The 56267-nt window shown below is 61.5% G+C and carries 56 protein-coding genes (1 of these 56 running past the window's edge); 17 read left to right on the plus strand and 39 right to left on the minus strand.

Features of this window, described 5'->3' with window-relative positions; translation table 11 throughout:
• Positions 1-128 precede the first annotated feature (128 nt).
• On the plus strand, positions 129-1502 hold the full coding sequence (locus IEG05_RS16660; RefSeq protein ID WP_191122431.1) for a heavy metal sensor histidine kinase: 1374 nt from the start codon (positions 129-131) through the stop codon (positions 1500-1502).
• Positions 1503-1687: 185 nt separating this feature from the next.
• Entirely contained in the window at positions 1688-2017 is a 330-nt protein-coding gene (locus IEG05_RS16665; RefSeq protein WP_024162553.1) for a four-helix bundle copper-binding protein, read from the plus strand.
• A 219-nt stretch (positions 2018-2236) separates the two neighbouring features.
• Here IEG05_RS16665 and IEG05_RS16670 read toward each other — a convergent pair whose 3' ends face one another.
• The 22 genes from IEG05_RS16670 to rpmH all read right to left on the minus strand — a co-directional run bounded on the left by IEG05_RS16670 (position 2237) and on the right by rpmH (position 23464).
• A complete protein-coding gene (locus IEG05_RS16670; protein WP_085987739.1) occupies positions 2237-2536 on the minus strand; it encodes a hypothetical protein in 300 nt (99 codons plus the stop codon).
• Positions 2537-3398: 862 nt separating this feature from the next.
• Positions 3399-5249, minus strand: a complete 1851-nt coding sequence (gene glmS / locus IEG05_RS16675) for a glutamine--fructose-6-phosphate transaminase (isomerizing) (RefSeq protein WP_046622208.1) — start codon at positions 5247-5249, stop codon at positions 3399-3401.
• A gap of 2 nt (positions 5250-5251) precedes the next feature.
• Positions 5252-6034 carry a DeoR/GlpR family DNA-binding transcription regulator gene (locus tag IEG05_RS16680; protein ID WP_046622209.1) on the minus strand — a complete coding sequence of 261 codons (783 nt, stop codon included), beginning with the start codon at positions 6032-6034 and terminating at the stop codon, positions 5252-5254.
• A gap of 130 nt (positions 6035-6164) precedes the next feature.
• Positions 6165-7526, minus strand: a complete 1362-nt coding sequence (gene glmU / locus IEG05_RS16685; protein WP_191122411.1) for a bifunctional UDP-N-acetylglucosamine diphosphorylase/glucosamine-1-phosphate N-acetyltransferase GlmU — start codon at positions 7524-7526, stop codon at positions 6165-6167.
• Between the two features lie 142 nt (positions 7527-7668).
• A complete protein-coding gene (locus IEG05_RS16690; RefSeq protein ID WP_003303687.1) occupies positions 7669-8097 on the minus strand; it encodes a F0F1 ATP synthase subunit epsilon in 429 nt (142 codons plus the stop codon).
• Positions 8098-8171: 74 nt separating this feature from the next.
• On the minus strand, positions 8172-9548 hold the full coding sequence (atpD, locus tag IEG05_RS16695; RefSeq protein WP_003303688.1) for a F0F1 ATP synthase subunit beta: 1377 nt from the start codon (positions 9546-9548) through the stop codon (positions 8172-8174).
• A 30-nt stretch (positions 9549-9578) separates the two neighbouring features.
• Positions 9579-10445 carry a F0F1 ATP synthase subunit gamma gene (gene atpG / locus IEG05_RS16700; protein ID WP_014822269.1) on the minus strand — a complete coding sequence of 289 codons (867 nt, stop codon included), beginning with the start codon at positions 10443-10445 and terminating at the stop codon, positions 9579-9581.
• A gap of 50 nt (positions 10446-10495) precedes the next feature.
• On the minus strand, positions 10496-12040 hold the full coding sequence (gene atpA / locus IEG05_RS16705; RefSeq protein WP_003291823.1) for a F0F1 ATP synthase subunit alpha: 1545 nt from the start codon (positions 12038-12040) through the stop codon (positions 10496-10498).
• A 15-nt stretch (positions 12041-12055) separates the two neighbouring features.
• Complete coding sequence (locus IEG05_RS16710) at positions 12056-12592, minus strand: F0F1 ATP synthase subunit delta (protein WP_003291824.1); 537 nt, start codon at positions 12590-12592, stop codon at positions 12056-12058.
• A 12-nt stretch (positions 12593-12604) separates the two neighbouring features.
• The gene (locus IEG05_RS16715; protein WP_014822271.1) at positions 12605-13075 is read right to left on the minus strand and encodes a F0F1 ATP synthase subunit B; all 471 of its coding nucleotides are present in this window, start codon (positions 13073-13075) and stop codon (positions 12605-12607) included.
• Positions 13076-13167: 92 nt separating this feature from the next.
• Complete coding sequence (gene atpE / locus IEG05_RS16720; protein WP_003290909.1) at positions 13168-13395, minus strand: F0F1 ATP synthase subunit C; 228 nt, start codon at positions 13393-13395, stop codon at positions 13168-13170.
• Positions 13396-13452: 57 nt separating this feature from the next.
• Positions 13453-14307 carry a F0F1 ATP synthase subunit A gene (gene atpB / locus IEG05_RS16725; RefSeq protein WP_023446456.1) on the minus strand — a complete coding sequence of 285 codons (855 nt, stop codon included), beginning with the start codon at positions 14305-14307 and terminating at the stop codon, positions 13453-13455.
• A gap of 14 nt (positions 14308-14321) precedes the next feature.
• The gene (locus tag IEG05_RS16730) at positions 14322-14726 is read right to left on the minus strand and encodes a F0F1 ATP synthase subunit I (RefSeq protein ID WP_371104282.1); all 405 of its coding nucleotides are present in this window, start codon (positions 14724-14726) and stop codon (positions 14322-14324) included.
• 127 nt (positions 14727-14853) lie between these two features.
• A complete protein-coding gene (locus IEG05_RS16735) occupies positions 14854-15726 on the minus strand; it encodes a ParB/RepB/Spo0J family partition protein (protein WP_014822274.1) in 873 nt (290 codons plus the stop codon).
• A gap of 9 nt (positions 15727-15735) precedes the next feature.
• The gene (locus IEG05_RS16740; RefSeq protein WP_014822275.1) at positions 15736-16524 is read right to left on the minus strand and encodes a ParA family protein; all 789 of its coding nucleotides are present in this window, start codon (positions 16522-16524) and stop codon (positions 15736-15738) included.
• An 18-nt stretch (positions 16525-16542) separates the two neighbouring features.
• Positions 16543-17190: a 16S rRNA (guanine(527)-N(7))-methyltransferase RsmG gene (gene rsmG, locus IEG05_RS16745; RefSeq protein WP_014822276.1), complete on the minus strand. Its 648-nt coding sequence runs from the start codon at positions 17188-17190 to the stop codon at positions 16543-16545.
• Complete coding sequence (mnmG, locus tag IEG05_RS16750; RefSeq protein ID WP_014822277.1) at positions 17190-19082, minus strand: tRNA uridine-5-carboxymethylaminomethyl(34) synthesis enzyme MnmG; 1893 nt, start codon at positions 19080-19082, stop codon at positions 17190-17192. Before mnmG ends, rsmG begins: the two co-directional genes overlap by 1 nt.
• 486 nt (positions 19083-19568) lie before the next feature.
• Entirely contained in the window at positions 19569-20936 is a 1368-nt protein-coding gene (gene mnmE / locus IEG05_RS16755) for a tRNA uridine-5-carboxymethylaminomethyl(34) synthesis GTPase MnmE (protein WP_023446454.1), read from the minus strand.
• Positions 20937-21008: 72 nt separating this feature from the next.
• Positions 21009-22679 carry a membrane protein insertase YidC gene (gene yidC / locus IEG05_RS16760; protein ID WP_041013082.1) on the minus strand — a complete coding sequence of 557 codons (1671 nt, stop codon included), beginning with the start codon at positions 22677-22679 and terminating at the stop codon, positions 21009-21011.
• Between the two features lie 2 nt (positions 22680-22681).
• The gene (gene yidD / locus IEG05_RS16765) at positions 22682-22927 is read right to left on the minus strand and encodes a membrane protein insertion efficiency factor YidD (protein WP_014822280.1); all 246 of its coding nucleotides are present in this window, start codon (positions 22925-22927) and stop codon (positions 22682-22684) included.
• On the minus strand, positions 22920-23315 hold the full coding sequence (gene rnpA / locus IEG05_RS16770) for a ribonuclease P protein component (RefSeq protein WP_046622219.1): 396 nt from the start codon (positions 23313-23315) through the stop codon (positions 22920-22922). The genes yidD and rnpA overlap by 8 nt, the downstream gene beginning before the upstream one ends.
• Before the next feature lie 14 nt (positions 23316-23329).
• Complete coding sequence (gene rpmH / locus IEG05_RS16775; protein ID WP_003290924.1) at positions 23330-23464, minus strand: 50S ribosomal protein L34; 135 nt, start codon at positions 23462-23464, stop codon at positions 23330-23332.
• 516 nt (positions 23465-23980) lie between these two features.
• Here rpmH and dnaA point away from each other — a divergent pair.
• From dnaA to ahpF, 5 genes are all read left to right on the plus strand, one after another.
• On the plus strand, positions 23981-25426 hold the full coding sequence (gene dnaA / locus IEG05_RS16780) for a chromosomal replication initiator protein DnaA (RefSeq protein WP_045666536.1): 1446 nt from the start codon (positions 23981-23983) through the stop codon (positions 25424-25426).
• 33 nt (positions 25427-25459) lie between these two features.
• Positions 25460-26563, plus strand: coding sequence for a DNA polymerase III subunit beta (gene dnaN, locus IEG05_RS16785; protein WP_014818479.1), 1104 nt, complete (start codon positions 25460-25462; stop codon positions 26561-26563).
• Positions 26564-26572: 9 nt separating this feature from the next.
• Positions 26573-27685: a DNA replication/repair protein RecF gene (gene recF, locus IEG05_RS16790; protein ID WP_046622222.1), complete on the plus strand. Its 1113-nt coding sequence runs from the start codon at positions 26573-26575 to the stop codon at positions 27683-27685.
• Positions 27682-30096, plus strand: coding sequence for a DNA topoisomerase (ATP-hydrolyzing) subunit B (gyrB, locus tag IEG05_RS16795; RefSeq protein ID WP_191122412.1), 2415 nt, complete (start codon positions 27682-27684; stop codon positions 30094-30096). The genes recF and gyrB overlap by 4 nt, the downstream gene beginning before the upstream one ends.
• Positions 30097-30302: 206 nt before the next feature.
• Positions 30303-31865: an alkyl hydroperoxide reductase subunit F gene (ahpF, locus tag IEG05_RS16800; protein ID WP_191122413.1), complete on the plus strand. Its 1563-nt coding sequence runs from the start codon at positions 30303-30305 to the stop codon at positions 31863-31865.
• A gap of 66 nt (positions 31866-31931) precedes the next feature.
• Here the strand turns inward: ahpF and IEG05_RS16805 are convergent, their stop codons facing one another.
• The 5 genes from IEG05_RS16805 to glyQ are packed head-to-tail and all read right to left on the minus strand — an operon-like array spanning position 31932 to position 37655.
• Complete coding sequence (locus IEG05_RS16805) at positions 31932-33311, minus strand: GGDEF domain-containing protein (protein ID WP_023446445.1); 1380 nt, start codon at positions 33309-33311, stop codon at positions 31932-31934.
• Between the two features lie 52 nt (positions 33312-33363).
• A complete protein-coding gene (locus IEG05_RS16810) occupies positions 33364-34113 on the minus strand; it encodes a lysophospholipid acyltransferase family protein (RefSeq protein ID WP_014818493.1) in 750 nt (249 codons plus the stop codon).
• A complete protein-coding gene (gene gmhB, locus IEG05_RS16815) occupies positions 34110-34652 on the minus strand; it encodes a D-glycero-beta-D-manno-heptose 1,7-bisphosphate 7-phosphatase (protein WP_023446443.1) in 543 nt (180 codons plus the stop codon). Before gmhB ends, IEG05_RS16810 begins: the two co-directional genes overlap by 4 nt.
• Positions 34653-34656: 4 nt before the next feature.
• Positions 34657-36711, minus strand: a complete 2055-nt coding sequence (glyS, locus tag IEG05_RS16820) for a glycine--tRNA ligase subunit beta (protein WP_046621992.1) — start codon at positions 36709-36711, stop codon at positions 34657-34659.
• On the minus strand, positions 36708-37655 hold the full coding sequence (gene glyQ / locus IEG05_RS16825) for a glycine--tRNA ligase subunit alpha (RefSeq protein WP_003284253.1): 948 nt from the start codon (positions 37653-37655) through the stop codon (positions 36708-36710). Before glyQ ends, glyS begins: the two co-directional genes overlap by 4 nt.
• A gap of 107 nt (positions 37656-37762) precedes the next feature.
• On the opposite strand from glyQ, the gene IEG05_RS16830 reads away from it, so the two are divergent.
• From IEG05_RS16830 to IEG05_RS16840, 3 genes are all read left to right on the plus strand, one after another.
• Entirely contained in the window at positions 37763-38335 is a 573-nt protein-coding gene (locus tag IEG05_RS16830; RefSeq protein WP_046621991.1) for a DNA-3-methyladenine glycosylase I, read from the plus strand.
• A 92-nt stretch (positions 38336-38427) separates the two neighbouring features.
• Entirely contained in the window at positions 38428-39315 is an 888-nt protein-coding gene (locus IEG05_RS16835) for a lysophospholipid acyltransferase (protein ID WP_014818497.1), read from the plus strand.
• Positions 39316-39348: 33 nt separating this feature from the next.
• Complete coding sequence (locus tag IEG05_RS16840; RefSeq protein WP_014818498.1) at positions 39349-39615, plus strand: PilZ domain-containing protein; 267 nt, start codon at positions 39349-39351, stop codon at positions 39613-39615.
• Positions 39616-39637: 22 nt separating this feature from the next.
• Here IEG05_RS16840 and IEG05_RS16845 read toward each other — a convergent pair whose 3' ends face one another.
• The 9 genes from IEG05_RS16845 to def all read right to left on the minus strand — a co-directional run bounded on the left by IEG05_RS16845 (position 39638) and on the right by def (position 47837).
• Positions 39638-39955, minus strand: a complete 318-nt coding sequence (locus IEG05_RS16845; protein WP_014818499.1) for a tetratricopeptide repeat protein — start codon at positions 39953-39955, stop codon at positions 39638-39640.
• A gap of 145 nt (positions 39956-40100) precedes the next feature.
• The gene (gene ehuA / locus IEG05_RS16850) at positions 40101-40937 is read right to left on the minus strand and encodes an ectoine/hydroxyectoine ABC transporter ATP-binding protein EhuA (protein WP_041013091.1); all 837 of its coding nucleotides are present in this window, start codon (positions 40935-40937) and stop codon (positions 40101-40103) included.
• Entirely contained in the window at positions 40934-41593 is a 660-nt protein-coding gene (gene ehuD / locus IEG05_RS16855; protein WP_008569079.1) for an ectoine/hydroxyectoine ABC transporter permease subunit EhuD, read from the minus strand. Before ehuD ends, ehuA begins: the two co-directional genes overlap by 4 nt.
• Positions 41590-42249, minus strand: a complete 660-nt coding sequence (ehuC, locus tag IEG05_RS16860) for an ectoine/hydroxyectoine ABC transporter permease subunit EhuC (RefSeq protein WP_003284262.1) — start codon at positions 42247-42249, stop codon at positions 41590-41592. The genes ehuD and ehuC overlap by 4 nt, the downstream gene beginning before the upstream one ends.
• A 120-nt stretch (positions 42250-42369) precedes the next feature.
• Positions 42370-43227, minus strand: a complete 858-nt coding sequence (gene ehuB, locus IEG05_RS16865; protein ID WP_023446435.1) for an ectoine/hydroxyectoine ABC transporter substrate-binding protein EhuB — start codon at positions 43225-43227, stop codon at positions 42370-42372.
• Between the two features lie 335 nt (positions 43228-43562).
• The gene (trkA, locus tag IEG05_RS16870) at positions 43563-44936 is read right to left on the minus strand and encodes a Trk system potassium transporter TrkA (protein WP_014818504.1); all 1374 of its coding nucleotides are present in this window, start codon (positions 44934-44936) and stop codon (positions 43563-43565) included.
• Positions 44937-45011: 75 nt separating this feature from the next.
• Positions 45012-46334, minus strand: a complete 1323-nt coding sequence (gene rsmB, locus IEG05_RS16875; protein ID WP_046621987.1) for a 16S rRNA (cytosine(967)-C(5))-methyltransferase RsmB — start codon at positions 46332-46334, stop codon at positions 45012-45014.
• Entirely contained in the window at positions 46331-47275 is a 945-nt protein-coding gene (fmt, locus tag IEG05_RS16880; protein ID WP_046621986.1) for a methionyl-tRNA formyltransferase, read from the minus strand. Before fmt ends, rsmB begins: the two co-directional genes overlap by 4 nt.
• Before the next feature lie 55 nt (positions 47276-47330).
• Positions 47331-47837: a peptide deformylase gene (gene def, locus IEG05_RS16885; protein WP_014818507.1), complete on the minus strand. Its 507-nt coding sequence runs from the start codon at positions 47835-47837 to the stop codon at positions 47331-47333.
• A gap of 148 nt (positions 47838-47985) precedes the next feature.
• On the opposite strand from def, the gene IEG05_RS16890 reads away from it, so the two are divergent.
• The 3 genes from IEG05_RS16890 (at position 47986) to tsaC (ending at position 50929) form a co-directional block, all read left to right on the plus strand.
• Positions 47986-49011, plus strand: coding sequence for a LysM peptidoglycan-binding domain-containing protein (locus tag IEG05_RS16890; protein WP_046621984.1), 1026 nt, complete (start codon positions 47986-47988; stop codon positions 49009-49011).
• An 86-nt stretch (positions 49012-49097) separates the two neighbouring features.
• On the plus strand, positions 49098-50195 hold the full coding sequence (gene dprA / locus IEG05_RS16895) for a DNA-processing protein DprA (protein WP_191122414.1): 1098 nt from the start codon (positions 49098-49100) through the stop codon (positions 50193-50195).
• Positions 50196-50371: 176 nt separating this feature from the next.
• Complete coding sequence (gene tsaC, locus IEG05_RS16900) at positions 50372-50929, plus strand: L-threonylcarbamoyladenylate synthase type 1 TsaC (RefSeq protein ID WP_191122415.1); 558 nt, start codon at positions 50372-50374, stop codon at positions 50927-50929.
• A 54-nt stretch (positions 50930-50983) separates the two neighbouring features.
• On the opposite strand, the gene IEG05_RS16905 is transcribed toward tsaC, so the two are convergent.
• The gene (locus tag IEG05_RS16905) at positions 50984-51961 is read right to left on the minus strand and encodes an NADPH:quinone reductase (RefSeq protein WP_191122416.1); all 978 of its coding nucleotides are present in this window, start codon (positions 51959-51961) and stop codon (positions 50984-50986) included.
• Positions 51962-52114: 153 nt separating this feature from the next.
• Here IEG05_RS16905 and hemF point away from each other — a divergent pair, with 153 nt between their 5' ends.
• Complete coding sequence (gene hemF / locus IEG05_RS16910; protein WP_191122417.1) at positions 52115-53032, plus strand: oxygen-dependent coproporphyrinogen oxidase; 918 nt, start codon at positions 52115-52117, stop codon at positions 53030-53032.
• Between the two features lie 41 nt (positions 53033-53073).
• Complete coding sequence (gene aroE, locus IEG05_RS16915; protein WP_191122418.1) at positions 53074-53886, plus strand: shikimate dehydrogenase; 813 nt, start codon at positions 53074-53076, stop codon at positions 53884-53886.
• Here aroE and IEG05_RS16920 read toward each other — a convergent pair.
• Entirely contained in the window at positions 53883-54494 is a 612-nt protein-coding gene (locus IEG05_RS16920) for an NAD(P)-dependent oxidoreductase (protein WP_125897413.1), read from the minus strand. The two genes, aroE and IEG05_RS16920, sit on opposite strands and share 4 nt — an antisense overlap.
• 12 nt (positions 54495-54506) lie before the next feature.
• On the minus strand, positions 54507-54815 hold the full coding sequence (locus tag IEG05_RS16925; protein ID WP_003282345.1) for an ElaB/YgaM/YqjD family protein: 309 nt from the start codon (positions 54813-54815) through the stop codon (positions 54507-54509).
• A gap of 233 nt (positions 54816-55048) precedes the next feature.
• Between IEG05_RS16925 and pbpG the strand changes: the two genes are divergently transcribed.
• Positions 55049-55987 (plus strand): D-alanyl-D-alanine endopeptidase, encoded by a 939-nt coding sequence (pbpG, locus tag IEG05_RS16930; RefSeq protein ID WP_191122419.1) that lies wholly within the window; start codon positions 55049-55051, stop codon positions 55985-55987.
• 154 nt (positions 55988-56141) lie between these two features.
• Positions 56142-56267, plus strand: partial view of a DUF2946 family protein gene (locus IEG05_RS16935; RefSeq protein WP_046621973.1) — the 5' portion only. 267 nt of this gene lie beyond the right edge of the window; the window shows 126 of its 393 coding nt (coding positions 1-126); it begins with the start codon at positions 56142-56144; the stop codon falls past the right edge of the window.

Raw genomic sequence — 56267 nt, forward strand, 5'->3', positions numbered from 1 at the left:
GATTAGGACTTGCCACTGTTCTGCGGTGCGGTGTTTTCTCATGGAAATAACCTCGCGTTGTTGAATGCGAGGTCACTCTAGGGCGGAAGTCAGCGGGATGGCAGGATGTCTTGGAATGAACGCTTACACTGCGTCACCTTTCGCTGACCGCCCGAATGAGTGTCATGTTCATGTCTGTGGTGGTTGTAGTTCTCACCATAGCTGGGCTGAGCTTCAATTTGCTTAGCCAGCATCACTTCGAAGTGTTGGATCGGCAGGCCTTGGTGGAGAAGCTCGAATCGACCAAGAAAATTTTCAATAACGTACGCAGCAGCGCAAACCTTGCTGAGGAGCTACCGCAGTTGCGAGCTCTGCTAGGTGCCCATCATGATTTAGCGGCGACCATCTTGAGCGAAGATGGCAGAGTGCTCTTTTCTGATCCCAAGACAGTCGACGTCCCGGAAAGCTATAGGGACGCAGAACAGCAGAATATGTGGGAATGGAAATATGCCGGCCGCCTGTATAGAGGATTGACTGCCCGAATCTCGGTAGCAGACCAGCCCGAACCACTTACAGCACTGTTGATTCTTGATGTCACTAACCACGCGCATTTCTTTCAGACTTTGCAGCGTTGGTTCGGCGTTGGATTAAGCGTCAGCGCTCTAATTAGTGCTGCGCTTGGCTGGATGGTAGTTAGAAGCGGTCTCAGGCCTCTGAGGCAAGTTACCCATCTCGCCGCATCGATGTCAGCAAGGTCGTTGCAGGAACGAATGCCGCTTGAACCGATACCGCTTGAGTTACAGCAATTGGTTCTGTCCTTCAATGCGATGTTAGGTCGCTTGGAAGATGCCTTTGTTCGGCTTTCCAATTTCTCGGCGGACATTGCTCATGAACTGCGAACCCCTGTTAGCAACCTCATGACCCACACCGAGGTGGTGCTGACCAAAAAGCGGAATATTGATGCTTATGAGGAGAATCTTTACTCCAATCTAGAGGAGTTGAAGCGTATGTCACGCATTATTGACGACATGCTCTTTTTGGCCAAATCCGACAACGGCTTGATTATTCCCGAACAAGCGTCTATCGAACTAGCTGATGTCGTTGCTAAACTGCTTGCGTATTACCACTTAGTGGCTGACGAACGCGATATCCGTCTCTCAGTCTCAGGCGCAGGAAATGTGCTGGGAGATAAATTAATGATTGATAGAGCGGTCTCCAATTTGTTATCCAACGCGCTGCGTTACACCCCGGTAGGGGAAACTATTTCTGTAACGATTCACGAGGCGGAAAGAACGGTAACCCTCAGCGTCGAGAATCCCGGAGGGACGATCGAGCCCGAGCACCTGGACAAGCTCTTTTATCGCTTCTATCGGGTCGATCCTGCCCGGCGCGAGGGTAGTCCAAGCAACGCTGGCCTCGGCTTGGCTATTACCAGATCTATTGTTGAGGCCCATAAAGGCAGAATCTGGTGCACCTCATTAGACGGCGTGACGGGCTTTCACATGGAATTTCCCCGCCAATAATAAAATATCGAATAAAGGTAAATATTTTAAAATCAGCCGCATAGCGATCATAAGGGACCTTACACGATTGTAATGTTAACCATTGGAACGGACGAACTCTGAATATGTCGGATTTATGAGCTGCTAGAGGATCACCTCAGGCCAGCTCAAGACTATACGCTAAAATACGAACTTTGGAGGAAGTCATGACTGAAACAATGTTCAATAGCTGCATTCAAGCTTGTTCTAACTGCGCTCTAGTTTGCGAAGCATGCGCATCTGCCTGTTTACTTGAAGACGACGTACAAACGATGGCCCGTTGCATTGAGCTCGACAGAGATTGTGCTGACATATGTGCTCTGGCAGCCAGACTCATGAGTCGCCAGAGCGAGTTGGCTAAAGAGTTCTGTGCATTGTGTGCAAAAATTTGCCGAGCCTGCGGTGAAGAGTGTGCCAAGCATCAGATGGATCACTGCCAAGAGTGCGCGAAAGCCTGTATGAAGTGCGCTGAGGAATGTGAACGTATGGCTGTATAACCAGCAAGCCGCTTTCCTGCCAAGATGGTATCTTATGGACTTGGTAGGAAAGCGCTTTTATTCAGTGGCAGGACACCTACGCTCTACCCACTGAAATGACGCCTTGGCTTCTATTGTTACTCTTGTGCAAAAAAAAGAATGCCATTTGAAAAATCAGTCATAAGCCAATCGTAACGATCATACAATTGGCTTATATCGTATTAATTCCCTTATAAATAATTAACCGTTATTGATGCCAACTGGCGCGCTACGGAACTCCACTGAGTGGACAACTCCATCAGGAGTACGAATTTTGATTTCGTATGGCTGCGCACGATAGCTTGGCCAGCCTAGAATACTATCTTCGCCCATTGGCGTCACACTTAGTACATCACCGCTTTCAAGAAGAACCTTTAAAGCCTGTCTACCCTCGACTGCAGCATAGTCATGCTGCATCGTTGAGTTTCTATCAACCTCAGCCATTGCGAAGGAGGAACTTACGGCTATGCCAACAGCAAGAACTGCCGCAAATTTTTTCATCGTTAACACCTCTTGGTCATTGATGTTGGATAGTTTAAAGGTGTCAACCTTACACAAAGCTGAGTCTTATATTACATTAATGCTAAGCGGAGCTTACGTGTGATGTGCTCTTAACCTCATCACTTGCACTGAAAAACAGCAGAAATTTTTGTTCGATGGCCGCTGCTCGTGGTCTTCAAATTCCGGCAGCAAGAAGCGGATACTCGAACAAGGCGTAGTTCCCCCAAGCGCAACAGAATCTCAAGACAACACTAGCATTTATGCCGTGAGCCAATTTATTCTAGATAATTTCTCCTAGATTAATCAGATGTAATACCGTCTGTGGCCGGCCATGACATCTGGATGCAAAAAGCACATGCATCCGACCGCGTAGCGGTAATTGCTGTGGAGAACCGCGTCCGGTTGAATGGCACAGGCTCTGAAAAAGCGCGCGGCGTCGGTGAGTGAACATATTGCAAATTACTTTAATCCAACGGAAGCGTTACAGGCTTCACTCAGCGCGTTTTTTTCAGGTGCTCTCAGCTACAGACTTATTCCGATAGTACGCAGTGCCTCCCAGGACTTGGTTGAAACCAGGTGGTCCCTGCCAATTCCTTGGTAAACCGGTGGACTTAAGCAGAGTTTCTGCGTCCACTCCATTTCTCTCAAAGTCCTCTAGGTCCCACTCGAAAAAGCTAACAAGGGCTTGAAAAACAGTATTCGGAACACTGGAAACCATACCCATGCTTAGCCCATAAACGGAAAACCCCTGTAGATACAGGGGTTTAGGCATTGTGTCAGACTTTAATAGCTTGTGTCAGACTTTATTATATTGTGTCAATCTTTATTCCGTGCAGCCAGCTGCGTTTGGCGCAGTTTCCGGTCATTCCACCGTTACTGACTTGGCCAGATTGCGCGGCTGGTCGACGTCCGTCCCGCGCAATACGGCGACGTAGTAGGAAAGCAGTTGCAGCGGCAGGGTGTAGAGGATCGGTGCGAGCACGTCGTGGATATGCGGCATGCTGACGATGAAGGTGCCCTCTCCGTTCTCGATGCCGGCCTCGCGATCGGCAAAGACAATCAGCTCACCGCCGCGGGCGCGCACTTCCTGCAGGTTGGACTTGAGCTTTTCTAACAGCTCGTTGTTTGGTGCCACAGTGACCACCGGCATGTCCGCGTCCACCAGTGCTAGCGGGCCGTGCTTCAGCTCCCCCGCCGGATAGGCTTCGGCGTGGATATAGGAGATTTCCTTGAGCTTGAGCGCGCCTTCCATCGCCACCGGATATTGCGCGCCGCGACCCAGAAACAGCGTGTGATGCTTCTCGGCGAAGTGCTCGGAAATCTTCTCCACCGTAGCATCCATCGCCAGCGCCTCGCCCAGGCGGGTCGGCAGCCGGCGCAACTCGTCGACCAGTTCGGCCTCCAGCGCAGGGGAAAGCGTGCCCCGGACCTGGCCCAGCGACAGCGTCAGCAACAGCAGACCAACCAGCTGGGTGGTGAAGGCCTTGGTCGAAGCCACGCCGATTTCCGGGCCGGCCTGGGTGAGCAGGGTCAGGTCCGACTCGCGCACCAGCGAACTGATGCCGACGTTGCAGATCGCCAGGCTCGCCAGATAGCGACCTTCCTGCTCGGTGCGCGCCTTGGCGTTACGCAGCGCTGCCAGCGAATCTGCCGTCTCGCCGGACTGGGAGATAGTGACGAACAGGGTGTCCGGCTGCACCACCACCTTGCGGTAGCGAAATTCGCTGGCAACCTCGACCTGACAGGGTATGCCGGCCAGTTCCTCCAGCCAGTAACGCGCGACCATGCCGGCGTGATAGCTGGTGCCACAGGCGACGATCTGCACATTGCGCACTTTGGCGAACAGCTCGGCGGCTTGCGGTCCGAACGCCTGCACCAAGACCTGATGATCGCCTAGCCGGCCTTCCAGAGTGCGCTGCACCACCTTCGGCTGCTCGTGAATCTCCTTGAGCATGAAGTGGCGGTACTCGCCCTTGTCCGCCGCCTCGGCGCCTTCGTGATACTGCACGGCCTCGCGCTGCACCGGCTGGCCGTCGACATCCCAGATCTGCACCGCATCGCGGCGGATTTCGGCGATGTCGCCCTCTTCCAGATACATGAAACGGTCGGTGACCTGACGCAGCGCCAGCTGGTCCGAGGCGAGGAAGTTTTCGCCCAGGCCCAGACCGATCACCAGCGGGCTGCCGCTGCGCGCGGCGAGCAGGCGATCCGGCTGCCGCGCACTGATCACCGCCAGTCCGTAGGCGCCATGCAGTTCCTTGACTGCCGCCTTCAGCGCAGCGGTGAGGTCGCCGAGCGAATCGAGCTTGTGGTGCAGCAGGTGCACGATGACTTCGGTGTCGGTATCCGAGACGAATACGTAACCCATCTCCTTGAGCTGAGCCCGCAGCGCCTCGTGGTTCTCGATGATGCCGTTGTGCACCACGGCCAGATCATCACCGGAGAAATGCGGATGGGCATTGCGCTCGCAGGGCGCGCCATGGGTTGCCCAGCGGGTATGCGCAATGCCCAGGCGGCCGGCCAGCTGCGTGTGTTGCTGAGCCTGCTCCAGTTCGGCGACCTTGCCATTACGGCGCAGACGCTCGAGTGTGCCGTTCTCGTCCAGCACGGCAACGCCGGCACTGTCATAGCCACGGTATTCCAGGCGCTTGAGGCCCTCGAGAAGGATCGCGGTGATGTTGCGTTCGGCGACGGCGCCAACGATGCCACACATGCTCAGGTCTCCAGATTGGTTTCGACGGCCACGCAGATCAGTTTGACGCCGCGGGCCAGGATGCTGCTGCGCGCCTCGTCGCTGAGGCGCTCATCGGTAATCAGGGTGTGCACGCTGCTCCAGGGCAGCTCAAGATTGGGGATGCGCCGACCGAACTTGTCGGCCTCGGCGAGCACGATGACTTCCCGCGCGACGTCGGCCATCACTCGGGACAACCCTAGCAGTTCGTTGAAGGTGGTGGTGCCCCGCTCCAGATCGATGCCATCGGCACCGATGAACAGTTGGTCAAAGTCATAGGAGCGCAGCACCTGCTCGGCGACCTGGCCCTGAAAGGACTCCGAATGCGGGTCCCAGGTGCCGCCGGTCATCAGCAGCACCGGCTCATGCTCCAGCTCGCGCAGCGCATTGACCACGTTCAGCGAATTGGTCATCACCACCAGCCCGTGCTTGTGGCCGAGCTGAGGAATCATCGCCGCCGTGGTGGTGCCGCTGTCGATGATGATCCGCGCGTGCTCACGGATGCAGCCAACCGCAGCACGGGCGATCGCCTGCTTCCAGGGCGAAACGGGCTGCACGCTGTCGCCGATCAGCTCCTGAGGCAGCGGAACCGCACCGCCGTAGCGGCGCAGCAGCAGGCCATTTTTCTCCAGCGCAGCGAGGTCCTTGCGGATGGTGACTTCCGAGGTTTCGAAGCGCCGCGACAGCTCGTCCACACTGACCTCGCCGAGCTCGTTGAGCAAGGCGAGGATCGCGTGGCGACGTTGTGGAGTGTTGCGCTTCGACATAGATATGTTTCGATTCGAAAGATAACGGCTCGAATCAAAACATAAGTGCTTACGGGCTGCAAGCTGCTGGCGATCCGGCGTCACCCACCAACAGTGGGAAGCAGGCCGGCATCCCGCGCCGAACGCGGATCTACGACTGCTTCTTCGGTCGCTGCCAGCCTTCGATATTGCGCTGGCGACCGCGGCCGAGGCCCAGGGTATGGGCCGGCACGTCCTCGGTGATCGTCGAACCGGCGCCGGTCGTTGCGCCATCACCGAGATGCAGCGGTGCAACCAGCGAACTGTTGGAGCCGATGAAAACGTCCTCGCCCATCACCGTCCTGAATTTGTTGGCGCCATCGTAGTTGCAAGTGATGGTACCGGCACCGATGTTAGTCCGCGCGCCGATCTCGGCGTCACCGAGGTAGCTGAGATGCCCGGCCTTGGCGCCATCACCGAGGGTCGCGTTCTTCAGCTCGACGAAGTTGCCGACATGCGCCTTGGCGCCGAGCACGCTGCCTGGACGCAGCCGCGCGAACGGGCCGCAATCGGCACTCTCGCCGACTACCGCACCCTCAAGATGGGAGTTGGCCTTGACGATCGCACCGCGACGCAACGTGCTGTCCTTGATCACGCAGTTCGGTCCGATCTGCACATCGTCCTCGATGGTCACCATGCCTTCGAGAATGACATTGACGTCGATCAGCACGTCTCGCCCGACCTCTACCTCGCCACGCAGATCGAAACGTGCCGGGTCGCGCAGCGTCACGCCCCGGGCCATCAAACGACGAGCGGCACGCTGCTGGTAATGGCGTTCCAGCTCGGCCAGCTGGATACGGTCGTTGGCACCTTGCACTTCCATAGCGTCCAGCGGCTGCTCGGTGGCCACGCGCAGGCCGTCGGCCACAGCCATGGCGATGACGTCAGTCAGGTAGTACTCGCCCTGGGCATTGCTGTTGGACAGGCGACCCAGCCATTCGCCGATACGGCTGCCCGGTACGGCGAGAATCCCGGTATTGCCCTCGCGGATCGCCTTCTGCTCGTCGCTGGCATCCTTGTGCTCGACGATAGCCTGCACTTCGCCGCGCGCGTCGCGGACGATGCGTCCATAGCCGGTTGGGTCGTCCAGCTTCACCGTCAGCAGCGCGAGTTGCTCCGGCCCTACCTTCTGCAACAGGCGCTGCAGGGTGTCGGCTTCGATCAGTGGTACGTCACCGTAAAGGATCAGCACGCGCTCGGCCGACAGATTCGGCAACGCCTGGGCTACAGCATGGCCGGTACCCAGCTGCTCGGCCTGAACGACGAAGGCGAGATCATCGCCGGCCAGTCGCTGGCGCACCTGCTCGGCACCGTGGCCAATAACCACCTGGATGCTTTTCGGCTGCAATGCACGCGCGGTGTCGATCACGTGCCCGAGCATGGATTTTCCGGCGACCGGATGCAGAATCTTGGGCAGCGCCGAACGCATGCGCGTGCCCTGGCCAGCGGCGAGAATGACGATATCGAGAGACATGAAGCGATTCCTGAGCGGTATCGGCCCGTCAGCTCACCCGTACGTCAGAGTGCAGCTGGTATAAGCGCCGACAAATGGCAGAAAAAGAAAAAGGGTAGCCAAGGCTACCCTTTTACTCGTGCGCGATGAAGTCGCTTGCCGATCAGTGTCGGCCGTACTTCTTGCGCATTGCCTCGATGGTTCGCAGCTGGGCTGCGGCCTCGGCCAGGCGAGCGGCGGCGGAGCCGTAATCGAACTCCGCGCCCTTCTCGTGCAGGGCCTTCTCGGCAGCTTTGACGGCAGCCTGAGCGGCAGCTTCGTCGATGTCCTTGGCGCGCGTAGCGGTATCGGCGAGAACCTTCACCATGTTCGGCTGCACTTCGATGAAGCCGCCGGAGATGTAGAAGATCTCCTCGTCACCACCCTGCTTGATCACTCGAACCGGACCCGGCTTGAGATCAGTCAGCAGCGGCGCGTGACCCGGCAGAACGCCGATGTCACCCAGGTTGCCGTGGGCGACGACCATTTCCACCAGCCCCGAGAACAGCTCTTCTTCCGCACTGACGATGTCGCAATGCACTGTCATAGCCATGTTCATGCCTCGGTAATCAGCCTGACCAGCAGCTGCCGGTCAGGCTGGTTGGCGCCCGCGAACGGGCGCGCCAGTTACAGTTTCTTGGCTTTCTCGATGGCTTCGTCGATGCTGCCGACCATGTAGAACGCCTGTTCCGGCAGATGGTCGTAGTCGCCATTGAGGATGCCGGAGAAACCACGGATGGTTTCCTTCAGCGGAACGTACTTGCCTGGCGAGCCAGTGAAGACTTCGGCCACGAAGAACGGCTGGGACAGGAAGCGCTGGATCTTACGAGCGCGGGATACCAGCTGCTTATCGGTCTCGGACAGTTCGTCCATACCGAGGATCGCAATGATGTCCTTCAGCTCTTTGTAGCGCTGCAGCACGTACTGAACGCCGCGAGCGGTGTCGTAATGCTCCTGGCCGATCACCAGCGGATCCAGCTGACGCGAAGTAGAGTCGAGCGGATCGACCGCCGGATAGATACCCAGGGAGGCGATGTCGCGCGACAGTACGACGGTGGCGTCGAGGTGGGCGAAGGTGGTCGCCGGGCTCGGGTCGGTCAGGTCGTCCGCAGGTACGTATACGGCCTGTACCGAGGTGATCGAGCCGTTCTTGGTGGAGGTGATGCGCTCCTGCAGAACGCCCATCTCTTCGGCCAGAGTCGGCTGATAACCTACCGCGGAAGGCATACGACCCAGCAGCGCGGATACTTCGGTACCGGCCAGGGTGTAGCGGTAGATGTTGTCGACGAAAAGCAGAACGTCACGACCTTCGTCACGGAACTTCTCGGCCATGGTCAGGCCGGTCAGTGCAACGCGCAGACGGTTTCCCGGCGGCTCGTTCATCTGGCCGTAAACCAGGGCAACCTTGTCCAGAACGTTGGAGTCCTTCATCTCGTGATAGAAGTCGTTACCTTCACGAGTACGCTCACCCACACCGGCGAACACGGAGTAACCGCTGTGCTCCATCGCGATGTTACGGATCAGCTCCATCATGTTTACGGTCTTGCCTACACCGGCACCACCGAACAGACCGACCTTACCGCCCTTGGCGAACGGGCAAACCAGGTCGATAACCTTGATGCCGGTTTCCAGCAGCTCGTTGCCGCCAGCCTGCTCTGCGTAGGACGGAGCAGCGCGGTGGATGGTCCAGCGCTCTTCTTCGCCGATCGGGCCGGCTTCGTCGATGGGGTTACCCAGGACGTCCATGATGCGGCCCAGGGTCTGCTTGCCGACCGGTACGGAGATACCGGTGCCGGTGTTGACGACGTCCAGGCCACGCTTGAGGCCTTCGGTCGAACCCATGGCGATGGTACGGACAATGCCGTCGCCCAGCTGCTGCTGGACTTCCAGGGTGGTCTCGGCGCCTTGAACTTTCAGCGCGTCATAGACGTTCGGTACCACATCGCGCGGAAATTCCACGTCGATAACGGCGCCGATGATTTGAACGATACGTCCGCTACTCATGTTTGGTTCCTCTGAATATTTGAACCGTTCTTAAACCGCGGCAGCGCCGCCGACGATTTCCGAAATTTCCTGAGTGATCGCAGCCTGACGGGCCTTGTTGTAGACCAGTTGCAGGTCGCCGATCAGCTCACCGGCGTTGTCGGTTGCGTTCTTCATGGCAATCATCCGCGCGGCCTGTTCGGCTGCGCCGTTCTCAACCACCGCCTGATAGGCCTGGGACTCGATGAACCGTACCAGCAGAGCATCCAGCAGCTGCTGGGCGTCCGGCTCGTAGAGGTAGTCCCACTGACCTTTCTTGACCGGCTCGGCGTTCTCGTCTGCGGCCAGCGGCAGCAGTTGGTCGACCGTGGGCTTCTGGGTCATGGTGTTGATGAACTTGTTGGATACCAGGTACAAGCGATCGATACGGCCATTGTGGAAGCCGTCGAGCATGACCTTGACGCTGCCGATCAGATCATTGATCGACGGCTCTTCGCCGAGGTTGCCGATCGCTGCGACGACGTTGCCGCCGAAGCTGCGGAAGAAGCTCGCGCCTTTGTTGCCGATCACGCAGAGGTCGACTTCGACCTTCTGATCGTGCCACTCCTTCATGTTCTTGATCAGGACCTTGAACAGGTTGATGTTCAGGCCACCGCAAAGACCACGATCGGTCGACACGACGATGTAGCCGACACGCTTGACCGGACGCTCTACCATGAACGGATGACGGTATTCCGGGTTGGCAAAGGCCAGATGGCCGATTACCTGCCGGATCCGCTCCGCATAAGGGCGGCTGGCAGCCATGCGCATCTGTGCCTTGCGCATCTTGCTGACCGCCACCTTTTCCATGGCGCTGGTGATCTTCTGCGTGCTTTTGATGCTCGCAATCTTGCTGCGAATCTCTTTTGCGCCTGCCATTTGACACCTATCGGGTTAGCAGGCGGGAGCCTCACGGCTCCCGCTGCGGCTTACCAGCTTTGAGTGGCCTTGAACTTCTCGATACCGGCCTTCAGGCCTGCGTCGATTTCGTCATTGAAGTCACCCTTCACGTTGATCTTCGCCATCAGATCGGCGAACTCGCGGTTGAAGAAGGCGATCAGGGCCTGCTCGAAGGCGCCAACCTTGGCCACTTCCACGTCCGTCAGGAAACCGCGCTCGGCGGCGTACAGGGACAGGGACATGTCGGCGATGGACATCGGCGCGTACTGCTTCTGCTTCATCAGCTCGGTAACACGCTGACCATGCTCCAGCTGCTTGCGGGTCGCTTCGTCGAGATCGGAAGCGAACTGCGCGAACGCAGCCAGTTCACGGTACTGAGCCAGAGCGGTACGGATACCACCGGACAGCTTCTTGACGATCTTGGTCTGAGCAGCACCACCAACACGGGATACCGAGATACCGGCGTTGACGGCCGGACGGATACCTGCGTTGAACATGGCCGATTCCAGGAAGATCTGACCGTCGGTGATGGAAATCACGTTGGTCGGAACGAACGCGGAAACGTCGCCCGCCTGGGTTTCGATGATCGGCAGAGCGGTCAGCGAGCCGGTCTTGCCAGTTACGGCACCGTTGGTGAACTTCTCGACATACTCTTCGGAAACGCGCGACGCACGCTCCAGCAGACGGCTGTGGAGATAGAACACGTCGCCCGGATAGGCTTCACGTCCCGGCGGACGACGCAGCAGCAGGGATATCTGGCGGTACGCCACAGCCTGCTTGGACAGATCGTCATACACGATCAGCGCGTCTTCACCGCGGTCGCGGAAGTACTCGCCCATGGTGCAACCAGCGTAAGGCGCCAGGTACTGCAGGGCAGCGGATTCGGAAGCGGACGCAGCAACAACGATGGTGTTGTGCAGCGCGCCGTGCTCTTCCAGCTTGCGAACCACGTTGGCGATGGTCGACTGCTTCTGACCGATGGCTACGTAGACACAGCGGATGCCGCTGTTCTTCTGGTTGATGATGGCGTCGATGGCCAGGGCGGTCTTGCCGATCTGACGGTCGCCGATGATCAGCTCACGCTGGCCACGGCCTACCGGGATCATGGCGTCGACCGACTTGTAACCGGTCTGCACCGGCTGGTCGACGGACTTACGCCAGATCACGCCCGGCGCAACCTTCTCGACTGCGTCAGTTGCCTGAGCGTTGATCGGGCCTTTGCCATCAATCGGGTTACCCAGTGCGTCGACAACGCGGCCCAGCAGTTCCGGACCAACCGGAACCTCAAGGATGCGGCCGGTGCACTTGGCGCTCATGCCTTCGGTCAGGCCCAGGTAGTTACCCAGAACCACGGCACCTACGGAGTCCTGCTCCAGGTTCAGTGCCATACCAAAGATGCCGCCAGGGAACTCGATCATTTCGCCGTACATGACGTCGGCCAGACCGTAGATACGTACGATACCGTCAGAAACGCTGACGACGGTGCCCTCATTACGGGCTTGAGCAGCGACATTCGATTTCTCAATGCGCTGCTTGATGATTTCACTAATCTCGGAAGGATTCAGTTGCTGCATGCCATGACCCTCAAATCAGGATTTCAACGATTCGGCCAACTGGCTCAGTTTGCCGCGGACCGAACCGTCGACAACCACATCACCGGCGCGAATCAACACGCCGCCGATCAGCGCAGGATTCACGGCCTGCTGGAGGTTGACGGTGCGATCTAGCCGCTTCGACAGGGCGGCAGCCAAAGTTTGGAGTTGCTCGTTGCTGAGCTCGAAGGCGGTTTCAACTTCTGCCTCGAGCGTTTTCTCGGCTTGCGCCTTGATGTCCTCGTACAGCTCCCACACGGTCGGCAGTACCGACAGGCGATCGTTCTCGCCAAGGGTCTGGACGTAGTTGCGGAAAGCTTCGTCGGCGTCGTCACCGAGTAGACGCACCAGCCCCTGGACCTTGCTTTCGCTGGTCAGGCGGGGGTCGTTCAGCAACGCTGCGACTTCTGGGACTTCAACAGCGATGGCGGCCAGGTTCAGCATTTTCGACCAGGACTCGGTCGTTCCTGCGGCGCTGGCAAACTCGAAAGCGGCTTTCGCGTAAGGCCGAGCAAGCGTCTGGGTATTGATCATCGCTTGCCTCGCTTAGAGTTGGGAGGCCAGTTTTTCGACCAGCTCGTTGTGCACCTTGGCGTCCACCTGGGACTCCAGGATCTTCTCTGCACCGGCGACGGCAAGAGCCGCTACCTGATTGCGCAGTTGGTCCCTGGCACGGTTCACTTCCTGTTCGATCTCGGCGCGGGCGCCGGCGACCAGTCGCTCGCCTTCGACACGTGCCTGCTGCTTGGCTTCCTCGATGATCGCATTGGCGTGCTTGTTCGCCTGCTCGATGATCTGGGCTGCCTGCTCCTTGGTCTCGCGGAGGGTGTTGGACACCTTGTCCTGAGCCAGTTTCAGGTCTTGCTGCGCACGGCCTGCCGCATCCAGTCCTTCAGCGATCTTCTTCTGGCGCGCTGCCATGGCTGCCGTGATTGGCGGCCAGACGAGCTTCATGCAGAACCAGACGAAGATAGCGAAGGCGAGCGTTTGACCGAACAGCGTCAAGTTAATGTTCACAGCGATTTACCTCGTGCTATCTCGTTCAACGCGGGAGTCATTCCACGGCGACGGGGCTCGCCCGGCGAACCCCATCTCAAACCGGAAAGTGATTAACCGGCGACAACGAAGATGAGGTACATCGCGATACCAACGCCGATCATCGGCACGGCGTCGAGCAGGCCGGCCATCAGGAAGGTTTTGGTTTGCAGCTGGGGAGCCAGCTCAGGCTGACGAGCAGTGGATTCCAGCAGCTTGCCGCCCAGCAGGGCGAAGCCAATACCGGTGCCCAGGGCACCCAGACCGATCATGATAGAGGCGGCGATGTAGACGAGTTCCATGTAAAGCTCCTGAAGCTAAGGGGGGTTAAGGTTTTTCGGTTAAAGCGTTAGCGGTTTTCAGTGATGTTCTTCATGGGCAGAGCTCAGGTACACCACCGTCAGTACCATGAAGATGAAGGCCTGAAGCGGGATCACCAGGATATGGAAGATCGCCCAAGGCACATTCAGGGTCCACTGCACGTAGAACGGCAGCAGAGCGATGAGGATGAACACCACCTCACCGGCATACATGTTGCCGAACAGACGCAGCGCGAGGCTGAGCGGCTTGGTCAGCAGGCCGAGAATCTCGAGGAACAGGTTGAACGGCACCAGCGACCAGTGGTTGAACGGAGTGAACGCCAGCTCCTTGCTGAAGCCACCGAAACCCTTGACCTTGACGCTGTAGAAGAGAATCAGGATGAACACGCCGAGCGAAAGACCGAAGGTACCGTTCGGGTCGGCGGTTGGCACGATCTTGAACGCCGGAAGGCCCAGCAGGCTGGCCAGACCCGGGATGTAGTCGACCGGAATCCACTTCAGGCTGTTCATCAGGAACACCCAGACGAAGATGGTCAGCGCCAGCGGAGCGATCAGAGCATTGCGGCCGTGGAAGGTGTCCTTCACCACGCCTTCGACGAACTCGACGCACATCTCGACGAAGTTCTGCAACTTGCCCGGTACACCGGTCGTGGCGGACTTGGCGGCGCTGCGGAACAGCAGGATGAAGATGGCGCCCATCAGCAGCGACCAGCCGAGGGTATCCAGGTGGAATGCCATGAAGCCCATGTCACGAGCTTCCAGACCCGTCTGAGCGATGGTCCAGGTGGCCTGATCGAGAACGGAGCCATCAGCACGCTCATAACCTGCCGGCAGCTTGCCGTAGGTGAGGTTTTGCAGGTGGTGCTGGATATATTCAGCGGGGGTACTCGCCATAAACGCCTCAATGCTCAATGCTTCGGATTGTTTTTCATCAGCAGGAGCGCGCTTGCTCCGACACCCAGAACCAGCAGATAGCCGGCAAACAAGGCGATCGGTTCCAGCGGTTTCACTCCCACGAACACCAACGCAAAAAGCGCTGCTGCCAGAATCTGTTTACCCATCTCGCCAGACCAGAACGACTGGATGATCGCCTGAGTCGAACGTGCGCCAAAGTAACGAAAGGCCTTGTACGCGAAATACACGTTCGCTGACAGCGCAATCAAACCACCGCACAGCGCGGAGTAGCCGGCGACCATACCAAAAACCAGGCCACATGAGACAGCGGTCACTACTACGACCATTGCCTGCATCAGCAATACGCGAAATGCCGGAAGGCGATGGAAGGGTGTTCTGTTGCGTATGTTCACCTGAATTCCATCGCTGTAGCAGGCCGCGTAAATAATTGTCCGCAGTCAAAAAAGCGCGGCGAGTATAGGAGCAGGCCAGCCAGGGTTCAACTCTCCGGTAGTATTTTCCGACCGGCACTACAAACAATTTGTATCAGCGGATGTGGGCCAATACACCCTGCAGTTCATCCAGCGAACTGTAGCGGATCACAAGCTGCCCTTTGCCCCTCTGTCCGTGCTTGATCTGCACCGGAGAGCCCAGGCGTTCCGCCAGGCGCTGCTCCAGACGGCTGATGTCCGGGTCGACCTTGACTTCGGCTTTCGGTGTTTCCTTGCTGCTCAACCACTGACGCACCAGGGCTTCGGTCTGGCGCACGGTCAGCCCACGTGCGACAACGTGCCGCGCGCCTTCGACCTGCTGTTCCGCCGGCAGACCTAGCAATGCTCGCGCGTGGCCCATCTCCAGGTCACCGTGTGACAGCAGCGTCTTGATCTCTTCCGGCAGCGCAATCAGGCGCAGCAAATTGCTTATCGAGACACGCGACTTGCCTACCGCGTCGGCAACTTGCTGCTGGGTCAGCTGGAACTCCTGTTGCAAGCGCTGCAGTGCGACGGCTTCTTCGATCGGATTCAGGTCTTCGCGCTGGATGTTCTCGATCAGCGCCATGGCAATGGCCGCCTCGTCCGGCACTTCGCGAACCAGCGCCGGCACCTTCTCCAACCCGGCCTGCTGGCTGGCGCGCCAGCGACGTTCACCGGCGATGATCTCGAAACGGCCACCGCTGACGGGACGCACCACGATCGGCTGCATCACGCCGTGGTTCTTGATCGACTGGGCCAGCTCCTCCAGGGCCTGCGGGTCCATATCGCGGCGCGGCTGGTACTTGCCGCGCTGGATCAGGTCCAGCGGCAGGTGCTGGAGTTCACGGGTATCGACCTTCGCAGCCTCTTCCTGCATTGCCGAAACGCTGGCGCCGCCGAGCAGGGCGTCGAGTCCACGGCCTAGGCCTCTTTTCTTGGTCGCCATGAGTAGTCCTTATGCGGGGGCGCCACGCGCCGACTGGCGCTGGCGTCGCGACAGTTCACCGGCCAGGGCCAGATAGGCCAGAGCGCCCTTGGATTGCTTGTCGTAGACCAGCGCCGGCATGCCGTGGCTGGGGGCCTCGGCGAGCCGGACGTTGCGCGGGATAACGGTGTCGTAGAGTTTGTCGCCGAAATGCGCCTTGAGCTGTTCGGATACATCGTTGGTCAGACTGCTGCGCGGGTCGTACATGGTGCGCAGCAGGCCTTCGATCTTCAGGCTGGGGTTGAGCGCCTGGCCGATACGCTGGATCGAATTGACCAGATCGGTAAGCCCTTCGAGCGCGTAATACTCGCACTGCATGGGAATGATGACGCCGTCCGACGCAGCCAGCGCGTTGATGGTCAGCATCGACAGCGACGGCGGGCAATCGATGAGGATGTAGTCGTAGTTCTCCCGCACCGGTGCCAGTGCTTCACGCAGGCGTTTTTCCTTGGCCGGCAGATTCAGCAGGGCCACTTCCGCCGCGGTCAGGTCGCGATTGGCCGGCAGCAACTGATAGCCGCCATGCTCGGAGAACTGCATGGCATCCACCAGGCTGCATTCGCCGATCAGTACGTCGTAGATCGAGTACTCCAGTCCGAGCTTGTCCACACCGCTACCAGTGGTGGCGTTGCCCTGGGGGTCGAGATCGATCAGCAACACGCGGCGACGCGTGGCAACCAGCGAAGCCGCAAGGTTGATGCAGGTGGTGGTCTTGGCGACACCGCCCTTCTGGTTGGCAATGGCGAAAACTTTAGCCATGGTCAGTGTCTGTCCGGGTCATGAAGTGCGGCGCAGTATCAGCAGATGGCGCTGGCCTTGGCAACCGGGAACCTTGAGTACGTGACAGGCATCGAGGCGGAAGTCGGCGGGCAGCCGTTGCAGTTCGTCGTCCGGCTGCACGCCCTTCATCGCCAACCAGCGCGTCTGAGTATTGCCCAGATGCCGCGTCCAGCTGGCGAAGTCCTCAAGGGAACTGAAGGCGCGCGAGGTGATGCCGTCGAAGGCTTCCGCCGGCTGGAACTGCTCGACGCGGCTGTGCACGACCTCGAGGTTGGCCAGTTTCAGCTCCAGCTTCACCTGCGTCAGGAATCGCGTCTTTTTCCCATTGGAGTCCAGCAGCGTGAAGCTGCGATCAGGAAACATGATCGCCAGCGGCACGCCAGGCATGCCACCACCGCTGCCGACGTCCAGCCAGGTCTGTCCGGACTCGGCAACGAAGGACACCACGCTCAGGCTGTCGAGCAGGTGTCGCGAAACCATTTCGTCGGGATCGCGCACCGCGGTGAGGTTGTAGGCCTTGTTCCACTTGATCAGCAGTGCCAGGTAGGCCAGCAACTGCTGCTGTTGCCCTTCACTCAGCTCGACGCCGAGCGCCTGGGCGCCGCGCACGAGTTCGGCGGCATGGGATTCGCTGACCAGACTCATCAGGCGCTCTGCTCCAGCTGCTGGCCGGCATTGCGCTTCTTCAGATGAATCATCAGCAGCGACACCGCAGCGGGCGTGACTCCCGGAATACGCGAGGCCTGCCCGAGCGTCTCAGGCCTTGCCTGACCGAGCTTGTGCTGAATCTCCTTCGACAAGCCCGGAATCGTTGTGTAGTCGAGATTCTCCGGCAAGGCGATGTTTTCGCTGGCACGCAGTCGTTCGATCTCGTCCTGCTGCCGTTCGATGTAGCCGGCGTACTTGGTCTTAATCTCGACCTGCTCGGCGACCTGAGGATCCTGCGCACCGTCACCGGTCAGTTCGATCAGGCTCTGGTAATCGATTTCCGGACGGGCCAGCAGATTGAGCAGGTTGTACTCGCGAGCCAGCGGGCTGCCGAAACGCTCGGCGATGGCATCGCCCTGTGGTGTGCCGGGACGAACCCAGCAACTCTTCAGGCGCTGCTCCTCGAGCTCGATACCTTCGCGCTTGGCGCAGAACGCAGCCCAGCGGGCATCGTCCACCAGACCCAGTTCGCGGCCCTTCTCGGTCAGACGAAGATCGGCATTGTCCTCACGCAGGATCAGCCGGTATTCGGCACGCGAGGTGAACATCCGATAGGGCTCCTGGGTACCGAGGGTGATCAGGTCATCGACCAGCACGCCTAGGTAGGCCTCATCGCGACGCGGACACCAGCTGTCCTTGCCCTGCGCCCGCAGCGCAGCGTTGGCTCCGGCGAGCAGTCCCTGGGCACCAGCTTCTTCGTAACCGGTGGTGCCATTGATCTGGCCGGCGAAGAATAGCCCGCCGATCACCTTGGTCTCCAGGCTGTACTTGAGATCACGTGGGTCGAAGTAGTCGTACTCGATGGCATAGCCCGGCCGTACGATGTGGGCGTTCTCCATGCCACGGATGCTCTGCACGATCTGCAGCTGCACATCGAACGGCAACGAGGTGGAGATGCCGTTGGGATACAGCTCATGAGTGGTCAGGCCTTCGGGCTCGAGGAAAACCTGATGGCTGTCCTTGTCGGCAAAACGATGGATCTTGTCTTCGATCGACGGGCAGTAGCGCGGCCCGACGCCTTCGATCACGCCGGAATACATCGGCGAACGATCGAGGTTGGCGGCAATGATTTCGTGCGTTCGCGCGTTGGTGTGAGTGATCCAGCAGCTGACCTGCGGCGGGTGTTGCTCACGATTGCCCATGAACGACATCACCGGCAGCGGTGTGTCGCCCGGTTGCTCGGTCATAAGAGAAAAATCCACCGAACGACCATCGATACGTGGCGGCGTACCGGTCTTCAGCCGACCGACGCGCAGCGGCAACTCGCGCAGCCGGTGAGCCAAAGCGATCGAAGGCGGATCGCCTGCGCGCCCGCCTGAATAGTTCTGCAGGCCAATGTGGATAAGTCCACCGAGGAAGGTCCCGGTGGTCAGCACCACGGAATCCGCGAGGAAACGCAGGCCCATCTGGGTCACGACACCCCGGACCTGATCCTGCTCGACGATGAGGTCGTCCGCCGCCTGTTGAAATATCCACAGGTTCGGCTGGTTTTCCAGAGTGTCACGAATAGCAGCTTTGTAGAGCACGCGGTCAGCTTGCGCTCGGGTGGCTCGAACGGCTGGCCCCTTGCGGCTGTTGAGCACGCGAAACTGGATGCCGCCCTTGTCGGTGGCCATCGCCATGGCCCCACCCAACGCATCGATTTCCTTGACCAGATGACTCTTGCCGATGCCACCGATGGCTGGGTTGCAGCTCATCTGGCCAAGGGTTTCCACATTGTGGCTGAGCAGCAGGGTCTTCACGCCCATGCGTGCCGCTGCAAGCGCAGCCTCGGTGCCGGCATGGCCGCCGCCGATAACGATCACGTCAAAACGGGAAGGGAAGTCCACCACGCACCTCGTGCCTGTTCAGATGGGAATTCGGGAAGCCGCGAAGTATAGGGATTTAGCCAGTGCTAAAGAAGGGCTCTGAGCAAAAAATGACCAACCATCTGGCGGAGGCGAGTCGGTGGATAAACATTAGAAATAGAAAAGAAATATATAAGAAGCTTATTTATGTGTTTATAAATGGTGAAGCTCATTTCTGTGGATAACCACGTGGAGCCCTCTGCAGGCCTTTCTTGTGGCGAAGGATAAACCTGTGCTGCGGCTGGGCGCTGACGGTGTGAATACCGTCAGCATCCTGTGGATTAAAGTTAATCTTATGCACAGAGGGGTTTTTCACCAGCTTACGCCATGACTTTTCTACTGCCCTTAGGCAGCCTTTTCCACAGGGCTCATGGCGGGAATTTTCGGCAGCCGAATGCCATCTCCACGAATTTTCAGCGTAGCGTTGTGCATGAAAGGGGGGCGGGCGTGGTTAGCGCCCGTGCAGTGTCATTTGCCGATGCAGAAGCTCGAGAAAATTCGCCCGAGCAGGTCGTCTGAGCTGAACGCGCCTGTGATCTCACCGAGTGCCTGTTGTGCCAGGCGCAGATCCTCTGCCAGCAGCTCACCGGCGCCGGCCAGCGTCAGTTGGGCATGGCCATGCTCCAGGTACTGGTCAGCCAGACGCAGTGCGTCCAGATGGCGACGTCGGGCGCTGAAGCTGCTTTCAGCGGTCTGCTCGTAGCCCATGCACTGCTTGAGGTGTTCGCGCAACAACTCGATACCTTCGCCGGATCGTGCGCACAGGCTCAGGGTTGCCTGTCCGTTGTCGTCGAAGCGAATCGAGATCGGCTCACCGCTCAGGTCAGCCTTGTTCCGAATCAGCGTCACCCGGTTCGGCGCAGGGTTGGATTCGAGAAACTCCGGCCAAAGGGCTAGTGGGTCCTGCGCCTCAGGCGCACTGGCATCGACCATCAGGAGTACCCTGTCCGCTTCGCCGATGGCGCTGAGCGCGCGCTGCACACCGATCCGCTCGACCTGATCTTCGGTATCGCGTAGGCCCGCGGTATCGACGACATGCAGCGGCATGCCGTCGATCAGGATGTGTTCGCGCAGGACATCGCGGGTGGTGCCGGCAATATCGGTGACAATGGCGGCCTCACGGCCCGCCAGTGCGTTGAGCAGACTGGACTTGCCAGCGTTGGGGCGCCCTGCGATCACCACGGTCATTCCGTCGCGCAGCAAGGCGCCCTGCCCGGCTTCGCGCAGCACTGTGGATAACTCGGCTTTCACGGCATCCAATTGTGCCAGGACATGCCCATCGGCGAGGAAGTCGATCTCTTCTTCGGGAAAATCGATCGCCGCTTCGACATAGATACGCAGCTGAATCAGTCTTTCGGTCAACTGATGCACGCGGCGAGAGAATTCGCCCTGTAGCGAACGCACCGCATTGCGCGCGGCCTGCGCCGAACTCGCTTCGATAAGGTCGGCGATCGCCTCGGCCTGGGCCAGATCGAGCTTGTCGTTAAGGAATGCGCGTTCACTGAATTCGCCTGGCCGAGCCAGACGAACGCCGAGCTCGACGCAGCGTTGCAGCAGCATATCCATGACAACCGGGCCGCCATGCCCCTGCAGTTCGAGTACGTCCTCACCGGTGAACGAATGCGGTCCCGGAAAGAACAGTAGCAGGCCTTCGTCGATCACCTCGCCGTCGTCTGCGTGAAATGCACCGTAATGTGCGTGGCGCGGCGTTGGCTCACGGCCGGTCAGGGTAATGGCGATAGCCTTGGACCGTGGCCCTGATACCCGAACGATGCCTACTCCTCCGCGCCCCGGCGCGGTAGCGACGGCGGCAATGGTGTCGCGAACTGGATTCATGCGGCCTCCTTTCTGGACGGCAGATAGCAGAACGCCCCAATCAAGGGGCGTTCTGCATTGGCGGTTGAGGCGTCAGGCGGGCTTCGCCGCGGCCTCGATCTTGCGAGTAATGTACCACTGCTGGGCGATGGACAGGACGTTGTTGACCACCCAGTACAGCACCAGACCGGCAGGGAACCAGAGGAAGAAGAAGGTGAAGATCACCGGCAGCAGCTTCATCACTCGCGCCTGCATCGGATCCGGCGGCGTCGGGTTCAGCTGCTGCTGGATGAACATGGTCACGCCCATGATGATCGGCAGGATGAAGAACGGGTCTTTGATCGAAAGGTCGGTGATCCAGAACATCCAGGGCGCCTGGCGCATCTCGACGCTTTCCAGCAGGACCCAGTACAGGGCCAGGAATACCGGCATCTGCACCAGGATCGGCAGGCAGCCGCCCAGCGGATTGATCTTTTCCTTCTTGTACAGCTCCATCATCGCCTGGGACATCTTCTGGCGGTCGTCGCCATGCTGTTCCTTCAGCGCCTGCATTTTCGGCGACACCGCACGCATGCGCGCCATCGACCGGTAGCTGGCCGCGGAGAGCGGGAAGAAGGCGAGCTTGATGACGATGGTCAGAACGATGATCGACCAGCCCCAGTTGCCCAGCAGAGCGTGGATGTTTTCCAGCAGCCAGAAGATCGGCTGAGCGATGAACCAGAGGATGCCGTAGTCGACGGTCAGACGCAGACCGGGGGACAGTTCTTCCAGCTTGTCCTGGCTCTTCGGGCCGGCATACAGCGTGGCGCCTGTCTCGCCCTGCGCGCCGGCAGGTACGGTAACGGCGGGGCCGGTGAAGCCGATGATGTAGTTGCCCTGGCTATCCTTGCGCGTCTGCACCTGGTTGGTATCGCCCGGCTGAGGAATCCAGGCGGTGACGAAATAATGTTGCAGCCAGGCGATCCAGCCACCCTGCACGCTTTCACGCAGGTTGCTTTCATCCATGTCGCCCATGGAGACCTTACGATACGGCTCGTCCTTGGTCCACAGCGCAGCGCCAAGGTAGGTAGCGGTGCCAGTGGCAGTGCTTGAGGAGGGATCGCCGCTGTTGTCGCGCTTGAGCTGACCGAACAGGTAACCGGTCCAGGGTTGACCGCTCTGGTTGTCGATCAGGTAGTTCACCTTCAGCGCATAATTACCGCGCTCGAGGGTGAAACGCTTGATGTAGTTGACGCCATCAGCATTGTATTTCAGATCGACGACCACCTGATCCTGACCTTCGGCCAGTTGGTACTCGCTTTTCTCACTGCTGTACTGAGGACGCCCGCTGGCCTTGTCCGGGCCGTCGCCGATCAGGCCGCTTTGTGCTTCATAGACTCGCTCGCCACTACGCTCGAACAGTTGGAACGGCACATCGGGACGATCCTGACGACGCGGGTACTGCGGCAGATGCAGTTCGACGATGTCGCCACCGCGCGGATCGATCGCCACGTCAAGCACGTCGCTGCGCACACGAATCAGCTGGCTGCTTGGCGCGTTAGCCGGCAGGGCGCTGGCCTGTTGCTGGCCGGCAACCGCGGGCACATCGCCAGCGGTGCCTTCGCTGTTGGCGGCGGGGCTATCCGGAAGAGCCGGTACGCCCGGCTGGCTTTGCGCGGTTTCGGTCGGCAGGGCTGCCTGACCGTAGTCCTGATTCCATTGAAGAACCATCAGGTAGGCAACGACTGCTAGAGCGACGAGCAGTATCGAGCGTTTGATATCCATGGTTACTCGGCCATCGGAGATGAATTGGAAGTGTTATGAGAAGGCACGGGATCGTAGCCACCGGGATTCCACGGATGGCAGCGCCCCAACCTGCGCAGGCTCAGCCAGCCGCCACGCAACAGGCCATGAGTTTCGATGGCCTCGAGTGCATAGCAGGAGCAGCTTGGATAGAAACGGCAGTGACTGGCCATCATCGGACTGATGGCGTACTGGTAGACCCTGATCGAAGCGATGGCCAATTTACGCATGGGTGCTGTTGGCGGCTCCAGGTTCGACGGAGGTCTTGGATGGGCTGCGTGACAGTCGCTTCCAGAGCTTGGCGAATTGCTTCGCCAGTTCGGGATTGTCCAGATCAGCCAATCCCTTGCGGGCGATGATCACGATGTCCCAGCCCACCAGATCCAATTGGTGATGGCGGAAGGTCTCACGTATCTGCCGCTTGATGCGGTTACGTTCGACCGAGAGCTTGACGCTTTTCTTGCCGATCACCAGGCCAAGGCGGGGGTGTTGCAGATCGTTCTCGCGTGCCAACAGCAGGACATTCCTGCCAGGCACCTTACCGGAAGGGGAGTCGAAGACTGCCTTGAATTGGCGGGGAGTCAGCAGACGCTTTTCCCGGCCGAAGCCCCGACTCACTACCTGTTCCGATATCAGACGGTTAGACGCTTACGGCCTTTGGCGCGACGACGCGACAGAACCTGACGACCGTTCTTGGTGGCCATACGTGCACGGAAACCGTGAGTACGAGCGCGCTTGATGGTGCTGGGCTGGAAAGTGCGTTTCATGGTGCGTTTACCTGGTGATCCATTGCGGGCCGGAATGGCCCCCTTTTAAGAGACCGGCGATTGTAGAGAAGCTATCGAGCCAGGTCAATTTCCAACCAGCCCTGCATGGATGAAAAAATATAAGAGGAAAAGAAATATAAGCTCTTAAGATGTAATGCTTATATATGTGCAGCACCTTTTCTGTGGATAGATGGCTACAGACCTTAGGGGACGGGCACTCCCGCGAATGCAAACCTGGTGCGAAAGCGGTGCTCACCCCGTGCAGAGGCTCTGCGCAAGCTGGGGATTAAAACGCAAGATATCCACAGGCGGTGTTAGTCAGTGCTTTTGAACAGGCTTGACCACTGCCCTCAGGGGTATTTATCAACAGAGTTGGCGACAATGCTTTTCCATGCGTTGAGTGGTTGACCAGACCTAGGGTATTCCGTCCTGCGCTTCAGGTTTGTTGTGGATAACCTGAGGGCGCGCCGTTACAATGGCCGCCGTCTTACCTCGACTGAGTCGATAGGAGCTTCCGTGTCGGTGGAACTTTGGCAGCAGTGTGTTGAGCTTTTGCGCGATGAACTGCCTGCTCAGCAATTCAACACATGGATTCGTCCACTACAGGTGGAAGGCGATGGTGATGAGCTGCGCGTCTATGCGCCCAATCGCTTCGTGCTTGACTGGGTCAACGAAAAGTACCTTTCCCGATTGTTGGAGCTGCTGTCGGAGCGTTCAAGCGGAATCGCTCCGGCGCTTTCTCTCCTTATAGGCAGTAAACGGACGTCATCCGCCGCTCTTCCTTCGGCTGCTGCTGCACGTGCTCAGCCACAGCCAATGGCAGTAAGCGCGCCTGCGCCGGCCATGCAGGCGCCACGCTTCGAGCCGTTGTCGGCTGACACCAGTGAACCCGAGCAGCCGCGTGTCGAGCGTACCGTGCAGGTCGAGGGTGGGCTCAAGCACACCAGCTACCTGAACCGGACCTTTACCTTCGAAAATTTCGTCGAGGGAAAGTCCAACCAGTTGGCGCGAGCCGCTGCCTGGCAGGTTGCCGACAATCCCAAGCATGGCTACAACCCGCTTTTTCTGTACGGCGGTGTTGGCCTGGGTAAGACTCACCTGATGCATGCAGTGGGTAATCACCTGCTGAAGAAGAACCCCAACGCCAAAGTGGTTTACCTGCACTCCGAGCGCTTCGTGGCCGATATGGTCAAGGCGCTGCAGCTCAATGCCATCAACGAGTTCAAGCGCTTCTATCGCTCGGTCGATGCGCTGCTGATCGACGATATCCAGTTCTTCGCCAAAAAAGAGCGTTCGCAAGAAGAGTTCTTTCACACCTTCAACGCGCTGCTCGAAGGTGGCCAGCAGGTCATCCTCACCAGTGACCGCTATCCCAAGGAAATCGACGGCCTTGAGGAACGTCTGAAATCGCGTTTTGGCTGGGGTCTGACCGTTGCCGTCGAGCCGCCCGAGCTTGAGACTCGTGTAGCGATCCTGATGAAGAAGGCGGACCAGGCGAAGGTGGACCTGCCCCACGACGCGGCTTTCTTCATTGCCCAGCGGATCCGTTCGAACGTCCGTGAACTCGAAGGAGCGCTGAAGCGGGTCATCGCCCATGCTCACTTCATGGGGCGCGATATCACGATCGAACTGATTCGCGAATCGCTGAAGGACTTGCTGGCGTTGCAGGATAAACTGGTCAGCGTCGACAATATCCAGCGCACCGTGGCCGAATACTACAAGATCAAGATATCCGACTTGCTCTCGAAGCGGCGATCGCGATCGGTCGCCCGACCGCGGCAGGTGGCCATGGCCCTGTCCAAGGAGCTGACCAACCACAGCCTCCCGGAGATCGGCGACGCGTTCGGTGGGCGGGATCACACCACGGTTCTGCATGCTTGCCGTAAGATCGCCGAACTACGGGAAACTGACGCGGATATACGTGAAGATTACAAAAATTTGCTGCGAACTTTGACAACCTGAGTGCGACCTAATCTATAGGCAAGGGACCAGACCATGCATTTCTCCATTCAGCGCGAAGCCCTGTTGAAACCCCTGCAGCTGGTTGCTGGCGTCGTTGAGCGCCGTCAGACCTTGCCGGTGCTGTCCAACGTACTGCTTGTGGTGCAAGGACAGCAATTGTCGCTGACCGGTACCGATCTCGAAGTCGAACTGGTCGGCCGTGTTGCCCTTGAAGAGGCCGCCGAGCCAGGCGAGATCACCGTTCCGGCGCGCAAACTCATGGACATTTGCAAGAGCCTGCCGAGCGATGCGCTGATCAATATCCGTCTCGATGATCAGAAGGTTGTTATCAAGTCCGGGCGCAGCCGCTTTACCCTTTCAACTTTGCCGGCCAATGACTTCCCTACGGTTGAAGAAGGCCCAGGTTCGCTTTCCTTCACCGTCGAACAGGGCAAGCTGCGCAAGCTGATCGAGCGCAGCAGCTTTGCCATGGCGCAGCAGGACGTTCGCTACTACCTCAACGGTATGCTCATCGAAGTTTCAAGCGGAATGCTGCGCGCGGTAGCGACGGACGGCCACCGCCTGGCGATGTGCTCGATGCAGGCGGGGATCGAGCAACCCGATCGGCATCAGGTCATCGTGCCGCGTAAGGGTATCCTCGAGCTCGCGCGGCTGCTCAACGATCAGGACGCCGAGGTCAGCATCGTTCTGGGCCAGCACCATATTCGCGCCACCACTGGCGAGTTCACCTTCACCTCCAAGCTGGTGGACGGCAAGTTCCCGGACTATGAGCGCGTGCTGCCGCGTGGTGGCGACAAGCTTGTGGTGGGAGATCGTCAGTTGCTGCGTGAAGCATTCAGTCGCACGGCGATTCTCTCCAACGAAAAGTACCGCGGCATTCGTCTGCAGTTGGAAAGTGGGCTGTTGAAGATTCAGGCGAACAACCCCGAACAGGAAGAAGCTGAGGAAGAGGTTGCGGTCGACTACAACGGCAGTTCGTTGGAGATCGGTTTCAACGTCAGCTATCTGCTGGATGTGCTGGGCGTGATGACCACCGAACAGGTGCGTCTGATCCTGTCTGACGCGAACAGCAGTGCTCTGGTTCAGGAGTTCGATAACGACGATTCCGCATATGTCGTGATGCCGATGCGTCTGTAAACCAGCTTCATGTCCCTCAGTCGCCTTTCCGTCACCGGGGTCCGCAATCTGCACCCGGTGACGTTATCTCCCTCCTCTCGAATCAACATCCTCTTCGGCGATAACGGTAGCGGAAAAACCAGCTTGCTCGAAGCCATTCACCTTCTCGGGCTGGCGCGCTCGTTTCGTAGCATTCGGCTGAACCCCGTCATCACCTATGAACAATCAGCGTGCACCGTTTTTGGTCAAGTTGATCTGCCGGATCAGCACAGTCGTGCGTTGGGGGTTTCCCGGGATCGTAGCGGTGACGTCCGGATCCGTATCGATGGACAGGGGGTCAGGTCAGCCGCGGAGCTTGCCGATACGCTGCCTTTGCAACTGATCAATCCGGATAGTTTCCGCCTTCTCGAAGGCGCACCGAAATTACGTAGGCAGTTTCTTGATTGGGGCGTGTTCCACGTGGAACATCGGTTTATGCCAGCCTGGCTACGCATGCAGCAGGCGCTCCGGCAACGGAACTCGTGGCTGCGGCATGGTACACTGGACGGCGCTTCGGATGCGGCCTGGAGCCGGGAACTGACGCTGGCAAGTGATGAAATTGACGGATATCGACGGGCCTATATTCAGGCACTTAAACCCGCATTTGAATCGACCCTCGCGGCCTTGCTCGACTTGGACGGCCTGAAGCTGAGTTATTACAGGGGGTGGGATAAAGACCGCTCCTTGGCTGATGTGCTGGCGTCTTCGCTGGAACGGGATAGGTCATTAGGGCACACCCAATCCGGGCCGCAGCGTGCGGATCTACGACTGAAGGTTGGCAATCACAACGCGGCTGAAGTGCTGTCGCGCGGCCAGCAGAAATTGGTGGTGTGTGCATTGCGTATTGCTCAGGGCCATCTGGTTAGCGAAACCAAGCGCGGTCAGTGCATCTATCTTGTCGACGACCTGCCGTCAGAACTGGACGCCCAACATAGGTTGGCGCTGTGCAAGTTGCTTGAGCAACTTAACTGTCAGGTGTTTATCACCTGCGTAGATTCATCCATTTTGCAAGAAGGCTGGCATGAACAGACGCCAGTCTCAATGTTTCACGTGGAACATGGGCAAATTACCCAGATCCACGGCCCCTCGGGAGTGAAGGCATGAGCGAAAACCACACGTACGATTCGTCGAGCATCAAGGTACTCAAAGGCCTTGATGCAGTGCGCAAGCGCCCTGGCATGTACATCGGCGATACCGACGACGGCACCGGTTTGCATCACATGGTCTTCGAGGTCGTCGATAACTCGATCGACGAAGCGCTGGCCGGGCATTGCAGCGACATCTCCATCACCATCCATACCGATGAATCCATCACCGTTCGCGACAACGGTCGCGGCATTCCGGTGGATATCCATGAGGAAGGTGTTTCGGCGGCAGAGGTCATCATGACCGTGTTGCACGCCGGCGGTAAGTTCGATGACAACTCCTACAAGGTATCCGGTGGACTCCACGGCGTAGGTGTTTCGGTGGTCAATGCGCTGTCCGAGGAGTTGATGCTGACCATCCGCCGCGAGGGCAAGGTCTGGGAACAGCTCTACCGTCATGGCGTGCCCCAGGCACCTTTGGCTCCGGTAGGTGAAACTGATACCTCGGGTACACAGATTCACTTCAAGCCGTCGTCCGAGACCTTCCAGAACATCCATTTCAGCTGGGATATTCTGGCCAAGCGTCTGCGCGAACTGTCATTTCTGAACTCGGGTGTCGGTATCGTCCTGCGGGACGAGCGTACCGCCAAGGAAGAGCTGTTCAAGTACGAGGGCGGTCTGAGCGCGTTCGTTGCTTACCTGAACACAAACAAAACACCCGTCAACGAGGTGTTTCACTTCAACGTTCAGCGTCACGACGGCGTTGGTGTCGAGGTGGCGCTGCAGTGGAACGACAGCTTTAACGAGAACATTCTCTGCTTTACCAACAATATTCCTCAGCGTGACGGCGGTACTCACCTGGCCGGCTTCCGCTCCGCGCTGACGCGAAACTTGAATTCCTACATCGAGCAGGAAGGCCTGGCCAAGAAGCACAAGATCGCCACTACCGGCGACGATGCCCGCGAAGGCCTGACTGCGATCATTTCGGTGAAGGTTCCGGATCCTAAGTTCAGCTCGCAGACCAAGGACAAACTGGTTTCCTCGGAAGTGAAAACGGCTGTGGAACAGGAGATGGGCAAGTACTTCGGTGATTTCCTCCTCGAGCGTCCGGGCGAGGCCAAGGCCGTGGTCGGCAAGATGATCGATGCCGCCCGTGCTCGCGAGGCTGCGCGCAAGGCTCGGGAAATGACCCGTCGTAAAGGCGCTCTGGATATCGCCGGCCTGCCGGGCAAACTTGCTGACTGCCAGGAAAAGGATCCCGCGCTTTCCGAACTCTACATAGTGGAGGGTGATTCCGCGGGTGGCTCGGCCAAGCAAGGTCGTAACCGCAAGACTCAAGCAATTTTGCCGCTCAAGGGCAAGATCCTTAACGTCGAGAAGGCGCGTTTCGACAAGATGATCTCATCCCAGGAAGTGGGCACCCTGATTACCGCTCTGGGCTGTGGTATCGGGCGTGAAGAGTACAACATCGACAAGCTGCGCTATCACAACATCATCATCATGACCGACGCCGACGTCGACGGTTCGCACATCCGGACGCTGCTGTTGACCTTCTTCTTCCGTCAGCTGCCTGAGCTGATCGAGCGCGGCTATGTATATATCGCCCAGCCGCCGCTCTACAAGGTCAAGCGTGGCAAGCAGGAGCAGTACATCAAGGACGACGAGGCGATGGAGGAATACCTCACCCAGTCGGCCCTGGAAGACGCCAGCCTGCACGTCAATGAGCATGCCCCAGGCCTTTCTGGTGGAGCGCTCGAGAAGCTGGTCAACGATTACCGTACTGTGATGAAAACTCTGCAGCGCCTATCGCGTCTGTATCCACTGGAGTTGACTGAGCACTTCATCTACCTGCCGCGTGTTTCAGTAGAGCAGTTGGCCGATCACGCCGCGATGCAGGCCTGGCTGGAGCAGTACAGCGCGCAACTCAAGGTCGGTGAACGCTCCGGTTTGATCTACAACGTCAGCTTGCGTGAAGACAAAGAGCGCCACCTGTGGCTGCCGGAAGTTGAGATCAGCTCCCACGGCCTGGCCAGCTACATCACCTTCAACCGTGATTTCTTCGCCAGCAACGATTACCGGACCGTAACCGCTCTCGGTGAGAAGCTGAACAGCCTGCTCGAAGAGGGAGCCTATGTTCAGCGCGGCGAGCGCAAAAAGCAGGTATCCACCTTCAAGCAAGCGCTGGAGTGGTTGATGACCGAAGGCACGCGCCGCCACAGCGTTCAGCGATACAAGGGACTGGGCGAGATGAACCCGGATCAACTGTGGGAAACCACCATGGATCCAAATGTACGGCGCATGTTGAAAGTGACGATCGAAGATGCCATTGGTGCAGATCAGATCTTCAATACCCTGATGGGCGATGCCGTTGAACCGCGTCGCGACTTCATCGAAACCAACGCTCTGGCAGTGTCTAATCTGGACTTCTGATCCGCCGCCGTTCCAGACCAAGGCAACAAAACAGAACCCCGACTCATAAGGTCGGGGTTTTTTGTTTTAGGGATAGGCTGTCTAAATCGAACTGACTGTTTTAATCAATTTCGAAATAGTCCCTTTCCGGCGTAAGGTTGCTTCATTCGAGATTCATCACCTTACCGAGCCCTCCGGGCCACCATAGTTTACGAGGACAGTTGCCAATGTTGGACACCAATCTCAAGACCCAGTTGAAAGCCTACCTGGAGAAGGTCACCCAGCCCTTCGAGATCGTCGCGTCCCTCGATGACGGCGAGAAATCCCGGGAAATGCTGAGCCTGCTGCAGGACATCGCCGGCCTCAGCGACAAGATCACCCTCAAGACCGATGGCAACGATGCACGCAAGCCGTCGTTCTCGCTCAACCGCATCGGCGGCAACATCAGCCTGCGTTTTGCCGGCATCCCCATGGGCCACGAATTCACCTCGCTGGTGCTGGCCCTGCTGCAGGTCGGCGGCCACCCGTCGAAGACGGCGGCGGAGGTGATCGAGCAGATCAAGGCGCTGGATGGCGACTACAGCTTCGAAACCTACTTCTCGCTGTCCTGCCAGAACTGCCCGGACGTGGTCCAGGCGCTGAACCTGATGGCCGTGCTGAACCCGAACATCAAGCACGTCGCCATCGACGGCGCGCTGTTCCAGGACGAAGTCGAAGCCCGTCAGATCATGTCGGTGCCGAGCATCTACCTCAACGGCGAGCTGTTCACCCAGGGCCGCATGAGCGAGGAGGAGATCCTCGCCAAGCTCGATACCGGCTCCAGCGCCCGTGACGCCGAGAAGCTCAAGGCCAAGGACGCCTTCGACGTGCTGGTGGTCGGCGGCGGTCCGGCCGGCGCCGCAGCGGCCATCTACGCGGCGCGCAAAGGCATCCGCACCGGTGTCGCGGCCGAGCGCTTCGGCGGTCAGGTGCTCGACACCATGGCCATCGAGAACTTCATCTCGGTGAAGGAAACCGAAGGCCCGAAACTGGCCCGCGCGCTGGAAGAGCACGTGCGCGAGTACGACGTCGACATCATGAACCTGCAGCGCGCCAGTCAGCTGATCCCGGCCGGCGACGACGGCCTGCATCGTGTGCAGTTCGAGAATGGCGGCGAGCTCAAGGCCAAGACCCTGATCCTCGCCACCGGCGCGCGCTGGCGCGAAATGAACGTGCCCGGCGAGCAGGAATACCGCGGCCGTGGTGTCGCCTACTGCCCGCACTGCGACGGCCCGCTGTTCAAGGGCAAGCGCGTGGCGGTGATCGGCGGCGGCAACTCCGGTGTCGAGGCGGCCATCGACCTGGCCGGCATCGTCGCCCACGTGACTCTGCTCGAGTTCGGCGAAGAGCTGCGGGCCGACGCCGTGCTGCAGCGCAAGCTCAACAGCCTGCCCAACGTCCGCGTGCTGAAGATGGCGCAGACCACCGAGGTCCAGGGCGACGGCCAGAAGGTCACCGGCCTGGTCTACAAGGACCGCACCAGCGACGAGCTGCACAACGTCGAGCTGGAAGGCATCTTCGTGCAGATCGGCCTGCTGCCCAACAGCGAGTGGCTCAAGGGCGCCCTGGAGCTGTCGCGCTTCGGCGAGATCATCGTTGATGCCAAGGGCCAGACCAGCATTCCCGGTGTGTTCGCCGCCGGCGACGTGACCACGGTGCCGTACAAGCAGATCGTGATCGCCGTCGGCGAAGGCGCCAAGGCCTCGCTGAGCGCCTTCGATCACCTGATCCGGTCGTCCGCGCCGGCCTGAATCGAAGCGCAATAAAGAAGGGGAGCAGCCGCGAGGTTGCTCCCCTTTTTCATTGCGTGCCGTTTGCTAGGCGAGCGTCGGACTGTGAAGCACGCAGCGATTGCGCCCTTCGTGTTTTGCCTGATACAGCGCCTGATCGGCTTGTTGCAGCAGACGTTCGTAATCCGGATGGCCGTCATGCACTGCCATACCGATGCTGACGGTGACCTGCAGAACTGCTCCATTGGATAGACGGAACTGCTCACGGGCGATGCGCTCGCGCAACTTCTCTGCCGCGGCAAACGCCTTGTTGGCATCTATGTCCACTAGTACCAGCAGGAACTCTTCGCCGCCCAGGCGGAACGCATAGTCGCCACCGCGGGTGTTGCTGGCCAGCAGCGCACCGACCTGCTGCAGAATCTGGTCACCGCCGTCATGGCCATGGGTGTCGTTGATGCGCTTGAAGTGGTCGACATCGATGGCGAGCACGCCGAAGGTGTTGTTCGACTGGCGCGCGTAAAGCACTTCCTTGGCCATCACCACCGGCAGGAACTTGCGGTTGAGTAGCCGCGTCAGCACGTCTCGGCCGGCCTCCAGGTCGTTGGCCTGTTCGAACAGGCTGTCGAGCAAAAACTTGATCGAGCGGGTCTGTTCGCGGATCTGATGCAGCTTGCCCAGCCGCGCACTGGCGTCCTGCAGCCCGCCAATGGCTTTGAGCTCCTGATCGATGCGCTCGATATAGTCGAGGATACTGGCGCTTTCCGGCGAACCCTGGAACGCGTGGGAGGCCTTGTGGCGGAACCACAGGCCGAACTCGGAACCCGCCAGTTGCGGCAGCGCGCCGGTCAGGTTGCCGATCGCCAGGTCGAACATCAGCTGATTCTCCCAATCGAGCAGTGCCGCGCGCTGTCGCTCTTTTTCGACGCCGATGTTCTGCGAGACGGAGAACAGCCGATAGGCCTCCTCGGCGCGGGAGTTGCGATCGTGAGACTGGGAATAGGCGAAGCAGATGATCTCCACCGCCAGGTCGATCAGGTCGGAACCCATGCGTGCCGCTTTGCGTCGCACTGGCTCGGCGAGATCGCGCTGTTCCAGCAACTGGCGCAGGCGGCCCTTGAGCGAGCGGGAGCCGCGCAGCACCAGGCTGACCGGAATCTCGATGCGGGCGTGGATGTCGCCGACCTTGCGCTGCAGGTCTATGACGGCGTCGAGGTCGCTATGGGCCGTCGACGAACATACCGTGACGATCCACTTCTGCATCGATTTGCCGAGGCGGTTCTTCACCTGATCGTGGGACAGGAAGCTGGCCGAATGGGGATCGGCAAGCATCTGGGAATAGAAATGCTCGGCCAGCTCGGCGCTCTTTTCTTCGGCAACGGCCTGCAGTGCGATAGCCGCTTCGGCAGGATAGCCGTCCAGCAGGCGCAGCCATTCGGCGACCAGCTGGTGGTTGGGTATTTGCTGCATAGGGGACTCGTGAAGCTGAGGCGCGCGTCCCTGCCCTGCCTCAGCGTAGTGATCAGAGGGTCGGGCGACCCTGAGCTTCGAGCTGGCTGACTTGCGCGTTGATCCAATCTTCGGCGCGTTGATTGAGCTCGGCGATGGCCCGCGGGCTTTCGCTGTCGGCGAACATGGCCGGGCCGATCACCACCTGGATAGTGCCGGGACGCTTGCCCCAACCGGCCTTCGGCCAGAACATGCCGGCGTTGTGCGCGATGGGAAGCACTGGCAGACCGGCGTTGACTGCCAGGGCCGCGCCGCTGCGGGAGAACTTGCCCTGCTCACCCACTGGTACGCGGGTGCCTTCCGGGAATATCAGCACCCAGGCGCCCTGCTCCAGACGCTCGTGACCCTGCTTGGCGACCTGGCGCAGCGCCGCCTTGGGGTTGTCGCGATCAATGGCGATCGGCTTGAGCAGCATGATCGCCCAGCCGAAGAACGGCACCCGCAACAACTCACGCTTGAGCACCTGAGTCAGCGGCTCGAAATAGGCCGAGAGAAAGAAGGTTTCCCAGGTGCTCTGGTGCTTGGCCAGGATCACGCAGGGACGCGCCGGCACATTCTCCGCGCCATGCACCTCGTAGCGCAGGCCAACCAGCGTCTTGCCCAACCACACGGCGCAGCGACACCAGTTCTGTACCACGAAGCGATAGCGCGCGCGGAACGCCATGAACGGGGCGAACACCAGGCTCACCAGGCACCAGGCGAACGCGGTGAACGCCAGCATGAAGTAGAACAGGGCGATACGAACGGGTAACAGGAGGCTCATCGAGAACTCTCGAGTAGATGATCGACAACAGCGGCAAGGTCATCGAAGACCCGAGTGCCCGGCGGCAGAGTACCCTCCAGGGTGCGCAGGCCTTTGCCGGTCCTGACCAGATAAGGCACGCCGCCGAGCAGCATGCCGGCGTGTAGATCGCGGTGACTGTCGCCTACCACCGGTACGCCCTTCAGGTCCGCCAGGCCGAAATGCTCGGCGATGCTGCGGAACATTCCAGGCTTCGGCTTGCGGCAGTTGCAGCCGTCGTCCGGGCCGTGCGGGCAGTGCACGATCAGGTCGATACGTCCGCCCTGCTCCATCACCAGCTGCTGCATCTTGAAATGCATGTCACCGAGGGTGCTGAGGTCGAACTTGCCGCGCGCGACACCGGACTGGTTGGTGGCAACCGCCACCGTCCAGCCGGCTTTGCACAGCCGCGCGATGGCTTCCAGCGACCCGGGAATGGGGATCCACTCCTCCAGCGACTTCACGTACTCGTCGGAGTCCTCGTTGATTACCCCATCGCGGTCCAGCACGATCAGCTTCACGGGCTTAGCCAAGTGCGGAAATATCGGCAACGCCAAGGAACAGTCCTCTCAGCCGGGCCAGCAAGGCATAACGATTGGCACGTACCGAAGCGTCTTCGGCATTTACCAGCACCGCCTCGAAGAAGGCATCCACCGGGCCACGCAGGTGCGCCAAACGCTCCAGCGCCTCGCGGTACTGACGCGCGGCGGCCAACGGTTGTACCGCCTGCTCGGCCTGCTGAATCGCCGAGTACAGCGAGAACTCGGTGGCGTTGTCGAACCAGCGTGGCTCTACCGCTTCCGGCAGCTTCGCATCGAACTTGCTCAGCAGGTTGGAGACACGCTTGTTGGCGGCAGCCAGGGACGCCGCTTCCGGCAATGTGCGGAACGCCTGCACGGCCTGCACGCGCTGGTCGAAGTCCAGCGCCGAACCAGGCTGCACGGCACGCACCGAGAGGTAGGCAGCGACGTCGACGCCTTCGTCCTCGTAGCGCGCACGCAGGCGATCGAAGATGAACTCCAGGACCTGATCGGCGAGGCCGGCCGACTTGACCTGCGTACCGAACTGGTCGATGGCGAAGTTCACTGCCTCGACCAGATTCAGGTCCAGCTGCTTCTCGATGAGGATGCGCAGCACGCCAAGGGCGGCGCGGCGCAGGGCGTAGGGGTCCTTGGAGCCGGTCGGCAGCATGCCGATGCCGAAGATCCCGACCAGGGTGTCGAGCTTGTCGGCCACGGCTACGGCCGCGCCGGTGAGCGTGCTTGGCAACTCGCCGCCGGCACCGCGCGGCATGTACTGCTCGTTCAGCGCCAGCGCCACATCTTCTGGCTCGCCGTCGTTGAGCGCGTAGTAGTAACCGGCAACGCCCTGCATTTCCGGAAACTCGCCAACCATCTCGGTGGCCAGGTCGCACTTACAGAGCAGGCCGGCGCGCGCGGCGCGCTGCTTGTCGCCGCCGGTACGCTCGGCGATCAGCCCGGCCAGGCGCGAGACGCGCTCGGCCTTGTCGTACACGGTGCCGAGCTGGGCCTGGAATACCACGTTTTTCAGGCGTTCGTTGAAGCTGTCGAGCTTCTGCTTCTTGTCCTGCTTGAAGAAGAACTCGGCGTCGGTCAGGCGCGGGCGTACGACTTTCTCGTTGCCGGAAACGATCTGCGCCGGGTCCTTCGATTCGATGTTCGCGACGGTGATGAAGCGCGGCAGCAGCCTGCCGTTGGCGTCCAGCAGGCAGAAGTACTTCTGGTTGTCCTGCATGGTGGTGATCAGCGCTTCCTGCGGCACTTCGAGGAAGCGTTCCTCGAACGAGCAGACCAGCGGCACCGGCCACTCGACCAGCGCGGTCACTTCATCGAGCAGCGCCGGCGGCACGATGGCCGTACCGTTCTGCTCGGCAGCCAGCTGCTCGACGCGCTTGGCGATCAGCTCGCGGCGCTCGACGAAGTCGGCGATCACATGGGCGCCACGCAGGTCTTCCAGATAGCTGGAAGGCTTGAAAATATGCACCTGGCCCGGGCTGTGGAATCGGTGGCCGCGGGATTCGCGCCCGGCATGCTGGGCGAGGATCTCGCAATCGATCACCTGCTCGCCGAAGAGCATCACCAGCCACTGGGTCGGACGGACGAATTCTTCCTTGCGTGCGGCCCAGCGCATGCGCTTCGGGATCGGCAGATCGTTCAGCGAGGCCTCGACGATGCCTGGCAGCAGCTGGGTGGCCGGCTGGCCCTCGATGGTACGGCTGAACTTGAGCTTCGGCCCGCTGCGATCGATCTCGGCAAGGTCGACGCCACACTTGCGGGCAAAGCCCAGGGCAGCCTGAGTCGGCTCACCGTCGGCGTCGAAGGCGGCCTGCATCGGCGGGCCGTCGAGGTTGATGCTGCGATCAGGCTGCTGAGTCGCCAGCTGCTCGACCAGCACCGCCAGGCGGCGCGGCGCGGCGTAGGCCTGGGCTTTCACGAAGTCCAGGCCGGCGTCCTTCAGGCCCTTCTCGATACCGGCGCAGAAAGCTTCGGCCAGCTTGGCGAGCGCCTTCGGTGGCAGTTCTTCGGTACCCAGTTCGACGAGAAAATCCAGTGCACTCATTCTGCAGCCTCCAGCTTGGCCAGCACTTCGTCACGCAGTTCGGGGGTGGCCATGGGGAAGCCGAGTTTGGCGCGGGCCAGCAGGTAGCTCTGGGCGATCGAGCGGGCCAGGCTGCGCACGCGCAGGATGTACTGTTGGCGCGCGGTGACCGAAATGGCACGGCGGGCATCGAGCAGGTTGAAGGTGTGCGAGGCCTTGACCACCATCTCGTAGGCCGGCAGCGGCAGTTCGGCAGCCATCAGACGATTGGCCTCGCTCTCGTAGAAATCGAAGAGTTCGAACAGCTTCGGCACGTTGGCGTGCTCGAAGTTGTAGGTCGACTGCTCCACCTCGTTCTGGTGGAACACATCGCCGTAGGTCACGGTGCCGAACGGACCATCGGCCCAGATCAGGTCGTAGACCGAGTCGACGCCCTGTAGGTACATGGCCAGGCGCTCGAGACCGTAGGTGATCTCGCCGGTGACCGGATAGCACTCGACGCCGCCGACCTGCTGGAAGTAGGTGAACTGAGTGACTTCCATGCCGTTGAGCCAGACTTCCCAGCCCAGGCCCCAAGCACCGAGGGTCGGCGATTCCCAGTTGTCCTCGACGAAGCGTACGTCGTGCACCGAGGTGTCGACGCCGATGCGGCGCAGCGACTCCAGGTACAGGTCCTGGATGTTGTCCGGGTTGGGCTTGAGCACCACCTGGAATTGATAATAGTGCTGCAGGCGGTTGGGGTTCTCGCCGTAGCGGCCATCGGCGGGGCGGCGCGAAGGCTGAACATAGGCGGCGTTCCAGGTCTCGGGACCAATGGCGCGCAGGAAGGTGGCGGTGTGGAATGTACCGGCGCCCATTTCCATGTCATAGGGCTGCAGGACCACGCAACCCTGCTCGGCCCAGTAGCTTTGCAGGGCGAGGATCAGGTCTTGGAAGGTGCGCACGGCAGGCGTAGTCTGGCTCAAAATTTCACCTGTGCTGGGCTTCGACAGAAAGCCTCGAAGTATACCCCCCGCATGGTCGCGCTTGCGATGGTTTCGGCCATCGGACGAGGCCTGCGCAAGGAGACCACATGCCACGTTGCGCCTGGTGCGGCACGGACCCGCTGTACATCGACTACCACGATCGCGAATGGGGCGTACCGGCCCGCGATCCGCAGGTACTGTTCGAATTCCTCTTGCTCGAAGCCTTTCAGGCCGGGCTCTCCTGGATCACCGTGTTGCGCAAGCGCGAGCGCTACCGGCAGGTGCTGTTCGGTTTCGATGCCGAACGCCTGGCGCGCATGAGCGATGCCGAGATCGACGAGCGCATGCTGGACCCCGGCATCATCCGCAACCGTCTCAAGCTCAAGGCGGCGCGGCAGAATGCCCGCGCCTGGTTGCAGCTGGAGGATCCGGTGGGTTTCGTCTGGTCGTTCGTCGGCGGCGAGCCGAAGACCAACCGCTTCGAGCGCATCGATCAGGCGCCTGCGGTCTCCCCCGAGGCCGAGGCGATGAGCCGCGCGCTTAAGAAGGCTGGCTTCAGCTTCGTCGGCCCGACCATCTGCTACGCCTACATGCAGGCCTGCGGCATGGTCATGGACCACCTGACCGATTGCGAGCGCCACGCCGAGCTGGCCGGGATGCTTGAAACACTGCACGCCTGAGCTGCCAGGATGTGTGTCGTTGCCGCCGCTGCGCCTGAAAGCTGGCGACGGTTGCAGGTAGACTAGGCAACCTGAAAATTTCGGAGTGCGGTGTGGAAAAGCTCAAAGGTGCCATCGTCGTCGGCTCCCTGCGACTGTTCGCTCGACTGCCCTGGCGCATGGTCCAGGGCCTGGGCTCGATGATCGGCTGGCTGATGTGGAAGCTGCCGAACCGCTCGCGGGACGTCGCGCGAATCAACCTACACAAGTGCTTCCCCGAGCTGAGCCCGGCGGAACTCGACGCCCTGCTCGGCCGCACCCTGCGTGAAACCGGCATGACCTTCACCGAAAGCGCCTGCGCCTGGATCTGGCCGGCGGAAAAGACCCTGAAACTGGTCCGCGAAGTCGAAGGCCTGGACGTGCTGCAAGCGGCGCTGGCCTCGGGCAAGGGCGTGGTCGGCATCACCAGTCACCTGGGCAATTGGGAAGTGCTCAATCATTTCTACTGCGCGCAATGCAAGCCGATCATCTTCTACCGACCGCCGAAACTGAAGGCGGTGGACGATCTGCTGCGGCAGCAGCGTGTGCAGCTGGGCAATCGCGTCGCGCCCTCGACCAGGGAAGGCATTCTCAGCGTCATCAAGGAGGTTCGGCGTGGTGGTGCGGTCGGTATTCCGGCGGACCCCGAGCCGAGCGAAGGCAGTGGCATCTTCGTGCCCTTCTTCGCCACCCAGGCGCTGACCAGCAAGTTCGTGCCCGGCATGCTCGCCGGTGGCAAGGCGGTTGGGGTGTTCCTTCATGCGTTGCGTCTGGAGGACGGTTCGGGCTACAAGGTCGTCCTCGAGGCCGCGCCCGAAGGGATGTACAGCGAAGATGCGGAAACTGGCGTAGCGGCGATGAGCGCAATGATCGAGAAGTATGTGCGCGCCTATCCCAGCCAGTACATGTGGACCATGAAGCGCTTCAAGAAACGCCCCGCCGGCGAGAAGCGCTGGTACTGATCAGGCTCAAACAACAACAACAGGGACGAGCGCATGCAAAACCAGAGACAGCATCCGCGTACCAACATGAAGTGCCGCATCCGCATTGCGCATCCGGCCTTTGGCGAGGTCTTCGCGCAGACCCGTGATCTATCCGATGGCGGCGTCTACGTCCGGCATCCGGAGCTGGTGGTGCTGCATCCCGGCGACGAGGTGACCGGCCAGGTCCAGGACCTGCCGATTCCGGCGCCGGAACTGCGAATGGTGGTGATGCGGGTGGATGCCGAAGGGGTCGGCCTGCAGTTCGTGCACGAAACCTGACCGCTGGCCGCGGCGCGCCGGTTCAGTCGGGCGTCAGCCGGTCGAGCCGGCGCAGGAATACGGTCATTTCCTTTTCCGCCTGCTTGTCGCCCTGGGCGTTCGCCGCGGCGATTCCGCGCTCCCACGCCTGATGGGCGCCGGGCTTGTCGCCGTCGGCCTGCAGCGCCTTGCCCAGCAGTTTCCACGCAGCGGAGTATTTCGGATCGAGTTCGACGCAGCGGCGCAGGTGCTCTGCCGCCCGCCCCGGCTGCCCGGCATCCATGTAGCCCTTGCCGAGGCCGAAACGCAGCATCGGATTGTCCATGCCTTGGGAAAGCATCTTTTCCAGCGATTCGAGCATCTTGAAGACCTTTTCGGTGCAGCGCTCCGGGGCGTTTCCTCACTTTAGTGCATCGCCGCCGCCGGGCAATAGCGGCAGCATACGCCATTGGTCTTAGCTGCTGCGGGGCTTTCGCCGTCTTCGTGTGGGCTGGGTCGCAAGCGGCTCAGTGGGCCTCGTTGACCGCGCTGAGAAACTCCCGGGTGCGTTCCTCGCGCGGGTTGTTGAACAGCTCGTCCGGGCTGCCCTGCTCGTGAATCCGACCCTGGTGGAAGAAGCACACGCGATCGGCGAACTCACGGGCAAAGCCCATCTGGTGGGTCACCATCAGCATCGTCAGGTTGTGCGCCTCGCCGAGGCGGCGGATGACGTTGAGCACTTCGCCGCAGAGCTCCGGGTCCAGCGCCGAGGTCACTTCGTCGAACAGCATCACCTTCGGCCGCATCGCCAGTGCGCGGGCAATCGCCACGCGCTGTTGCTGACCGCCGGAGAGTTGCGCCGGGAAGTGCTCCAGCTTGTCCTCCAGGCCGACCATGGCCAGCAGCTCCTCTGCCCGCTCGCGGGCCTCGCGCTTGCTCAGCCCGAGCACCTGTACCGGCGCTTCCATGACGTTCTGCAACGCGTTCATGTGCGGGAACAGGTTGAAGCTCTGGAACACCATGCCGACCTTGCCACGCACACGTCGCAGGTGACGGGCATTGGCCGGGACCAACTGGCCGCTGGCGTCGGGCATGTGCGTCAGCGGCTCGCCGTCGACCTCAATCACGCCCTCGTCAATGCCTTCCAGGGTCATCAGCACCCGCAACAGGGTGGATTTGCCCGAGCCGCTGGGGCCGATGATCGCGACCTTCTCGCCTTCCTCGATCTGCAGGTCGAGCCCGTCGAGCACGGTCAGTTCACCGTAGCGCTTGGTCACGCCGGCGAAGCGCACCAAAGGTTGCGCCTGCTCCGGCTGTTGCGGCGTCGGGTTCAGGGTGTCCGTGGACTGCATCGGCGTATTCATCGGGCCAGCTCCATGCGGTTTTCCAGACGGCGCACGCACCAGGCGAGGCCGAGGCTGAGAATGAGAAAGAACAGGCCGACCATGGTGATCGGCTCCAGATAGCGGAAACTCTCGGAGCCGATGTTCTTGGCCCGCTGCATGATTTCCACCACGGTGATCGCCGACAGCACTGGCGTGTCCTTGAGGATCGAGATCAGGTAGTTGCCCAGCGCCGGCAGCACCGGACGCAGCGCTTGCGGCAGGATCACGTCGCGGTAGGCCGTCCAGGGCTTCATGTTCAGCGCGGTGACGGCTTCCCATTGCGAACGGGGTACCGCGTCCAGGCCGGCGCGGTACACCTCGGCGGTGTAGCAGGCGTAGTGCAGGGCGATACCGATGATGCCCGCCTGCATCGCGCTGAGGTTGAGGCCGTAGTTGGGGAACACGTAGAAAAGGAAGTACACCTGAATCAGCAGCGGTGTGCTGCGGATGAACTCGATCAGCCCGGTGATCGGCCAGGATAGCCAGCGCAGGCGGCTGCGGCGGCCAATGGCGAGGAACAAACCTAGCACCACGGCAATGGCGAAACCGGCCAGGGCGATGCCGATGGTGGTCAGCGAGGCATCCAGCAGGCGCGGCAGGATCTCGCGGGCGAACTGCCAGTCGAAGAAATTCATGACAGGCCTCCGCGCATCCGCCCGCGGGCCAGCCGGCGTTCCAGCTGGCGCATGCCGAAGTTGATCGCCTGGGCCAGGACGAAGTAGATCACCAGCGCCAGGCCGAAGATCTCCATGGTCATCAGCGTCGCCTGATCCAGCTGGCGGGCGCGGAAGGCCAGATCCGACAGGGTGATCAGCGACACCAGCGAAGTGTTCTTCAGCAACTCGATCAGCAGGTTGGTGCCGGGCGGAATTGCCGCGAGCAACGCCTGCGGCAGGATGATTCGGCGCATGCGTGTCAGCGGCGTCATGTTCAGCGCCTGACAGGCTTCGTGCTGGCCCTGGTGTACCGAGCGGATCGCGCCGCGCAGCACCTCGGCCCCATAGGCGCCGATGTTCAGGCCCAGGCCGACCACGGCCACGGCGAAGGCACTCATTTCGACATTGAACGGTGGCATCGGCAGCACGAAGTACAGCCAGAACAGCTGCACCAGCAGCGACGAGCCGCGGAAGACCTCGATATAGGTGATGGCCAGCCAGCGCAATGGCGCCACTGGCGAAAGCCGCGCCAGCGCGGCGATCAGCGCGCAGGCGATGGCCAGCAGTGAGCCGAAGAAAGTCACCTTCACGGTGACCCAGGCACCCTGCAGCAGCAGAGGAAGCAGTTCGATCATGATGGCGCTATCCGGTTTTCCGGAGCGCTGAGCGAGGCTGCGCAAACAGCGGCGCAGCCTTGGTCAGCGTTCACAGGCGGGACAGCGGTCGGCGGCGCCAACCAGCCGCCCCGACGGGCTTCAGGCGCCGCAGAGCTCGGCGGCAGTCTTGTCGGTGATGTTGGAGCGATCAAAGCCGAATGGCTCGATGGTCTTCAGATGCTCCTCGCTGCCCAGCCACTGCTTCAGCTCGGCATTGACCGCGTCACGCAGCGCCTTGTCCTGCGGACGGAAGGCCAGCGCGCCGTAACCGGCACGGGCTGGATCGTCCTTGAAGTCGGCGATGGCCTCGACATCGTCACCGGCCTTGTCCGCCAGCCCCTTCATGGTCAGCTGGGTACCGATGGCGGCATCGGCGCGACCACCGCGCACGGCCTGCAGCTGCGAGGTGGTATCCGGGACCTGCAGAATCTGCGAATCCTTGATGCCGGCCTTGCGCGCATAACCGAGGTTCACCGTGCCGGACATGATGGCGATCTTCACGTCTGGGTTGTTGGCGATGTCTTCGTAGCTGCGCAGGTTCTTCGGGTTGCCTTCGGCCACCAGCAGGGTGTCGAGCAGGCGGTAGTGCGGATCGGTGAACAGCACCTGCTTGCAGCGTTCAGGGGTGATGTACATGCCCGCTGCGATGAGGTCGAAGCGCCCGGCGCGCAGACCGGGGATCAGCGAGCCCCACTCGGTGAGTACCGGTTTGATGGTGTCAATCTGCATGCGCTCGAACACCTTGCGCACGATCTCTGGCGATTCGCCGGTGACGCTGCCGTCGAGCGCGGTATAGGCGAAGGGGGTTTCATTGGCGTAGCCGATGCGGACGCTGCTGCTGTCCTTGATGTCTTCCAGGGTATCGGCCTGGGTCAGGCTGGCGAAACCGATGCTGGCCAGGGCGGCGCAGCCGATCAGCAGCCGGCGGGAGCGTGTCGGGATGGTGCTGTTCCTCATGGAGTTTCTCCTGTTCCTTGTAGAGACCCGAGGAATCGGATCGTTATTTGTCTAGGAGGGGCAATTGCTCGAGCTCATTTAGGGACTCTTCTGACGACGAATGGTGCGGTGAAACCGAGCGACGATAGCTTGGCTCAATCGTCAGGCCGCACAGGCGGCAAGCCAGGAGGGTACAAAAGCTGGCCATAAAATGGAAATCGGAGGGCATCGGGATCGAATGGAGGCGATCGGTGGGAATGCTGTCTATTTCCGCTGATCGGGCCGGCAGTCGTGGGTAATTGAAAAAACGAAACGGCCCGCCGAGTGGCGGGCCGTCCATGCAGCCGCAATGATCGCTAGAAGAAGGTCAGGCCGGCCTGGAACAGGCGCTCAACGTCGCGAATATGCTTCTTGTCGACGAGGAACAGGATGACGTGATCGCCGGACTCGATCCGTGTGTCGTCATGGGCGATCAGCACCTGGTCGTCGCGAATCACCGCGCCGATGGTGGTACCCGGGGGCAGCGCGATCTGCTCGATGGGGCGCCCGATCACCTTGCTCGAACGCGGATCACCATGGGCGATCACCTCGATGGCTTCGGCCGCGCCACGGCGCAGCGAGTGGGCGCTGACGATGTCGCCGCGGCGTACGTGGGTCAGCAGGGTACCGATGGTGGCGAGCTGCGGGCTGATGGCGATGTCGATCTCGCCACCCTGAACCAGATCGACGTAGGCCGGGTTGTTGATGATGCACATCACCTTGCGCGCGCCCAGCCGCTTGGCCAGCAGCGACGACATGATGTTGGCCTCGTCGTCGTTGGTCAGCGCGAGGAACACGTCCGCCTCGCTGATGTTCTCCTCGACCAGCAGGTCGCGGTCGGAAGCGCTGCCCTGCAGGATGATCGTGCTGTCCAGCGTGTCCGACAGGTAGCGACAGCGCGCCGGGTTCATCTCGATGATCTTCACCTGGTAACGGCTCTCGATCGCTTCGGCCAGCCGCTCGCCGATGTGGCCACCACCGGCGATGACGATGCGCTTGTAGTTCTCGTCGAGCCGGCGCATTTCGCTCATCACCGCACGGATATGGCCCCTGGCGGCGATGAAGAACACCTCGTCATCGGCCTCGATCACCGTGTCGCCACGGGGCAGGATGGCCTGGTTGCGACGGAAGATGGCGGCCACGCGGGTATCGACGTTGGGCATGTGGCGGCGCAGTTGGCGCAGCTCCTGGCCGACCAGTGGCCCACCGTAGTAGGCGCGCACTGCCACCAGCTGCGCCTTTCCTTCGGCGAAGTCGATCACCTGCAGCGAGCCGGGATGTTCGATCAGGCGCTTGATGTAGTTGGTGACCACCTGTTCCGGGCTGATCAGCACGTCGACCGGGATCGCCTCGTTGGCGAACAGACCGGAGCGCACCAGGTAGGCCGCTTCGCGCACGCGGGCGATCTTGGTCGGCGTATGGAACAGGGTGTAGGCGACCTGGCAGGCGACCATGTTGGTCTCGTCGCTGTTGGTCACCGCCACCAGCATGTCGGCGTCGTCGGCCCCAGCCTGGCGCAGCACCGTGGGGAACGAGCCGCGGCCCTGGATGGTGCGGATGTCCAGGCGATCACCGAGATCGCGCAGGCGGTCGCCGTCGGTGTCGACCACGGTGATGTCGTTGGCTTCGCTGGCGAGGTGTTCGGCGAGGGTACCGCCGACCTGGCCGGCGCCGAGAATGATGATCTTCACGCGATCACTCCTGAAAGGCGGATGTTTGCCGCCGCTTCCATGTTGGGCCCGCGCGCACTGCGCCGGGGTTTCGACTCACCCACTGACACCACGTGGCTGCGCCGCGATCTTGATCAGCTTGGCATAGTAGAAGCCGTCGTGGCCGCTCTCCTGCGGCAGCAGCTGGCGACCATGCGGCTGCTGCAGGCCGAAGCCGCCCGGGAGGTCCAATTCGCGCGCGCCGGGCGTGCGTTCGAGGAAGGCGCCGATCACCTCGCGGTTCTCGGTCGGCAGCACCGAGCAGGTGGCATAGAGCAGGATGCCGCCGACGTCGAGGGTCGGCCACAGCGCATCGAGCATCTCGCCCTGCAGCGCGGCAAGGGGGGCGATGTCATCGGCCTGGCGCGTCAGCTTGATGTCCGGATGGCGGCGGATCACGCCGGTGGCCGAACAGGGTGCGTCGAGCAGGATGCGCTGGAACGGCTTGCCATCCCACCAGCGCTCGGTGGCACGGGCGTCGTCGGCGACCAGTGCGGCGTTGAGCTGCAGGCGCTCGAGGTTTTCCCGAACGCGCACCAATCGCTTGGGTTCCAGATCCAGCGCAATCAGCCCGGCCAATTGCGGCTCGCGTTCGAGCAGGTGACAGGTCTTGCCACCCGGTGCGCAACAGGCGTCCAGCACGCGTTGGCCCGGCGCCAGGTCGAGCAGCGAGGCGGCCAGCTGTGCGGCTTCATCCTGCACGCTGACCCGCCCTTCGGCAAAGCCCGGCAGCTGATGTACGTCGCACGGCGCAACCAGGCGAATGCCGTTCTCACTGAACTCGCACGGATGGGCGTCGATTCCAGCGGCCTGCAACTCAGCCAGATAGGCGTCGCGGCTGACCTGGCGGCGATTGACCCGCAACATCATCGGCGGATGGGCATTATTGGCCGCGCAGATGGCTTCCCAATGTTCGGGCCAATGCGCCTTGAGCGCCTTCTGCAGCCAGCGCGGATGGGCAACGCGAATCACCGGGTCGTGTTCCAGCTCCGCTAGCATCGCTTCGCCCTCACGCTGGGCGCGGCGCAGCACGGCGTTGAGCAGGCCCTTGGCCCAGGGCTTCTTCAGCTTGTCGACGCAGCCGACGGTTTCGCCGATGGCGGCATGGGCCGGGATGCGGGTATGGAACAGCTGATACAGACCGACCAGCAGAAGGGCTTCGACATCGCGATCGGCAGCCTTGAATGGCTTCTGCAGCAGCTTGTCGGCCAAACCTACCAGGCGCGGATGCCAGCGCGCGGTGCCGAAGGCCAGGTCCTGGGTCAGGCCGCGGTCGCGCGCGTCCACCTTGCCGAGTACCTCGGGCAGGCTGCTGCCCAGCGAGGCCTTGCCCGAGAGCACGACACTCAGCGCACGGGCTGCGGCCAGGCGCGGGTTCATTGACCGAGCACCAGGCCAGGAGCGAACTGCTCGCGGCGGCTGTTGTACAGGTCGCCGAAGCCAAGCGACTTGCCGCCGGGCAGTTGCAGACGAGTCAGCGACAATGCGCCTTCACCGCAGGCAACGGTCAGCCCTTCCTTGCTCGCTTCGAGAATGCGTCCGGGCTCGCCCTGGCCTTCGCCGAGGCGTGCCGCGTGAATCTTCAGCGTTTCGCCACTCAGCGTGCTGTGGCAGATCGGCCAGGGGTTGAAGGCACGGATCAGCCGCTCCAGCTCGACGGCCGGGCGAGTCCAGTCGATGCGCGCCTCGTCCTTGCTCAGCTTGTGCGCATAGGTGGCGAGGCTATCGTCCTGCACATCCCCTGTCAGCGCGCCGTCGGCCAGGGCGTCGATCGCCTGCACCACCGCCTGCGCGCCGAGAATGGCGAGACGGTCGTGCAGCGTGCCGCCGGTGTCGTCGTCAGTGATCGGCGTGCTGACCTTGAGCAGCATCGGACCGGTGTCCAGGCCCGCTTCCATCTGCATCACGGTGACGCCGGATTCGCTGTCACCGGCTTCGATCGCACGTTGGATCGGCGCGGCACCACGCCAGCGCGGCAACAGCGAGGCATGGCTGTTGATGCAGCCCAGGCGCGGCAGGTCGAGCACCGCCTGCGGCAGGATCAGGCCGTACGCGACCACCACCATCAGGTCCGCCTGCAGGTCCGCCAATTCCGTCTGCGCCGCCGGGTCACGCAGCGTCTGCGGCTGGAATACCGGAATGTCGTGCTGCACGGCGAGCTGCTTGACCGGGCTGGGCATCAGCTTCTGGCCGCGGCCTGCGGGGCGATCCGGCTGGGTGTAGACGGCAACGATCGATTTGCCTGCGTCGAGCAGGGCTTGCAGATGCTGAGCGGCGAATTCCGGGGTGCCGGCGAAAACGATGCGCAAGGGCTGGGTCATGAGGGCTCGCTAACAAAAAAGGCTTGCGTAGCAAGCCTTCGGGATTCGGGAATGATCAAGCCTGCTGGCGATGGATCTTTTCCAGCTTCTTCTTGATCCGGTCGCGCTTGAGGCTGGAGAGATAGTCGACAAACAGTTTGCCGTTGAGGTGATCGCATTCGTGCTGGATGCACACCGCGAGCAGGCCTTCGGCGACCATCTCGTAGGGTTTGCCGTCACGATCCAGCGCCTTGATCCGCACTTTCTGCGGACGGTCGACGTTCTCGTAGAAGCCCGGTACCGACAGGCAGCCTTCCTGGTACTGGTCCATCTCGTCGGTCAGCGATTCGAATTCGGGATTGATGAAGACTCGCGGTTCGGAGCGGTCCTCGGACAGGTCCATCACCACCACGCGCTTGTGCACATTGACCTGCGTCGCGGCCAGGCCGATGCCCGGAGCCTCGTACATGGTCTCGAACATGTCGTCGATCAGCTGACGGATCTCGTCATCGACCACATCCACCGGTTTGGCGATGGTGCGCAGCCGCGGATCGGGAAATTCAAGGATGTTCAGAATGGCCATATGCGTTTGTGATGCACTTATGGAATAAAGTCAAAAGCCGCTGCTAAGATGCCGAGCAGCATGGAAAACGGCTTAATGCCGCGATCCAAAAGGGTTCCGCGGCGCTAGGGCGCTTTACGTGAAGGCACATAATAAAGGGATTCACCACATGAGGAAATCACTACTCGCCCTGCTGCTGGTGGCCGTCGGCGGGCTCGCCCAGGCCGCGGTGCAGCTCAAGGACAACCATCCGGAGCGTTATACGGTGGTGAAGGGCGACACACTCTGGGACATTTCCGGCCGCTTCCTCCGCGAGCCGTGGAAATGGCCGGAGCTGTGGCATGCCAACCCGCAGATTGCCAACCCTCATCTGATCTATCCCGGTGATACCCTGAGCCTGGTCTACGTCGACGGCCAGCCGCGTCTTGTGCTCGACCGCGGCGCCTCGCGCGGCACCATCAAACTGTCGCCGACCGTTCGCACCACGCCGATGGCCGAAGCCATCCCGACCATTCCGCTGGAAGCGATCAACAGCTTCCTGCTGAGCAACCGCATCATCGACACCGCTGAGCAGTTCCAGGGTGCGCCCTACATCGTCGCCGGCAACGCCGAGCGGGTGGTCAGCGGCGCGGGCGACCGCATCTACGGCCGCGGGAGCTTCGAAGAAGACATGCCGGCGTACGGCATCTTCCGCCAGGGCAAGACCTACGTCGATCCGGAAACCGGCGAATTTCTCGGTATCAACGCCGATGACATCGGCACCGTGGACATCGTCGAAGTCGAAGGCGATATCGCCACCATGCACCTGACCCGTACCACCCAGGAAGCCCGCATCGGCGATCGTCTGTTCGCCAGCGAGGAGCGTGCGGTCAACTCGACGTTCATGCCCAGCTCGCCTGAGACGGAGGTGGACGGTGTGATTCTCGATGTACCGCGCGGCGTTACCCAGATCGGCCAGTTTGACGTGGTCACCCTGAACAAGGGCGCTCGCGACGGTCTGAAGGACGGCAACGTGCTGGCGGTCTACAAGACCGGCGAAACCGTACGTGACCGCGTGACGGGTGAGAACGTGAAGATTCCGGACGAGCGTTCCGGCCTGCTGATGGTGTTCCGCACCTACGACAAGCTCAGCTACGGCCTGATACTGCAGGCCACCCGCTCACTGGCGGTGAGCGACAAGGTCCGTAACCCCTGAAACAAGAGAGCCCCGCGAATGCGGGGCTTTTTCATGCTGCGACAGCACCGCACGGATGCGGTGCAAAGAGACAAGGAGTGTTCACCATGCCTGCCATTTCCCCTGCCGAGCTGGAAGCCCGGCTGCGTCTGCATCTATTGCCCGAACTCGGCCCAAGCCGCCTGCGCAAGTTGCTGAGCGCCTTTCCCGATGCCTCGTCGGCGTTGAGCGCGCCGGCCAGTGCCTGGCGGTCGCTGGGATTGCCGGCCAGTTGTGCCGAGCCACGACGCAGCGCCGACATCCGCGAGCGTGCCAGTGCCACCCTTGCCTGGCTGGAGCAGCCGGACCGGCATCTGCTCTGCTGGGACGACCCGAACTACCCCGCCTTGCTGGCTGAACTGCCGGATGCACCACCGCTACTGTTCATTTCCGGCGATCCCGGCTTGCTCGAGCGACCGCAGCTGGCGATGGTCGGCAGCCGCCGCGCCTCGCGCAATGGTCTGGACAATGCCCGCGCCTTCTCCCGCAGCCTGGCCGGTGCCGGCTTCGTCATCACCAGTGGACTGGCGCTGGGCATTGATGGCGCGGCTCATCAGGGCGCGCTGGACGCCGGCGGCAAGACCGTCGCGGTGCTCGGTACCGGTCTCGAACGGCTGTATCCGCAGCGTCACGTCGGCCTCGCCCAGCAGATCGTCGACGGAGGCGGTGCGCTGGTGTCCGAGCTGCCACTGGATTGCCCACCGCAGGCGAGCAACTTTCCGCGGCGCAATCGCATCATCAGTGGCCTGTCGCTGGGCGTGCTGGTGGTCGAGGCAAGCCCGTCGAGCGGTTCGCTGATCACCGCGCGACTCGCTGCCGAGCAGGGCTGCGAGGTCTACGCGATCCCCGGTTCGATCCATCATCCCGGCGCCCGAGGCTGCCATCAGCTGATTCGCCAGGGCGCGGCGCTGGTGGAGTCGGTCGAGGATGTGCTCGAGGCCCTGCGTGGCTGGCAGCGCGTCGACTTGCCCGACGGCGAAGGCCCGGCGCCGAAGCAGTCGGACAACCCCCTGCTACGCGAACTGCTGGCCGCGCCGCGCAGCAGTGAAGCACTGGCCATGGCGCTCGATCAGCCGCTGGGGCAGGTGCTGGCGCAGCTGACCGAACTGGAAGTCGACGGGCTGGTGGCCTGCGACAACGGATTCTGGACGGTGATCTCGCGCTAGGCGGAGCTGAGTCGCACAGCAGATCTGTCGTGCGCCTGCCGATCCACACCCTGTTGTTTGCGCGCTCGAAATGCGGAGTGTCTGTTGCAGGCTGTTGCGAATCGGCCGCCCAGCCCCCTGCTCGACGGCAGATGCCTTGGGTAAACTGCCGGCTTTTCAGTCAGGCAGAGGTCGGCATGATCGGCGATTGGCGTGTGCAGCAAGTGGCGCGGGTGGTTCGCGCCGGCGGAGTGATCGCCTACCCGACCGAAGCGGTCTGGGGCGTGGGTTGCGACCCATGGGACGAAGAGGCGGTGCTGCGTCTGCTGGCGCTCAAGGAGCGGCCGGTGGAGAAGGGCCTGATCCTGATCGCCGACAGCATCGAGCAGTTCGACTTCCTGCTGGACGATGTGCCCGAGCGCTGGCTCGACCGCCTGGCTGCTACCTGGCCGGGGCCGAATACCTGGTTGGTGCCGCATCGCGGTCGCTTGCCGGAGTGGATCACCGGGCGGCACGACAGCGTCGCACTGCGGGTGACCGACCATCCACTGGCCACGCGGCTGTGTGCGTTGACCGGCCCGCTGGTCTCGACGTCCGCCAACCCTGCCGGCCGTCCAGCAGCGCGCTCGCGGCTGCGGGTCGAGCAGTATTTCCCGCGTCAGCTCGATGCCGTGTTCGCCGGTCCGCTGGGTGGGCGACGTAACCCCAGTGTCATTCGCGATCTGCGCACGGGTGATGTGATTCGTCCGGCCTGAGCCGGCGGTGAAACGCACTGTGCGGCTGCCCCTATAAAGGCAGCCGCCGCAGCGTCAGGGCAGCAGAATGGTCGATCCGGTGGTTTCCCCCGCCGCCAGTTTGCGCTGGGCTTCGGCCGCTTCGCTGAGCGGGTAGTGCTGGCCGATCTCGACCTGGATCCTGCCGCTGCCGATCATCTCGAACAGTTCATCGGCCATGGCCTGCAGACGTTCCGGCGTGTCAGCGTAGCCGGCCAGAGTTGGCCGAGTGACGAACAGAGAGCCCTTCTGCGCCAGCACACCCAGGTTCACCCCGGTGACGGCCCCGGAGGCGTTGCCGAAACTGACCAGCAGGCCGCGCGGGGCGACGCAGTCCAGCGAGATTTCCCAGCTGCTCTTGCCCACCGAGTCGTAGACCACCGGGCACTTCCTGCCTTCGGTCAGCTCCAGTACGCGTTGCACCACGTCCTCGCGGGTGCGATCAATGGTGGCCCAGGCGCCCAGGGCTTTGGCCCGCTCGGCCTTCTCCGCAGAGCCCACCACGCCGATCAACTGCGCGCCCAGTGCGCGCGCCCACTGACAGGCGATCGATCCGACACCGCCGGCGGCGGCATGGAACAGCACCGTCTCGCCGGCCTGCAGCGAGTGGGTCTGGCGCAGCAGGTACTGGCAGGTGAGGCCCTTGAGCATGACTGCGGCAGCCTGCTCGAAGCTGATGGAGTCCGGAAGTTTGACCAGATGCCGAGCCGGCAGCGTGTGGTGTTCCCCGTAGGCGCCGAGCGGGCCGGTGGCATAGGCGACCCGGTCACCCGGCTGCAGGTGCTGCACACCCTCACCTACCGCATCGACCACACCGGCACCCTCGGTGCCCAGCCCGGATGGGAGGCTCGGCGGTTGATACAGACCGCCGCGGAAATAGGTGTCGATGAAGTTCAGGCCGATGGCATGGTTGCGCACCCGCACTTCGCCTGCAGCCGGCGCGCTGAGCGGCATATCGACCTGTTCCAGGACTTCGGGACCGCCGTGCTGGCTGAATTGGATGCGCTGGGACATGTCTGGCTCCTGGTCATTGAAAGAACGTCTATCCAACCCGCCGGGGCTGCGTTCGTCAATCGGCTGAATGCTATGCTTGCCGGCCGACCCCGTTTCAGAGCACCGCCCAGTCGCGCCTCAAGGGCTGCGCGCGGTCATTCGCAAGGTGATTTCGTGAACCACAGGACCGAAGCCGTCAAAGCCTATCTGCTCGATCTGCAGGATCGCATCTGCGCTGCGCTGGAGGCCGAAGACGACGGCGCGCGCTTCGCCGAGGACGCCTGGACGCGGCCCGGTGGCGGCGGTGGCCGGACCCGCGTGATCGAGAACGGCGCACTGATCGAGAAGGGCGGCGTGAACTTCTCCCACGTGCATGGCGACAGCCTGCCGCCGTCGGCCAGCGCTCATCGCCCGGAGCTGGCAGGGCGCGGCTTCGAGGCGCTCGGTGTGTCGCTGGTGATCCACCCGCACAATCCGTATGTGCCGACGTCTCATGCAAACGTGCGCTTCTTCATCGCCGAGAAGGAAGGCGAGGAACCGGTTTGGTGGTTCGGCGGTGGCTTCGACCTGACGCCCTACTACGGCGCCGAAGAAGATTGCGTGCACTGGCACCGGGTCGCGCGGGATGCCTGCGCGCCGTTCGGGGCGGACGTCTATCCGCGCTACAAGGAGTGGTGTGATCGCTATTTTCACATCAAGCACCGCCACGAACCCCGTGGTGTCGGCGGCTTGTTCTTCGACGACCTGAACCAGTGGGATTTCGACACCAGTTTCGCCTTCATGCGTGCGGTCGGCGACGCCTACCTCGACGCCTATCTGCCCATCGTCCAGCGGCGCAAGGCCACGCCGTTCGGCGAGCGCGAGCGGCAGTTCCAGCTGCTGCGCCGCGGCCGCTACGTCGAATACAACCTGGTCTATGACCGCGGCACGCTGTTCGGTCTGCAATCGGGCGGGCGTACCGAATCCATCCTGATGTCGCTGCCGCCGCAAGTGGCCTGGGGCTATGACAAGCATCCCGAGCCAGGCACACCGGAAGCGCGCCTGACCGAATACTTCCTGCAGGATCGCGACTGGCTCGCCGAGCAGCCCTGACCTTCGACTGCTATCTGCACCCACACCGCAAGGATTCACCCATGGACCGCTACGGCGTCTTCGGCAACCCCATCGGCCACAGCAAATCACCGCAGATTCACGCCCTGTTCGCCGCGCAGACCGGCCATGCGCTTTGCTACGAGGCACTGCTGGCGCCGCTGGACGACTTTCCGGGGTTCGCCCGTACATTTTTCCGGGACGGCCAGGGCGCCAACGTCACCGTGCCGTTTAAGGAACAGGCCTATGGGATGGCCGATCAACTCACCGAGCGCGCCCGCCGTGCCGGCGCGGTGAATACCCTGAAGAAGCTTGAAGACGGGCGCCTGCTCGGTGACAACACCGACGGTACCGGGCTGGTGAGCGATCTGCTGAACGCCGGTGTATCGCTGGCGGGCCAGCGCATTTTGCTGCTCGGCGCTGGCGGGGCCGTGCGTGGCGTACTCGAGCCGTTGCTGGCGCAAAAGCCCGCGGCGCTGATCATCGCCAACCGCACGCCGAGCAAGGCCGAACAGCTGGTGCAGGAATTCGCCGAACTGGGGCCGCTGTCCGCCAGCACCTTCGCCGATCTTGCCGAACCGGTTGACCTGATCATCAATGGCACCTCGGCCAGCCTCGGCGGCGAACTGCCACCGCTGGCCGATAGCCTGATCCGGCCAGGTCAGAGCTTCTGCTACGACATGATGTACGCCGCCAGGCCCACGGCGTTCTGCCAGTGGGCGGCAGCGCTGGATGCGGACACCCGCGACGGGCTCGGCATGCTGGTGGAGCAGGCGGCGGAGGCGTTTGAACTGTGGCGCGGCGTACGCCCGGACACGGCGCCGGTGCTCGCCGAACTGCGTCGGCAGCTAAGCTAACCGCTGAAGTGAATGCGCTGATGAATGTGCTGGGGGTTTTCCAGTTCATCGACGATGCCGGCGGCGATGCGTTGCAATTCCCGATAGGGATTGGCGTCACCCTTGCCAGCCGCTTCGGCCAGCGCCTCGATGGTTAGCTGGTTACCGGCTGACGGCGCGTCTACCAGCGTCCAGCGCAGCGGATGGCTGACCAGTCGTTGCAGTGCAGCCTCGACCTCTGGCTGCAGCTCGATCGCCGGGAAATCGGCAACCAGCAGCAGGCGCTCGACCTTGGCGCGCTCCAGACCGAGCAACAGCGCCTCCACCGCCTGGTAGAAATCGCGCTGGGGCGACTCTCCGGTAACCGTATCGGCGCCCGGCAGACGCGGCGTCTGAAACAGACAGACCACCGCATCCATCCCGGCCACGCTCTCGCTGACGCTCACTGCATCGAACGGATCGCCCGGCTTGGTCCGCAGACCTGGCCGGGCGGCTATCGAATTGAGGTCGTCGAGCAATGCCACGGCCTCATGCTGGCGGCTGAGCAGCTCCACCAGCAGCGCGCTGCCAAGGTCGTCGTGAGCGCCGTAAAGGGCGAACTTCAGCCGTGGCGTTTCGGCATTGAGCATGACGGCTGCCGATCAGCGACGGGTTATCAGATAGCCGATCACGGCAAAGGCGCCCGCGGCCAGAGCCAGGGTACCCAGCGGATGCTCCTTGGCGCATTCGCGCGCAGCACGGCTGGCTTCGCGAGTGCGCCGGGAGATATCGGCATAGTGCTCATCCCAGTCGTTGTCGTGCCAGAGTGACTCGGCACGCGAACGCAGTGCGCTGAGGCGCTTGCGTGAGTCGTGGGCGGCATCGTGCTTGAGCTCATCGAGCGCGCGCATCAGGCTGTCGATCTCGTGCTGGACTTCTTCGCGGGTGGTGGCTTTGCTGAAACGGGACATGGTGGGACCTCCCCTCGGTAAGTGTGGTTGTTTGACTCCGAAAACAGGCAGAGGTGCGGCCCGATCTGCAGTGCAACGCCGGCCGGATCGTTACGCGGCCGCTCTGGCGCTGCTCTTCCGACGAACCGCTCATCGGAAAGAGGCGAGTCTGCGGGCGATTCCCTATACTGGCGAAACGTCTACCACGTCGCATTCAGCGCATTTCGCCCTTCCATCGCGGGGAAACACCCATCGTGAACTTTCGTCGTACCCTCGCCAGTCTGCTGTTCGCCTGCCTGGCCTCGTTGCCGGCCATCCATGCCCAGGCCGCCAAGCCGGCCGTACAGGAACTCGCCTCCGGCAGCGCCCTGCTGGTCGATCTGAAGACTAATGAAGTGCTCTACTCCAGCAATCCGGACATGGTGGTGCCGATCGCCTCGGTGACCAAACTGATGACCGCCATGGTCGTACTGGACGCCAAGCTGCCGCTGGATCAGGCGCTGCCGGTGACCATCCGCGATGCCAGGGAGATGCAGGGCGTGTTCTCCCGCGTGCGTATCGGCAGCGAGATCAGCCGCCGCGAGATGCTGCTGCTGACCCTGATGTCTTCTGAGAACCGCGCCGCCGCGAGCCTCGCCCACCACTATCCGGGTGGCTACTCGGCCTTCATCCAGGCGATGAACGCCAAGGCGCGGGCGCTGGGCATGACCCGCACACACTATGTCGAGCCCACCGGGCTGTCCGAACGCAATGTCTCCAGTGCCAATGACCTGGTCAAGCTGATCCGCGCCAGCCGCCAGTACACGCTGATACAGCAGTTCAGCACCACCGACGAGAAGACCGTCGCCTTCCGCAAACCCAACTACACCCTCGGCTTTCGCAACACCAACGCCCTGGTGCGCAAGAACAACTGGGACATCCAGTTGAGCAAGACCGGTTTCACCAATGCCGCCGGGCATTGCCTGGTGATGAGCACCACCATGAAACAGCGGCCGGTGGCCTTCGTGGTGCTCGATGCGTTCGGCAAGTACACCCATATGGCCGATGCCAACCGCCTCAAGAAGTGGCTGGAAACCGGCACCGTGACCCCGGTACCCGCCGCCGCGCTGGCCTACAAGCAGCAGAAGCAGGCCCAGCGCCAGCTGGCCGGCCAACCGGCGGACGCTGCCCAAGCGCTGCTGAAAACCCGCTGAGGTCTGCCGTTCGCTGCGTGACGATGGCGTCGCGCAGCGAACCTGACCGGCAGGCCTGACGATCAGCGAACATTCTTGAGTTTGCTCAACTCTTTTTGCTGAGAGTCGTTCCTATCATGAACGCCATTCGCACCCGCGCCTGATCGGATCGCCGATGACACGCCGCCGCCTTCCCGCCTGGCTCGCCAGCCTGGCCCTGCTGATCCATCTGCTGAGCATGCCGCTGTCGGGCCTGTTGCCGGCGGAGAGCAAGCGGCTGCTCGGCTGGAGCGGCCATTGC

Origin of the sequence: Stutzerimonas kunmingensis (assembly GCF_014764705.1) — a bacterium.
In the GTDB taxonomy this organism is placed as follows: Bacteria; Pseudomonadota; Gammaproteobacteria; order Pseudomonadales; family Pseudomonadaceae; genus Stutzerimonas.

What these genes read in the sequence shown, in the direction of transcription:
- yidC (WP_041013082.1), bottom strand. Translation starts at nt 22,679, where the DNA reads ATGGATATCAAACGCTCGATACTGCTCGTCGCTCTAGCAGTCGTTGCC.
- IEG05_RS16710 (WP_003291824.1), bottom strand. Translation starts at nt 12,592, where the DNA reads ATGATCAATACCCAGACGCTTGCTCGGCCTTACGCGAAAGCCGCTTTC.
- ehuA (WP_041013091.1), bottom strand. Translation starts at nt 40,937, where the DNA reads ATGAATACGCCGATGCAGTCCACGGACACCCTGAACCCGACGCCGCAA.
- IEG05_RS16905 (WP_191122416.1), bottom strand. Translation starts at nt 51,961, where the DNA reads ATGTCCCAGCGCATCCAATTCAGCCAGCACGGCGGTCCCGAAGTCCTG.
- gyrB (WP_191122412.1), top strand. Translation starts at nt 27,682, where the DNA reads ATGAGCGAAAACCACACGTACGATTCGTCGAGCATCAAGGTACTCAAA.
- IEG05_RS16680 (WP_046622209.1), bottom strand. Translation starts at nt 6,034, where the DNA reads ATGTCGAAGCGCAACACTCCACAACGTCGCCACGCGATCCTCGCCTTG.
- IEG05_RS16805 (WP_023446445.1), bottom strand. Translation starts at nt 33,311, where the DNA reads ATGCAGCAAATACCCAACCACCAGCTGGTCGCCGAATGGCTGCGCCTG.
- IEG05_RS16810 (WP_014818493.1), bottom strand. Translation starts at nt 34,113, where the DNA reads ATGAGCCTCCTGTTACCCGTTCGTATCGCCCTGTTCTACTTCATGCTG.
- yidD (WP_014822280.1), bottom strand. Translation starts at nt 22,927, where the DNA reads ATGCGTAAATTGGCCATCGCTTCGATCAGGGTCTACCAGTACGCCATC.
- atpA (WP_003291823.1), bottom strand. Translation starts at nt 12,040, where the DNA reads ATGCAGCAACTGAATCCTTCCGAGATTAGTGAAATCATCAAGCAGCGC.
- recF (WP_046622222.1), top strand. Translation starts at nt 26,573, where the DNA reads ATGTCCCTCAGTCGCCTTTCCGTCACCGGGGTCCGCAATCTGCACCCG.
- glmU (WP_191122411.1), bottom strand. Translation starts at nt 7,526, where the DNA reads ATGTCTCTCGATATCGTCATTCTCGCCGCTGGCCAGGGCACGCGCATG.
- mnmE (WP_023446454.1), bottom strand. Translation starts at nt 20,936, where the DNA reads ATGAATCCAGTTCGCGACACCATTGCCGCCGTCGCTACCGCGCCGGGG.
- IEG05_RS16665 (WP_024162553.1), top strand. Translation starts at nt 1,688, where the DNA reads ATGACTGAAACAATGTTCAATAGCTGCATTCAAGCTTGTTCTAACTGC.
- IEG05_RS16890 (WP_046621984.1), top strand. Translation starts at nt 47,986, where the DNA reads ATGAGGAAATCACTACTCGCCCTGCTGCTGGTGGCCGTCGGCGGGCTC.
- aroE (WP_191122418.1), top strand. Translation starts at nt 53,074, where the DNA reads ATGGACCGCTACGGCGTCTTCGGCAACCCCATCGGCCACAGCAAATCA.
- IEG05_RS16830 (WP_046621991.1), top strand. Translation starts at nt 37,763, where the DNA reads ATGCCACGTTGCGCCTGGTGCGGCACGGACCCGCTGTACATCGACTAC.
- fmt (WP_046621986.1), bottom strand. Translation starts at nt 47,275, where the DNA reads ATGACCCAGCCCTTGCGCATCGTTTTCGCCGGCACCCCGGAATTCGCC.
- glyS (WP_046621992.1), bottom strand. Translation starts at nt 36,711, where the DNA reads ATGAGTGCACTGGATTTTCTCGTCGAACTGGGTACCGAAGAACTGCCA.
- IEG05_RS16735 (WP_014822274.1), bottom strand. Translation starts at nt 15,726, where the DNA reads ATGGCGACCAAGAAAAGAGGCCTAGGCCGTGGACTCGACGCCCTGCTC.
- ehuC (WP_003284262.1), bottom strand. Translation starts at nt 42,249, where the DNA reads ATGATCGAACTGCTTCCTCTGCTGCTGCAGGGTGCCTGGGTCACCGTG.
- def (WP_014818507.1), bottom strand. Translation starts at nt 47,837, where the DNA reads ATGGCCATTCTGAACATCCTTGAATTTCCCGATCCGCGGCTGCGCACC.
- IEG05_RS16690 (WP_003303687.1), bottom strand. Translation starts at nt 8,097, where the DNA reads ATGGCTATGACAGTGCATTGCGACATCGTCAGTGCGGAAGAAGAGCTG.
- atpD (WP_003303688.1), bottom strand. Translation starts at nt 9,548, where the DNA reads ATGAGTAGCGGACGTATCGTTCAAATCATCGGCGCCGTTATCGACGTG.
- tsaC (WP_191122415.1), top strand. Translation starts at nt 50,372, where the DNA reads ATGATCGGCGATTGGCGTGTGCAGCAAGTGGCGCGGGTGGTTCGCGCC.
- atpG (WP_014822269.1), bottom strand. Translation starts at nt 10,445, where the DNA reads ATGGCAGGCGCAAAAGAGATTCGCAGCAAGATTGCGAGCATCAAAAGC.
- rsmB (WP_046621987.1), bottom strand. Translation starts at nt 46,334, where the DNA reads ATGAACCCGCGCCTGGCCGCAGCCCGTGCGCTGAGTGTCGTGCTCTCG.
- dprA (WP_191122414.1), top strand. Translation starts at nt 49,098, where the DNA reads ATGCCTGCCATTTCCCCTGCCGAGCTGGAAGCCCGGCTGCGTCTGCAT.
- IEG05_RS16840 (WP_014818498.1), top strand. Translation starts at nt 39,349, where the DNA reads ATGCAAAACCAGAGACAGCATCCGCGTACCAACATGAAGTGCCGCATC.
- IEG05_RS16925 (WP_003282345.1), bottom strand. Translation starts at nt 54,815, where the DNA reads ATGTCCCGTTTCAGCAAAGCCACCACCCGCGAAGAAGTCCAGCACGAG.
- IEG05_RS16920 (WP_125897413.1), bottom strand. Translation starts at nt 54,494, where the DNA reads ATGCTCAATGCCGAAACGCCACGGCTGAAGTTCGCCCTTTACGGCGCT.
- IEG05_RS16670 (WP_085987739.1), bottom strand. Translation starts at nt 2,536, where the DNA reads ATGAAAAAATTTGCGGCAGTTCTTGCTGTTGGCATAGCCGTAAGTTCC.
- IEG05_RS16740 (WP_014822275.1), bottom strand. Translation starts at nt 16,524, where the DNA reads ATGGCTAAAGTTTTCGCCATTGCCAACCAGAAGGGCGGTGTCGCCAAG.
- ehuD (WP_008569079.1), bottom strand. Translation starts at nt 41,593, where the DNA reads ATGAATTTCTTCGACTGGCAGTTCGCCCGCGAGATCCTGCCGCGCCTG.
- atpE (WP_003290909.1), bottom strand. Translation starts at nt 13,395, where the DNA reads ATGGAACTCGTCTACATCGCCGCCTCTATCATGATCGGTCTGGGTGCC.
- rsmG (WP_014822276.1), bottom strand. Translation starts at nt 17,190, where the DNA reads ATGAGTCTGGTCAGCGAATCCCATGCCGCCGAACTCGTGCGCGGCGCC.
- glmS (WP_046622208.1), bottom strand. Translation starts at nt 5,249, where the DNA reads ATGTGTGGCATCGTTGGCGCCGTCGCCGAACGCAACATCACCGCGATC.
- ahpF (WP_191122413.1), top strand. Translation starts at nt 30,303, where the DNA reads ATGTTGGACACCAATCTCAAGACCCAGTTGAAAGCCTACCTGGAGAAG.
- ehuB (WP_023446435.1), bottom strand. Translation starts at nt 43,227, where the DNA reads ATGAGGAACAGCACCATCCCGACACGCTCCCGCCGGCTGCTGATCGGC.
- dnaN (WP_014818479.1), top strand. Translation starts at nt 25,460, where the DNA reads ATGCATTTCTCCATTCAGCGCGAAGCCCTGTTGAAACCCCTGCAGCTG.
- rpmH (WP_003290924.1), bottom strand. Translation starts at nt 23,464, where the DNA reads ATGAAACGCACTTTCCAGCCCAGCACCATCAAGCGCGCTCGTACTCAC.
- atpB (WP_023446456.1), bottom strand. Translation starts at nt 14,307, where the DNA reads ATGGCGAGTACCCCCGCTGAATATATCCAGCACCACCTGCAAAACCTC.
- IEG05_RS16845 (WP_014818499.1), bottom strand. Translation starts at nt 39,955, where the DNA reads ATGCTCGAATCGCTGGAAAAGATGCTTTCCCAAGGCATGGACAATCCG.